Annotated in this window: 44 protein-coding genes and 1 pseudogene (1 of these 45 only partly in view); 20 read left to right on the forward strand and 25 right to left on the reverse strand. The window is 70.7% G+C overall.

Annotation, left to right across the window (positions count from 1 at the left end; genetic code table 11):
• Positions 1 to 228: 228 nt before the first annotated feature.
• Positions 229 to 618, forward strand: coding sequence for an HPF/RaiA family ribosome-associated protein (locus tag AB0I60_RS02655; RefSeq protein WP_360725424.1), 390 nt, complete (start codon positions 229 to 231; stop codon positions 616 to 618).
• Positions 619 to 844: 226 nt separating this feature from the next.
• Positions 845 to 1,306, forward strand: a complete 462-nt coding sequence (locus AB0I60_RS02660; protein ID WP_360725426.1) for a hypothetical protein — start codon at positions 845 to 847, stop codon at positions 1,304 to 1,306.
• A 94-nt stretch (positions 1,307 to 1,400) separates the two neighbouring features.
• Here the strand turns inward: AB0I60_RS02660 and AB0I60_RS02665 are convergent, their stop codons facing one another.
• The 6 genes from AB0I60_RS02665 to AB0I60_RS02690 all read right to left on the reverse strand — a co-directional run bounded on the left by AB0I60_RS02665 (position 1,401) and on the right by AB0I60_RS02690 (position 8,397).
• Positions 1,401 to 2,177: a DUF6528 family protein gene (locus AB0I60_RS02665; protein ID WP_360725428.1), complete on the reverse strand. Its 777-nt coding sequence runs from the start codon at positions 2,175 to 2,177 to the stop codon at positions 1,401 to 1,403.
• 170 nt (positions 2,178 to 2,347) lie between these two features.
• The gene (locus AB0I60_RS02670) at positions 2,348 to 4,378 is read right to left on the reverse strand and encodes an ATP-binding cassette domain-containing protein (protein ID WP_360725430.1); all 2,031 of its coding nucleotides are present in this window, start codon (positions 4,376 to 4,378) and stop codon (positions 2,348 to 2,350) included.
• Positions 4,375 to 5,208 (reverse strand): hypothetical protein, encoded by an 834-nt coding sequence (locus tag AB0I60_RS02675; RefSeq protein ID WP_360725432.1) that lies wholly within the window; start codon positions 5,206 to 5,208, stop codon positions 4,375 to 4,377. Before AB0I60_RS02675 ends, AB0I60_RS02670 begins: the two co-directional genes overlap by 4 nt.
• Entirely contained in the window at positions 5,205 to 7,391 is a 2,187-nt protein-coding gene (locus AB0I60_RS02680; RefSeq protein ID WP_360725434.1) for a cysteine peptidase family C39 domain-containing protein, read from the reverse strand. The genes AB0I60_RS02675 and AB0I60_RS02680 overlap by 4 nt, the downstream gene beginning before the upstream one ends.
• The gene (locus AB0I60_RS02685) at positions 7,388 to 8,122 is read right to left on the reverse strand and encodes an HlyD family efflux transporter periplasmic adaptor subunit (protein ID WP_360725436.1); all 735 of its coding nucleotides are present in this window, start codon (positions 8,120 to 8,122) and stop codon (positions 7,388 to 7,390) included. The genes AB0I60_RS02680 and AB0I60_RS02685 overlap by 4 nt, the downstream gene beginning before the upstream one ends.
• A 137-nt stretch (positions 8,123 to 8,259) precedes the next feature.
• A complete protein-coding gene (locus AB0I60_RS02690) occupies positions 8,260 to 8,397 on the reverse strand; it encodes a hypothetical protein (protein WP_360725438.1) in 138 nt (45 codons plus the stop codon).
• Positions 8,398 to 8,863: 466 nt separating this feature from the next.
• Here AB0I60_RS02690 and AB0I60_RS02695 point away from each other — a divergent pair, with 466 nt between their 5' ends.
• Complete coding sequence (locus tag AB0I60_RS02695; protein WP_360725440.1) at positions 8,864 to 10,993, forward strand: tetratricopeptide repeat protein; 2,130 nt, start codon at positions 8,864 to 8,866, stop codon at positions 10,991 to 10,993.
• 72 nt (positions 10,994 to 11,065) lie between these two features.
• Here AB0I60_RS02695 and AB0I60_RS02700 read toward each other — a convergent pair whose 3' ends face one another.
• A complete protein-coding gene (locus tag AB0I60_RS02700) occupies positions 11,066 to 11,419 on the reverse strand; it encodes a hypothetical protein (RefSeq protein WP_360725441.1) in 354 nt (117 codons plus the stop codon).
• A 305-nt stretch (positions 11,420 to 11,724) separates the two neighbouring features.
• Between AB0I60_RS02700 and AB0I60_RS02705 the strand changes: the two genes are divergently transcribed.
• Positions 11,725 to 12,915, forward strand: coding sequence for an NB-ARC domain-containing protein (locus AB0I60_RS02705; RefSeq protein WP_360725443.1), 1,191 nt, complete (start codon positions 11,725 to 11,727; stop codon positions 12,913 to 12,915).
• Positions 12,916 to 13,359: 444 nt separating this feature from the next.
• Here the strand turns inward: AB0I60_RS02705 and AB0I60_RS02710 are convergent, their stop codons facing one another.
• Positions 13,360 to 13,818: a hypothetical protein gene (locus tag AB0I60_RS02710; protein ID WP_360725445.1), complete on the reverse strand. Its 459-nt coding sequence runs from the start codon at positions 13,816 to 13,818 to the stop codon at positions 13,360 to 13,362.
• Between the two features lie 42 nt (positions 13,819 to 13,860).
• Here AB0I60_RS02710 and AB0I60_RS02715 point away from each other — a divergent pair, with 42 nt between their 5' ends.
• Entirely contained in the window at positions 13,861 to 14,229 is a 369-nt protein-coding gene (locus tag AB0I60_RS02715) for a phosphotransferase (RefSeq protein ID WP_360725748.1), read from the forward strand.
• Positions 14,230 to 14,736: 507 nt separating this feature from the next.
• On the opposite strand, the gene AB0I60_RS02720 is transcribed toward AB0I60_RS02715, so the two are convergent.
• Positions 14,737 to 15,174 (reverse strand): hypothetical protein, encoded by a 438-nt coding sequence (locus tag AB0I60_RS02720; protein WP_360725447.1) that lies wholly within the window; start codon positions 15,172 to 15,174, stop codon positions 14,737 to 14,739.
• 119 nt (positions 15,175 to 15,293) lie between these two features.
• Complete coding sequence (locus AB0I60_RS02725) at positions 15,294 to 18,113, reverse strand: BTAD domain-containing putative transcriptional regulator (protein WP_360725449.1); 2,820 nt, start codon at positions 18,111 to 18,113, stop codon at positions 15,294 to 15,296.
• Positions 18,114 to 18,819: 706 nt separating this feature from the next.
• On the opposite strand from AB0I60_RS02725, the gene AB0I60_RS02730 reads away from it, so the two are divergent.
• Positions 18,820 to 19,062, forward strand: a complete 243-nt coding sequence (locus AB0I60_RS02730) for a hypothetical protein (protein WP_360725451.1) — start codon at positions 18,820 to 18,822, stop codon at positions 19,060 to 19,062.
• Between the two features lie 189 nt (positions 19,063 to 19,251).
• Here the strand turns inward: AB0I60_RS02730 and AB0I60_RS02735 are convergent, their stop codons facing one another.
• Complete coding sequence (locus AB0I60_RS02735) at positions 19,252 to 20,847, reverse strand: carboxylesterase family protein (RefSeq protein ID WP_360725749.1); 1,596 nt, start codon at positions 20,845 to 20,847, stop codon at positions 19,252 to 19,254.
• Positions 20,757 to 21,005 (reverse strand): hypothetical protein, encoded by a 249-nt coding sequence (locus AB0I60_RS02740; RefSeq protein WP_360725750.1) that lies wholly within the window; start codon positions 21,003 to 21,005, stop codon positions 20,757 to 20,759. Before AB0I60_RS02740 ends, AB0I60_RS02735 begins: the two co-directional genes overlap by 91 nt.
• Before the next feature lie 692 nt (positions 21,006 to 21,697).
• On the opposite strand from AB0I60_RS02740, the gene AB0I60_RS02745 reads away from it, so the two are divergent.
• Entirely contained in the window at positions 21,698 to 24,574 is a 2,877-nt protein-coding gene (locus AB0I60_RS02745; RefSeq protein WP_360725453.1) for a BTAD domain-containing putative transcriptional regulator, read from the forward strand.
• Positions 24,575 to 24,674: 100 nt separating this feature from the next.
• Here AB0I60_RS02745 and AB0I60_RS02750 read toward each other — a convergent pair whose 3' ends face one another.
• The 4 genes from AB0I60_RS02750 to AB0I60_RS02765 form a co-directional block, all read right to left on the reverse strand.
• Positions 24,675 to 25,016: a hypothetical protein gene (locus AB0I60_RS02750; protein WP_360725455.1), complete on the reverse strand. Its 342-nt coding sequence runs from the start codon at positions 25,014 to 25,016 to the stop codon at positions 24,675 to 24,677.
• A gap of 335 nt (positions 25,017 to 25,351) precedes the next feature.
• The gene (locus AB0I60_RS02755; protein WP_360725457.1) at positions 25,352 to 25,858 is read right to left on the reverse strand and encodes a hypothetical protein; all 507 of its coding nucleotides are present in this window, start codon (positions 25,856 to 25,858) and stop codon (positions 25,352 to 25,354) included.
• Positions 25,859 to 26,125: 267 nt separating this feature from the next.
• Positions 26,126 to 26,851, reverse strand: a complete 726-nt coding sequence (locus AB0I60_RS02760; RefSeq protein WP_360725459.1) for a hypothetical protein — start codon at positions 26,849 to 26,851, stop codon at positions 26,126 to 26,128.
• Between the two features lie 23 nt (positions 26,852 to 26,874).
• Complete coding sequence (locus AB0I60_RS02765) at positions 26,875 to 27,342, reverse strand: MarR family transcriptional regulator (protein ID WP_360725461.1); 468 nt, start codon at positions 27,340 to 27,342, stop codon at positions 26,875 to 26,877.
• Positions 27,343 to 27,429: 87 nt separating this feature from the next.
• Here AB0I60_RS02765 and AB0I60_RS02770 point away from each other — a divergent pair, with 87 nt between their 5' ends.
• The 5 genes from AB0I60_RS02770 (at position 27,430) to AB0I60_RS02790 (ending at position 35,240) form a co-directional block, all read left to right on the forward strand.
• A complete protein-coding gene (locus tag AB0I60_RS02770; protein ID WP_360725463.1) occupies positions 27,430 to 28,959 on the forward strand; it encodes an amidohydrolase family protein in 1,530 nt (509 codons plus the stop codon).
• 384 nt (positions 28,960 to 29,343) lie between these two features.
• The gene (locus AB0I60_RS02775) at positions 29,344 to 29,712 is read left to right on the forward strand and encodes a hypothetical protein (protein ID WP_360725465.1); all 369 of its coding nucleotides are present in this window, start codon (positions 29,344 to 29,346) and stop codon (positions 29,710 to 29,712) included.
• Positions 29,713 to 29,850: 138 nt separating this feature from the next.
• On the forward strand, positions 29,851 to 30,189 hold the full coding sequence (locus tag AB0I60_RS02780; protein WP_360725467.1) for a hypothetical protein: 339 nt from the start codon (positions 29,851 to 29,853) through the stop codon (positions 30,187 to 30,189).
• 157 nt (positions 30,190 to 30,346) lie between these two features.
• Positions 30,347 to 30,802 (forward strand): hypothetical protein, encoded by a 456-nt coding sequence (locus tag AB0I60_RS02785; RefSeq protein ID WP_360725469.1) that lies wholly within the window; start codon positions 30,347 to 30,349, stop codon positions 30,800 to 30,802.
• Between the two features lie 253 nt (positions 30,803 to 31,055).
• Positions 31,056 to 35,240 carry a serine/threonine-protein kinase gene (locus AB0I60_RS02790; protein WP_360725471.1) on the forward strand — a complete coding sequence of 1,395 codons (4,185 nt, stop codon included), beginning with the start codon at positions 31,056 to 31,058 and terminating at the stop codon, positions 35,238 to 35,240.
• 54 nt (positions 35,241 to 35,294) lie between these two features.
• On the opposite strand, the gene AB0I60_RS02795 is transcribed toward AB0I60_RS02790, so the two are convergent.
• Complete coding sequence (locus AB0I60_RS02795) at positions 35,295 to 35,432, reverse strand: hypothetical protein (RefSeq protein ID WP_360725472.1); 138 nt, start codon at positions 35,430 to 35,432, stop codon at positions 35,295 to 35,297.
• Between the two features lie 124 nt (positions 35,433 to 35,556).
• On the opposite strand from AB0I60_RS02795, the gene AB0I60_RS02800 reads away from it, so the two are divergent.
• A complete protein-coding gene (locus tag AB0I60_RS02800; protein WP_360725473.1) occupies positions 35,557 to 36,519 on the forward strand; it encodes a hypothetical protein in 963 nt (320 codons plus the stop codon).
• A 20-nt stretch (positions 36,520 to 36,539) separates the two neighbouring features.
• On the opposite strand, the gene AB0I60_RS02805 is transcribed toward AB0I60_RS02800, so the two are convergent.
• Entirely contained in the window at positions 36,540 to 39,281 is a 2,742-nt protein-coding gene (locus AB0I60_RS02805) for a tetratricopeptide repeat protein (RefSeq protein WP_360725474.1), read from the reverse strand.
• Positions 39,282 to 39,515: 234 nt separating this feature from the next.
• Here AB0I60_RS02805 and AB0I60_RS02810 point away from each other — a divergent pair, with 234 nt between their 5' ends.
• The 3 genes from AB0I60_RS02810 (at position 39,516) to AB0I60_RS02820 (ending at position 40,243) form a co-directional block, all read left to right on the forward strand.
• Positions 39,516 to 39,665: a hypothetical protein gene (locus AB0I60_RS02810; RefSeq protein ID WP_360725475.1), complete on the forward strand. Its 150-nt coding sequence runs from the start codon at positions 39,516 to 39,518 to the stop codon at positions 39,663 to 39,665.
• A gap of 21 nt (positions 39,666 to 39,686) precedes the next feature.
• Entirely contained in the window at positions 39,687 to 39,989 is a 303-nt protein-coding gene (locus tag AB0I60_RS02815; RefSeq protein ID WP_360725476.1) for a hypothetical protein, read from the forward strand.
• Positions 39,990 to 40,072: 83 nt separating this feature from the next.
• Positions 40,073 to 40,243, forward strand: coding sequence for a hypothetical protein (locus AB0I60_RS02820; RefSeq protein WP_360725477.1), 171 nt, complete (start codon positions 40,073 to 40,075; stop codon positions 40,241 to 40,243).
• 204 nt (positions 40,244 to 40,447) lie between these two features.
• Here the strand turns inward: AB0I60_RS02820 and AB0I60_RS02825 are convergent, their stop codons facing one another.
• Positions 40,448 to 41,323, reverse strand: a complete 876-nt coding sequence (locus AB0I60_RS02825; protein ID WP_360725478.1) for an NAD(P)-binding domain-containing protein — start codon at positions 41,321 to 41,323, stop codon at positions 40,448 to 40,450.
• A gap of 76 nt (positions 41,324 to 41,399) precedes the next feature.
• On the opposite strand from AB0I60_RS02825, the gene AB0I60_RS02830 reads away from it, so the two are divergent.
• The 3 genes from AB0I60_RS02830 to AB0I60_RS02840 all read left to right on the forward strand — a co-directional run bounded on the left by AB0I60_RS02830 (position 41,400) and on the right by AB0I60_RS02840 (position 48,065).
• Positions 41,400 to 41,774, forward strand: a complete 375-nt coding sequence (locus AB0I60_RS02830; protein ID WP_360725479.1) for a MerR family transcriptional regulator — start codon at positions 41,400 to 41,402, stop codon at positions 41,772 to 41,774.
• 315 nt (positions 41,775 to 42,089) lie between these two features.
• Entirely contained in the window at positions 42,090 to 44,078 is a 1,989-nt protein-coding gene (locus AB0I60_RS02835; protein ID WP_360725480.1) for a hypothetical protein, read from the forward strand.
• A 1,191-nt stretch (positions 44,079 to 45,269) separates the two neighbouring features.
• Positions 45,270 to 48,065 carry a BTAD domain-containing putative transcriptional regulator gene (locus tag AB0I60_RS02840; protein WP_360725481.1) on the forward strand — a complete coding sequence of 932 codons (2,796 nt, stop codon included), beginning with the start codon at positions 45,270 to 45,272 and terminating at the stop codon, positions 48,063 to 48,065.
• Positions 48,066 to 48,253: 188 nt separating this feature from the next.
• On the opposite strand, the gene AB0I60_RS02845 is transcribed toward AB0I60_RS02840, so the two are convergent.
• Both AB0I60_RS02845 and AB0I60_RS02850 read right to left on the reverse strand, forming a co-directional pair.
• The gene (locus tag AB0I60_RS02845) at positions 48,254 to 49,987 is read right to left on the reverse strand and encodes a BTAD domain-containing putative transcriptional regulator (RefSeq protein WP_360725482.1); all 1,734 of its coding nucleotides are present in this window, start codon (positions 49,985 to 49,987) and stop codon (positions 48,254 to 48,256) included.
• Between the two features lie 1,372 nt (positions 49,988 to 51,359).
• The gene (locus AB0I60_RS02850; RefSeq protein ID WP_360725483.1) at positions 51,360 to 53,213 is read right to left on the reverse strand and encodes a S8 family serine peptidase; all 1,854 of its coding nucleotides are present in this window, start codon (positions 53,211 to 53,213) and stop codon (positions 51,360 to 51,362) included.
• Between the two features lie 236 nt (positions 53,214 to 53,449).
• On the opposite strand from AB0I60_RS02850, the gene AB0I60_RS02855 reads away from it, so the two are divergent.
• On the forward strand, positions 53,450 to 54,643 hold the full coding sequence (locus AB0I60_RS02855) for an FAD-dependent monooxygenase (protein ID WP_360725484.1): 1,194 nt from the start codon (positions 53,450 to 53,452) through the stop codon (positions 54,641 to 54,643).
• Positions 54,644 to 54,851: 208 nt separating this feature from the next.
• Here the strand turns inward: AB0I60_RS02855 and AB0I60_RS02860 are convergent, their stop codons facing one another.
• The 4 genes and pseudogenes from AB0I60_RS02860 to AB0I60_RS02875 all read right to left on the reverse strand — a co-directional run.
• Positions 54,852 to 55,226 (reverse strand): hypothetical protein, encoded by a 375-nt coding sequence (locus tag AB0I60_RS02860; protein ID WP_360725485.1) that lies wholly within the window; start codon positions 55,224 to 55,226, stop codon positions 54,852 to 54,854.
• A 148-nt stretch (positions 55,227 to 55,374) separates the two neighbouring features.
• On the reverse strand, positions 55,375 to 55,800 hold the full coding sequence (locus AB0I60_RS02865; protein WP_360725486.1) for a hypothetical protein: 426 nt from the start codon (positions 55,798 to 55,800) through the stop codon (positions 55,375 to 55,377).
• Positions 55,801 to 56,374: 574 nt separating this feature from the next.
• A pseudogene (locus AB0I60_RS02870) lies at positions 56,375 to 56,520 on the reverse strand (IS5/IS1182 family transposase); the annotation flags it as partial.
• A gap of 202 nt (positions 56,521 to 56,722) precedes the next feature.
• Positions 56,723 to 57,671 carry the 3' portion of a 3-deoxy-7-phosphoheptulonate synthase gene (locus AB0I60_RS02875; protein WP_360725487.1) on the reverse strand. The gene runs 62 nt beyond the window's last position, so 949 of the gene's 1,011 nt are visible here — the last part of the coding sequence; its start codon lies beyond the right edge, outside the window; the stop codon is at positions 56,723 to 56,725.

Raw genomic sequence — 57,671 nt, forward strand, 5'->3', positions numbered from 1 at the left:
GCTCGCCGCCCCGGCAACCACGTAGCGACCTTCGCATCCCCACTCGGCGGCATTTCCCGGCCGGTGCCCCGGAGCACGCCGGGCGACGATCAACGGCCTGCACCCCGGTTGCACCTGCCTGCGGGCCTCACGGCGAATAGCCCGATCGTGCGCGACGGAATCGGGTTTGGACCGGCCGGTCCCGTGGTACGGACTGGGTTCCTTGTTGTCCCGTTTCGGAGGGTGCTCATGCAGATCCAGGTCAACACCGACCACAGCATCCACGGTGGCGAACGGCTGGCCGCCTATGTGACCACCGACCTGGAGAACGGCCTGTCCCGGTTCAGCGGATGGTTGACCCGGGTGGAGGTGCACCTCAGCGAGGACGCGGCCGGCAAGCCGGAAGACAAGAAGTGCGTCATCGAGGCACGGCCCGGGGGCAAGCAGCCGGTCGCGGTCACCCACCACGCGGCCACCGTGGACGACGCGTACGCCGGCGCGGCGCACAAGATGGCGAGGGTGCTGGACTCCCGGTACAGCCGCACCCACGACCACAAGGGCAGCGACAGCATCCGCCACATGCCCGCCCCGGACGACCCGGAACAGGTCGGCGTGATCGCGGACGAGCCTCGGAGCTGATCGGGCGGCAGCAGACCCACGGCTCGCTGTCGCTTGAGCGCGTACAGCCCCACGCGTGCGCCCGCGAAGCACACTTCAATCACCAAGGTGACCTCTTTGCAGTATCCGGTCATCCTATTGACCACCACCACGTCGTCTGGCCGAATTGCCGTGTCACCGAAGTGATCGGTGATCTTGCACAGATCGATTAAGTGACAAATCGGCTGATCGTGACCAAGGGGACGACATGATCAACAAGATCCGCGCGAAGGTCGGCATCGCCGCCGTGGCCGCCGCCATCGTCGGGGGGACGCTGATGGGTGGGGCGGCTGCGACCGCGGTGCCCGGCGGGGAGCAGGCGGCACCCGTCGCCGCGTCGGCGAACGCAGCCGGCCAACTGGTCGAGTTGACCACCTCGGGCCAGAGCCGGACGTCCGCTGCCGGGGCGGCGCTGCCGTGCGGAGCCTACTCCGAGCCGGCCTCCGGCGGCGGCTGGAACCTGTACTGGACCAACTGCTGGAGCAACTACACCCACCACATCGCGCCGCTGTGGTACGCCGACATCCGGGGGAACAAGTGGGTGAACGTGCTGGCCTGCCACTCGAAGGTCCTCAAGAACGGCGAGACTGCCAGCTGGTACGCCCCATCGGCGAGCTTCCCGCCCGCCGACGCCAAGGCCAGCTACCTCGACGTCGTCTTCTGCATCTGATGACCGCTGACCGCTGACGGGCCTGTCGGCCCCGGACCGCGCACGCGATCCGGGGCCGCAGTCCGGAGTGGCCTGCGATCCAGCCTGCGGAACGTCAGTAGTACGTCCAGACGACCGGCCGGGCCTTGTAGAAGCAACTGCCCTTCCGGGTCTTCGACGGCAGTTCACGGCCGTTGCCGTCGAACAGCGACACCGTCGGCGTCTGGAACTTCGCCGCGCACTGGCCCTTGTTGGTCTCCAACGGGCGGGTCTGCAACGTCGTCCCGTCGACCCGGTTGCCGGCCGATTTCACCCACCTGCCGTCACGGCCGTCCGTGAGCCGCCGTGGCGACTGCTCCGCGACCTTGTACTTGTCGAACCGGTAGACGTGGTGGGAGTTCGTGATCCACATTTCGTGCCGTTCCGTACCGTGGATCGTCGCCAGGTCGTGGCCGTGCCCGACCTTCTCCTTCGTCACCTTCCCCGCCTTCTCGTCGAATGCCCAGAACGTGGTGATCCTCGGTGACGCCTCCGCCAGGGACCGCTTGCGGATGTCGTACTGCCGCAGCGAGCCGTACCCGAGCGCCCAGAGCCGTCCGTCGTTGTAGACCACGCCGTGGGCACCGGGGAAGTCGATCGGCCGCGTGTGGCTGTTGTGCTTGCGGTCGGTCGCGGGGAAGAAGTACAGCGCCCCACCCCTGCCCGTGGTGCCGTCACCGCTGCCCGCCACCACGATCTGCCCGTCGGGCAGCAGTTCGATCGAGTGCGCGTTCGCGCGGCGTGGGACCGTGGAACTCCAGAGCACCTCGCCGCTGTCCCGGTCGATCTTGGCGACACCGCCGGAACCGGCCGACACGAGCACGACCCGACCCTTCTTCGCGTCGGTGCGCACCTTCGCGTCGGTGATGCCGGCGGCCCACTCGGGTCGCTTCGCCGGAGGTCCAGCGTCCCTGCCGGGGCTGGGGGAAATCCGGGATCGCGCCGCGCACCACGACCTCCGGCCCGACGCATTGCAGCGCAACGAGAAGGGCGTTCCACGTTCGGGCAGTCAGGGCAGTGGCGTCAGCCGACCTCCAGCGCGGCGCGCTCCGCCGACCCGCCGACCGGGTGCCCGGACGGCTCCCCCACCACCTGTCGCGCCGCCAGCCGGTGGAACAGGCCGTCGGTGTCGGCGAACAGCTCGGCGAACGTGCCGGCCTGCACGACTCGACCCCCGTCCATCACGAAGATCCGGTCCGCGTCCCGCACGGTCGACAGCCGGTGCGCGACGACCACGCGGGTGGCGGCCGACCGGCGGGTGCCGGCGGTGACGATCTCCTGGGTCCGGTTGTCCAGCGCGCTGGTGGCCTCGTCGAGGAACAGCACCCGGGGCTTCGTCGCCAGCGCGCGGGCGATCAGCACGCGCTGGCGCTGGCCGACCGACAGCGTGCCGCCCCCGAACGGCACCACGGTGTGCAGCCCCATCGGCAGCCGGTCGACGTCCTCCTCCAGCCCCGCCAGCCGGACCGCCTCCCACACCGCCTCGATCGGCAACGGGTCGGCGCCGCAGATGTTCTCGCGCAGGGTGCCGCCGAACAGCCGCCCGTCCTGGAGGACGACCCCGCACTGGCGGCGCACCGCCCCCACGTCGAGCCCCGCCAGGTCCTGCCCGTCGTAGTGCACCGCCCCCGTGTCGGGCCGTTCGAACCCCAGCAGCAGCCGCAGCAGGGTCGACTTGCCCGATCCGCTCGGTCCGACGAGGGCGACGAACTCGCCGGGCCGGACGTGGAGGGAGACGCCGTCGAGCACGGGGGCGTCCGAGCCCGGGTAGCGGAACGTCACGTCGCGGACCTCGACCTCGCCGGCGAGGTCCACCTGCCGCGCGCCCGGTTCGCTCTCCGGTGACGCGGTGAGCACGTCGGACACCTCTTCCAGGCGGGGCAGCGCGGCGGCGACGTCGATCCCGGCCGCGCACAGCGTGATCGCCGCCTGCACCAGCAGCGCCAGGCCCGCGTTGGCGGTGAAAAACCGTTCGGCCGGCACCTGCCCGCTCAGTGGACCCGACACCACCGCCAGCAGCACCAGGTGGGCGCTGATCGGCAACGCCGTGACCAGCGCCGCGAACCCCGCCTGGACCCGCCGCACGCCCTGCACCCCGGCCCGCGCCGCCACCGCGGCCTCCGCCCACCGGCTGAACGCCCGGGGTTCGGCGGCGGCGGTCTTGATCGTCGTGACGCCGGCCAGCACCTCGTCGGTGACCGAGGCGGCACGGTGCTCGGCCGGCAACGCGGCCCGTTGGCGGCGCACGACCACCGCGCCGAGCGCCGTGCTCACCAGCGCCGTGCCGACGACCAGCCCGACCCCGACCCGGGTGAGCGCGGACTCCACGACGAGCAGCAGCCCGAGCCCGGCGCAGGCCGTGCACACCGCGAGGAGCGCCCTGGCGAGCACCCCGTCCAGGGCCTGGCGCACCTGGGCGACGCCGAGCACGCGGTTGGCCAGCGCACCGCTGGTCGTCCCCCGGAAGAACCCGGTGGGCAGCCGGAGCAGCCGGTCCCACAACGCCAGGTGCAGGTTGGCCTCGAACCGGTCCTCGAACCGCAGAGCCCTCAGGTTCAGCACGACTTCCAGCAGCGCCGCCGCCACGGCGGTCGTCAGGTAGAGGGCGATGTCCCAGGCCATCCCGCGCAGGTCGCCCCGGACGAGTCCCCCGAGCACCTGACCGATGACCAGCGGGGTCGCCAGGTGCAGGACCGCGACGAGCGCACCGGCCACGAGCATCCCGCGCAGGTCACGGCGGTTGCCGGTGAAGCCCCTGCGCAGCAGGTCCCGCAGGCGGGCCTGAGCGGGCAGCGGCAGGTGCGGGACGGCGGCGCTGTCGGTGAACTGGTCCACGTCCGCCGGCGTGCGCGCCCGGGTCAGGGGATCGACCACGTGGTAGCGACCGCGCGCGAACACCAGCGGCACCGCGCCCCCGTCGGTGCGCCGGCCGATCAGCGGTCCGACGTCGCGCCGCTGCCAGCCCCGGTCCAGCCGGGTCCGGCGCAGGCGGACCCCGGACTGCCGGGCGCGTGCCTGGAGCACCGCCAACGGGTCCTCCGGCGGCGCGCTCACCGCCGCCACCCGGTCACCGCGCGCAACACGTCGCGGAGCCCGCCGCCGTTCTGGCCCGCCGGGGCGGTGCGGGAGCCCAGGCCCAGTTCGCCCAGGGCGCGGTGGGCGGTCGCGGCGATCGCGGACCGGTGGGCACGCCGGCGTTCGGCGAGCGCGGCGAGGAGACGTTCGTCGTCTGCCCGTGCCTCGTCCACGGCGGCCCAGGCCCGCCGGGTCAGGTAGCCGCCGACGACGTCGGTGAGCCCGCCGGCGCGCAGGACGTCCTCCGTGGTGCGGAGGGCGAAGACGCAGTCGTCCTCGGCGCGGACCCAGTCCCCCACCGCGAGCAGGACGGCGTCCCGCCCGGCGGTGACCACGTCGCCGCCGTTGACCCGGAACCCGCCGGCGGCCCGCAGCCACAGCGGGCGTCGGGCGCACAGCGCGGACCGGCCGGAGGCGAGCGCTCCCGGGCGCAGCGGCTCGCAGTCACGCGGCGGGTGCGCCGGCCGGGTCCGGCCGGACATCGCCTGCAAGGCCCGGTCCAGCGCCGGGGCGAGCGCGGCGGCCCACCCCGGGAACGCCGGGGCGTCGAGTTCGCGCAGGTACGCCCCGGGCAGCGGCACGGCCCGGAGCTGCCACTCGCCTGTCAGGGTCGGCGGCGGCACGGCGCTGAACTGCGGGCACCGCGCCACGAACTGGCGGCGGGACCGCCTGCCGTCGGGGAGTTCACGCACCGCGAAGACGTCGACCGGGCCACCCTCGACCAGGTAGGCGAGCCGCCACCCGTCGAGCCGGCGCGGTTGTGCGGTCGCCGCCGACGCCGAGGCGGTGAGGAGGTCCCAGTGGGTCACGGCGTCACCTCCGGGGCGTCGTGGTGCCGGATGAGGTCGGCGTAGGCGCCGTCACGGGCGAGCAGCTCGTCGTGCGTGCCGCGTTCGACCTCCCGGCCGTGGGCCAGCACGACGATCAGGTCGCAGTCGCGGACGGTGGCCAGCCGGTGGGCGACCACCAGGCAGGTCGCCCCGCGTCGCCGGATCTCGGCGTCGAGGAGCGCCTCCGTCGCGGTGTCCAGGGCGCTGGTGGCCTCGTCGAGCACCAGCAGCCGGGGCCGCCGGGCCAGGGCGCGGGCGATGACCAGGCGTTGCCGCTGGCCGCCGGAGAAGTTCCGGCCGCCCTGGCGCACCGGGGCGTCCAGGCCGCCGGGCCGCCGGGCCACCTCGTGCAGGACCTGCGCGTCGGCCAGCGCGGCGAGCACCTCGTCATCGCCGATGGTGGGGTCCCACAACGTCACGTTGTCGCGCACGGTGCCCTGGAACAGCGCCCCGTCCTGGTCGACCACCGCCGTGGTCGCCGCCCGCAGGTCCGGGTCCAGGTCGCCGAGGTCGTACCCGTCGATCGTGACGCGCCCGCGCCACGGCCGGTGGAGGCCGGCGACCAGCCTGCCCACCGTCGACTTGCCGCTGCCGGAACCGCCGACGAGCGCCACCCGGGCACCGGGCAGGAGTTCCAGGGAGAAGTCGGTCAGCAGCGGCGCGGCCGAGGGGTTGTAGCCGAAGGTGACCGACTCGACCACCACCCGGCCCTCCACCGGCACGCCCGTGACGGGGTCCGGCGGGGCCGGGGACACCGGGTAGCGCTCGACGTCGAGCAGCCGCCGGACGTCGACGCCGACCTCCGCCACGCGGGCGGCGGCCTCGCTCACATCGTCGATCGGCCGGTTCATCGCCGTGACCAGGCCCTGCACCGCGACGAGCAGGCCCACGGTCAGCGTCCCCTCCAGCACCAGCCCGCTGCCGACGGTCAGCAGCACGGCGGTGGTCACCGCCATCACCAGCGCCGGGACCACGCCGAGCACGGCGGCCGGGACCCCGGCCCGTTGCCGACCTCCGCTCACCGCGGCCTGACGGGCGGCGAACTGCCGGAAGGCCAGGTCCTCGTGCCCGTTCGCCTTCGTCGTCTCGATCATCGCGATCGTGGAGACGACGCCGGCGTACCAGCGTCCGCGCTCCGCCTGGACCCCGGCGACGGCGGCCGTGCGCAGCCCCGACAACCACCGCAGCACCACGACGTTGAGCCCGGAGAACGCCGTGGCGCACAGCCCCAGCACCGGGTCGTACCAGCAGAGCAGGACGCCGTAGGCCAGCACCAGGGCGAGGTCGACGGCGGTCGCGGCGAGCCGCCGGGTGAACACCTCGGCCACCGCGTCGTTCGTCTCGACCCGGTGGGCGAGGTCGGCGGCCTGCCGCTGGTCGAAGAACGCCTGCGGCAGCCGCAGGACGTGCCGGAAGAACCGGGCGGCCCCGCTGAGCGCGACGGCGGTCTCCGCCCGGACCAGCAGGAGCCGCTGCACGAGCGCGGCGACGAACGTGAGCACCGCCGCGATCGCCAGCGCCGACACCAGACCGGCTGTCACGCCGGTGTCCCCGCCGAGCAGGACCCGGTCGACGAACACCCGGGACAGCACCGGGAACGCGATCCCCACCACCGCGACGAGCACCCCGAGCAGCACGGTGAGGGGGACCACCGACCCGAGGTGGCGCCACCGCCGCAGGACCGCCGCGAGCAGGCTGAAACGCCGGCCCTCGCGCCGGAACGCGGGCCCGGGTTCCAGGTCGATGGCGATGCCGGTGTAGGAGCGCTCGAACTCGTCCCACGGGACGGCCCGGGGTCCCAGCGCCGGGTCGTTGAGCCGGACCCGGCGGCGGTCCATACCCTCCAGCACCAGGAAGTGCTCGAACCGCCAGTAGAGGACGGCGGGCAGCCGCAGTTCGCCGAGGCCCGCGATCCCGCACTGCTTGCCCTTGGCGGTCATCCCGTGCCGCCGCGCGGCCTTCACCAGGCCGGACGCGGTGGAGCCGTCCCGGCCGACGCCGCAGTCCCGGCGCAGCTCCTCCAACGGGACGTGCCTGCCGTAGTGGGACAGCACGATGCCCAGCGAGGCCGCGCCGCACTCGGTCGCCTCCATCTGGACCAGCGTGGGCGTGCGGACCCGGCGGCGGGTGGGGCGCGCGGTCCGCTCGGCGACGGCGGTCACGTGAGCAGCCAGTCGACCGGGCGTTCGTCGGCGAGCGTGATGCGGGCCGTGACGACGCCCTGCGAGCCCCACCGGTCGAGGTCGCCGGACGGCTCGACGGTGACCGCCACGACCGGGCCGGCGGCCAGGAAGGGCGTGACGTCGCGGGTCCGGCCGAGGAAGGCGCGCAGCGAGTCGGCGGTCTCCGGGAACGAGCCGACCTCACGCACCACACCGGACGCGCCGGTCCACTCGACCGCCATCCCGACGCGCACCGACCGCGCCGACGCGGCGGGGACGTAGACCACGGCACGCACCCGGTCGTCGGACGTGTCGAGCCGTTCGAGGGTGGCGACACCGGTCCCGGCCGCCACCCACTGGCCGGGCGAGACCAGCGTGCCGACCACGTACGCGGTCCAGGGCGAGCCGACGGTGAGCGTGCGGCCGTCGGGGTCGGTCAGCCGGTAGAGGGCCTGGCCCTGCTCCAGCCGTTCGCCGGAACGAGCCAGGACGGCGGTCACCAGTCCCGCGCGCGTGGCGTCCACAGTGGACACACCACCGGCGCGGGTGAGCACACCGGGCGCGGAGACGGTCTTGGGCACCGTGCCGAAGACCGACCAGGCACCCGCGCCGACCACCACTGCGGTCAGGGCGAGCGCGGTCAACCAGGCGGGCACCGGGGCGAGCTGCGCGACCTCGTCCAACTGCTCCGGCGACGCCAACGAGTCAAGGGCGCGTTTGCGGAACTTCACCGGCTCCTCCTCGGTAGACCGGGAACGCGGACCCGGTGGAAGAACGCGAACGAGCGCGCCGGTTTCCCGACGCGCCCGTCGTCGTGCGGCGTGGCTGCTGCAGCGCTACCGGCACAACAGCCCGACTGGCAGTCAGCTCACGCGCGGGGCAGGCGACGCCCGCTGCCGTACTCGCCGTAACCGCCCGCAACGGTGTCCAGGTCGGCGTCGTCGAGCTCGACGACAGCGGTGATCTCGACGTCGTCGGAGATGGGGTTGATCTGGTCGTTCGCCATTGTTCTTCTCCTGGTCAGACGCGCTTCATCCGAAGCCCGTTGCGGATCCGGAGGCCGTATTCCTCGCGGCGTCGCCTTTCGGCCACGAGAGAAACGTAGAGGCCCGGAAAGGCAGTCGACCACGCAGAAGTCCAGGCAGAACAAAACTTCCGCCATTTCTTCCGGTTCCACCGAACCGGACGCTTTGCGGAAATCAACGAATCCGCGTTGCGGGGCGGAACAGAAGATTACGCGAAAATGTCCGACAAGTCGCGCACGAGGTCCGCGACCGCCCGCAGGGCATCCGAACGGCCACTGCCGGAGCCGCCTATTGCGATCAAGCACCGGATCGGACAGGGTTCGAGCGGATGTTGCGAGGTGTTCCACCGCTTCCAGCCGCCCAGGGGTACCGCTCATGTCGACATCCGGCAGAAGGCCGAGGCAGCCGACGCCTCCGCAACCTCGTGAGGCGCAGACCGCCAACGAGGTGAACACCGCCGGTGTCGGGGCGGTCGTCCAGGCCGGAGCGGTGCACGGCGGCGTGCACGTCCACCGACCCGCCCACGACCCGGTCGTGCCTCGCCAACTCCCCGCCCTGCCCGACCAGTTCGTCGGGCGGGCCGCCGAGATCGCGCTTCTCGGCCAGGCACCCGGGGCCGGCCCCGTCCTCGTGTCCGCGATCGGCGGCACGGGTGGGATCGGCAAGACCTGGCTCGTGCTCCGGTGGGCGCAGGATCACCTCGCCGCCTTCCCCGACGGCCAACTGTTCGTGGACCTGCACGGCTTCAGCCCCGACGGGACCCCCATGGAACCGATCGCGGCCGTCCGGGGGTTCCTCGTTGCCCTGGGCGTCGAACCAGCCCGCATCCCGGTCGACCTGCACGCCCAGACCGCCCTGTACCGAACCATCGTGGCCGGCCGGCGGATGCTCGTCGTGCTCGACAACGCCGCGGACTCGGCCCAGGTCGAGCCCCTGCTACCGGGTGGGGACTCGTGCACGACCGTGGTGACGAGTCGTCGGACCCTGCACACCCTCATCACCCGGCACGGCGCACGTCACCTGCCGCTCGACGTCCTGCCCGACGACGAGGCCCGCGCCCTGCTCGTCCGGCGGCTCGGCAGCCGCCGGGCCGACGACAACGCCGAACCGGTCGACCACGTCATCGCCCTGTGCCGAGGTCTCCCGCTGGCGCTGGCCGTCATCGCCAGCCGCGCCCTGGCCCATCCGCAGGTGTCGCTGGGCGAACTGGTCACCGACCTCCGAGAACTCGGCGTGGACGCACTCGCCGAGGACGACCCCGCGTCGAGCCTGCCCGCCGTGCTCTCCTGGTCGTACCGGGCACTTCCCGCCACGCACAAGTCGGCGCTCGGACTCCTCGCCATCGCTCCCGGAGCCGACATCGGCCTTCCGGCGGCGGCGAACCTGATCGGCCGGCCACCCGCCCACGCCAGACGAGTTCTCCGCCAACTCGAAGAGGCGTCACTCCTGCGCCAGGACGCGGACGGCCGTTATGCCATGCACGACCTCGTCCGCAGCCACGCCATGGCCGCAGCCCTCCGCGATGTCCCGGCGGACGAGCGACACCAGGCACTGCTCCGGGTGATCAGCTTCTACCTGCACACCGCACGTCAAGCCAAACACCTCCTCGTCCCGGCCCGGGAAGCACTGGAGGTCGACCCCGCGCCGCCCGGCTCGACCCCGCTCCCCCTGACGGACCTGCGTTCGGCCTTCGACTGGTTCGAAACCGAACACCGCAACCTGCTGGCAGCCCAGAAGACCGCCTGCGACGAAGGTGACGAAGCCTCCTGGAAGCTGGCCTGGGCCATGGTCAACTTCCACCTCCGGCGAGGGCGGTGCCACGAGGACCTGGCCGCGTGGCGAACCGCCCTCTCCTCCTTGGAACGGATGCCCGACCCAGTGGGTGGGATAGTCGTCCGCATCCACCTGGGCGACGCGTGCTCCCAACTGGACCTGCACCGCGAAGCCGCTCCTCACCTCCACGAGGCGCTCGCGCGCGCCCGGGACGCGGGACTCCACGGGTACGAGGCACTGGCGCACCTGATGATCGGGCGCTCCCACGAGCTACAGCAACAGGACCACCAGGCACTCCAGCACGCCTCGGAAGCAGTCCGGCTGTACACGCAGGTGGGCAACGAGCCGATGCGGGCATTCGCCCTGAACGCGACGGGCACGTACGCGGCCAACCTCGGGAACTACGACCTCGCCCGCCGCAACTGCGATGAGGCCCTTGTCCTACACCGGAAGTACGGGCAGGAAAGCAGCCAATCCCACGCGCTCGACACACTCGCCTACATCGACCACCGCACGGGCAACCACCAACGGTCGATCGAGATCTACCGACGAGCCCTTCAGATGCGCCTCGACATCGGACACCTCCACGGCGCGGCCAACATCCTGCACCGCATCGGTCACCCCTACCTCGCCCTCGGCCGTCGCCGCGAAGCCCGCACCGCGTGGCAGGAAGCCCGGCAGATGTACCGCCGGCAGGGACGTGACAGAGAGGCCGATCAGGTCGACCGGCTCGTCGCCCGCCTCGCCTCGATCACCGACGACCACACCATCACCCACCTTCCGGACAGCCCACCCCGGAGCTGATCCGCTTCTCCGAAACGTCGTGCGGGCCTCGATGTGCCCGCACGACGTCAGCGCGGCATCAACGAGCGTCGATCAGAAGTACGCCCACCCCTTCCCGTTCGGCCGGTGCCACAGCCCGTCCGGAGTCTCGTAGTCACCGTTGGGCGCAGTCGGATAGCCGGAACCCGAGTTGGACTTGCCGCTCTTCTTGCCCCCACCGGAACGCGGAGAACCCTTGTGGTCGTTGCTGCGCGTGCCCAGGCCCGGGCTCTTGCGCGCCTTCGCCTCCTGGCACGCGGCCGGGAAGCTGTGGCAGAAGGCCAGCCAACTGGGATCAATCGGGTTCTGGTACGAGCAAGCGGCGAACGCGCCCAGCTCGTCCGGGTTGGTCCGGCACGGTGCGCCGCTGTACAGCGGTCTGGCCGGCGCGGGCGACGCCGCATCCAACGAACCTCTCCGTGGTCCGTCCAGGTCGCTCAACCCGGCGGCTCCCACGTACCCGGCCCCGAATCCGGCGACATCGAGGCGTTGCGAGGCGGCAGCGGCACGGGAGACGCCACGGTACACGTTCGAGGCCAGGCCCTTGCTCGCGAATCACAAGCCGAGGGCAGCGACGTCGGCGCGAAGTTGCAGAGCACGCTCGCCGTCCACTGGGCGTACCGCAACGCGGACCGCTTCCCGGACGGCCAGCTGTTCGTGGACCTGCGCGGCTTCGACCCGTCCGGCAGCCCGGGGTCGCACCCACGGCGGCGTTGCAGGGGTTCCTGCACGCGCTCGGGGTGGACCACGCGGCCGTGCCACTGCACCTCGACGCGCAGGCATCGCTGTTCCGCAGCCTCACCGCCGGCCGGCGGGTGCTCGTCGTGCTCGACAACGCCGCCGACACCGCGCAGGTCACCCCGCTGCTGCCCGGTGGCAACTGCACGACCCTGGTCACCAGTCGGCACCGCCTGACCGCGCTGGTCACCACTCGCGGGGCCGAGCAGGTGCTGGTCGAAGCGCTGCCGGACGACGAGGCCCGTGTGCTGCTCCGCGAGCGGATCGGCGCCGGCCGCGTCGCGGCCGAACCCGGTGCTGCGGACGACCTGGTCGCGTACTGCGCGGGGCTGCCGCTGGCCCTCAGCGTCGTCGCCGGCCGCGCACGGGCCCGCCCGTCGTTCTCCCTCGCCTCGTTCTCCGCCCAGCCGGCCGACGCCGCCACCCGGCTCGGCGAGTTGGACGACGACGACCTGGCGAGCGTGCGGACGGTCCTGTCGTGGTCCACCAGCGTCCTCACCGACGAGCAGGCGCGGATGTTCGGGCTCCTCGGCACCGCGCCCGGGCCGGACCTCAGCGCGGCCTCGGCCGCGTGCCTGGCCGATCTCACCACGCAGCAGGCGACGACGATCCTGCGGACGCTGGAACGCGCTTCCCTGCTCCAGGAGCACGAGCCCGGCCGCTACCGCATGTACGACCTGGTCCGGCTGCACGCCGCCGAACTCGACGCCGGGCCCGGCGAGCGGAAAGCCTCGGTGACCAGGCTGGTGACCATGCACCTGTACACCTCGGAGTCGATCGCCGGGAAGCTCTGGCCCTACCGCAGGCCGAGCCTGCCCGGACCGGTGCAGCCCGGCAGGCACACCGTTGTACCAGCGACCGCAGAGGAGGCGTGGGCGTGGTTCCACGCCGAGCAGAGGTGTCTGCGCGCGACCGTGCAGGCGGCAGCGGACACCGGTCTGCACCGCCACGTGTGGCAACTGGCCCGACACCTGGGCCCGCTCTTCGACCGCGCCGGTTCCCTCCAGGCCATGACTGGTTGGGCTCTGACGACCTGCGCAAGATCGACGCGGCGCTGTCGGTCAGCGAGGTGTTCCTGTTCGGCTCGCGGGAGAAGATGGTCGAGCACCTGGCACCGATCGCCGAGCGGTGGCGCGCACTGGCACCGAAGGTGGACAGCATCCTGAGCCGATGGGACGCTCAGTTCGGCTCGACCCCGCGAGAAGACACGGACCGACAATCCTGAGGCCCGCTGACAACGACCTGCGGGCCGGTCCGCCGCGGCGCTGAGCAGCACCGCGTTCGTGGGCAGCCCCCGTGGCGGTGCGCCCCAAGAACACCGTGGACACCACACTCTCACGACCGCTATCCCCGCACCCCGGCTGCGGTGGTGTCGATCTCAGAGCCGCCGACCGTTCGACCACCGACTCGCGCGGAGCAGGGCCCGGAGTTGTAGGCAGACCGGCCGTTTACGGTCCGCATCGTCGTCGGTCACCTGCGCCTCGCGGTCGGCCGCCACCTGGACGACGCGCTGCCCACCGCACTCATCGGCGAACCTTCGGCGAGCAGTACCGATTCGCCGAAACCTCGGCCAGTGATCCGGCTCGCATTCACGTTGCCCGCTCCTGACTTCACTCTTCCGACCCCCATTCGCCGACTTCGCGGAGGTCGAACGGGAGCGTCGATTCGAGAGCATGATATGCATCCCATTCATCCGCACGAGATGCTCGACGCAACCGACGCCAGTCAGCCAGTCGGATATCCAGACGATGCCGACGCACCTCTACCTTACCCGTCTGCACCGCCGTCCCCCTGCTCTCGTAATCTTTGAACTCATGCTGAACAATGATCAGGTCACAGATCATGACCCCGTCCAGTTCGAGGCCGCCAGAAACCCAGATGAACGCCGACTCGTTGACGAAACTTCCGTGCCCTTCCCGCCAACCGCGCCCAGCGAAGCCCTGCTCGATCGCGGCACGACGAAGATCCGTCAACCCTTCACGAGTCAGGATTCGCAGATCACGACGCACGCGCTTCGAGCCATCAGGATCCCGCCCAGCCCACCACCCGAGTGACCAGAGACGCACCACCCTGCCTCCTGGGGGGCCGAACTCGAACGCGCCGACCTACGCCTGGGCCGGGGATTGATCCACGGCGATGCCTGGGCCGGCAACCTGTTGGCGGGCCCGACACCGCACGCGGTGCTGCTGGGCGACTGGGACTCGGTGTCCGCCGGTCCCCGCGAAATCGACCTGGTGCCTTCCTGGCACGCCGCCCGCCGCTACCGGGACAGCCCCACCTGGGCCGGCCGCTTCGCCGCGCGCTACGGCTACGACCTCTCCACCTCCCCCGCGTTCGAACTCCTGATGGAATTGCGTGACTTCGTTCAAATCAGCGGACCTCTGCGGCACGCCGCGCACTCACCGCGCCACGCCGCAGCCCTGCGCCAACGCCTGGACGGCACTCGGACCCGCGACACCGGCCGCTGGTCCCAGGTCTGACCGCATGCACCAATCACGACCTCACCACAGTTGCAGCGGGTAGCAAGACCTACGGGAGCAGGATGCGCGAGACGCCGATCCTGCTTCGCCACCACCGAACGGCAGCGCCGGGGTGCCGTTCGAGCGGCTGTTTGTGCCCCAAGTCCAGGTCGGGCAGTTGGGCTGCATTCCGGTCCTCGACGACAGGCTTGCCGGCATGACTATGGCGTCGCTGCGAGAACTCACCGCGCACGAAGACCTCGCGCCGCAACTCCGGCAGGCCCGAACAGGGCTGAACCCCGCCTTCAGATCAACTCGTCCGGACGCGATCACATCATGCCCCAGCACCGATCAAGCCGGCCGCCCACTTCGGTGCCACTCGCCGTCACAGAACACGAGACAAGCCGCCGCAGCCGACACGGTACTGATCACGGTCCCCTCCAGCGCGGTCCCTCCCGACAAGTTCACCGACGAGGAGTCAGCCCCGGCGAGTTCGGCTTCACGGGCTCGCCGGGGCGGGCGACGGCGTCAGGACGTGCGGTTGATCGAGCCCTCGATGTCACCCTTCCCGAAGCTGATCTCGGCATGGGTGACGCGCCCGGCGGAGTTGCACCGAGGTGCGTGGAAATCGATCCGGTCTCGGACCCCGTGCGCGGCGTCCTCGACGTCGATGGTGAGTTTGTTGGGCCCGTGCACCACGTTGCTCACGGTGTAGCTGCCCTGGTAGGTGTCGACGGAACCCGATCTCTGATGCTTGCTGGTGACCTTCCCGGCTAGGAAGGTGACGGTGTTGATGACCTCGCCGGCGCTGCCCTTGTAGATTGCGACGTTCTTGGGACCGGTCCAGCCAGTCAGGCTCGCGCCGCAGTCGACGGCGTCGGCCGCCGGCGTGCCGGTCAACAGTGCTGCTGCGGTCATGGCGACCGTCGACGCGGCACCTGCGAATCCCCCGTGAAACGTGCTCATTCCCCGTTTGCCTCCAGACGTGCTCGACTGTCGCCGTGCGACGGCGACGGGCACTGATCGTGGCGGCGTCGACGCTACACCCGTATCCGTGGGCCGGCTCCGGGTTTTCGCGCAGCGGGTCACGGCTCGCGGACCGGCCGGCTGTCGGGTGGTCCGTCGGGTGCGTCGAGTCGCCGCCGGACGCGTTCGGCGTCGGCGGTGCGCCCCGACCGCAGGTAGAGCTCCAGGGCTTCCTCCCAGGCAGCGCGCGCTTGGACGTGCCGCCCCAGGGCGGCGAGGGGTTGGCCCAGGTTGTCGAGCGTGTTGGCAGCCTCGGTGGCGTTGCCGAGGGTTCGGAACAGGGTGAGGGCCTGCTCGTAGTGGTGGATCGCCTCGGGGTGCCGGCCGGTCCGGTGGTCGATGAAGCCCAGGCTGTCCAGGGTGGCCGCCTCGCCGTCGGGGTTCTCGTGGCGGCGGAACAAGACGAGGGCGTCCAGGCAGTGCTCGCGGGCCGCGCCGTGGTCGCCGAGGCAGGCGGCGAGCCAGCCCACCTGGTTGAGCGCGAGGGCTTCCTGCACCGGCTGGTCGAGCACGCGGAAGAGGTCCAGGGCCAGCCGGGCGTGCTCCAGCGCCCGGCGGTCGTCCTCCCGGAGTGCCCACGCCCGGCCGAGTGCGTGGTGGGTGAGCGCCTGCTGGACGGGGTCGTCGTGGCGTTCGGCCAGCACGAGCGCTCGACGCAGGGCATCGACGGCCTGCTCGTGCTGTCCCAGTTCGGCGTGGGCGTAGCCGAGGACCCGGCAGGCGAGGGTGCGGGTGGTGGGGTCGGGCAGGCGTTCGGCGGCGTCGACGGCGGCCTGCCACACGATCAGCTGGTCGTGGCGGTTTCCCCGTCGCCAGTGATACGTGGTCAGCGCCCACGCCAGGTGCCACACGGTCTGGTGGCGGTGGTGCGTGATGGCGGTGTGCTGGGCGGCCAGCAGGTGGGGGTGGTGGGCGTCCAGCCAGGCCAGCGCTGCCGGGATGTCGGGCAACGGCTGGGTGCCGACGCCGGGGACGGGCGGGTCCAACCGGATCGGCGTGCGGTGGGGGTGCAGGAGTCGTTCGGCGGTGTGTGCGGTGTGCAGGTAGAAGTCCACGACCCGGTTCAGCGCCGCCTGCCGGGTCGGCTCCGGGAGGTGTTCGCGGGCGGTGGTGGCGGCGTAGTCGCGGACCAGGTCGTGCATGGCGAACCGGCCGTCGGACGTCTGCGTGACCAGGGACGCGTCGACGAGCCCCCGCAGTGCGGCCCGAGTGTCGCGCGTGAGGAGCCCGGTGAGGCTTGCGGCGGCGAGGAGATCGGTATCGGGCCCGGGCGCGATCCCGAGCAGGGCGAAAGCGGTGCGCTGCTGCTCGGTCAGGTGACGCAGGGACCAGGACAGGACTGCGGGGAGGCTGGCGTCGGGATCGTCGGAGTCCAGGGCGTCCAGGCCGAGTCGACGCAGGTCGGTCACGATGTCGTCCAGGGGACCGGGCTGTGTGCGGAGGTGGGCGGCGATCAGGCCCAGCGCCAGGGGAAAGCCACCGCACAGCCCGATCAGCTCGGTGACCGCCCGCTCCACGACGGCGTTGGCGCGGGCGTCCTCGAACGCGGCGTCGAGCAGGGTGCGCGCCTCGGAGTCGGTGAGCACGTCGACCTGCACCGGGCGGGCACCGTGGCGGGTGAGCAGCGCGGGCAGCCGGTTGCGGCTGGTGACCAGGACGGCGCAGGAACTGCTCCCGGGCAGCAGGGGCACGGCCTGGTCGGCCGTGGCGACGTTGTCCAGCACGATCAACATGCGCCGGTCGGCGATCAGGCTGCGGTACAGGGCGGTCCGGGCGGCCAGGTCGACGGGCAGGCGATCGGGCCCGACCCCGAGCGCCTCCAGGAAACTGCGCACCACCACGTCGGCGGTCATCGGCCGTCCGGTCGGGCTGAAGCCGCGCAGGTCCACGAAGAGCTGCCCGTCCGGGAACCGGTCCACGTTGCGGTGCGCCCACGTCAGCGCGAGCCAGGTCTTGCCGATGCCGCCTGCGCCCGCGATCGCCGGGAACACGACCGGCGAACCCGGCTCGGCCTCGTCGCCCGTCGCGGCGGCGAGGACGCTGTCCAGCTCGGCCAACTCGCGAACGCGACCGGTGAACGGACTTGGCGCCGCCGGCAACTGGCGGGGCACCACCCACCGCTTCCCGGTGCCCGTCCCGGGTCGGGCCGAGGACGGTTCGGTGGCCAGGATCCTCTGGTGCAGCTCTCGGAGGCCGGGGCCGGGGTCGATGCCCAGTTCCGCCACGAGTCGCTCGCGGACCTGTCGGTAGTGGGCCAGCGCGTCGGCGGTGCGACCAGCGCGCGAGAGGGCGAGCATGTAGTGGCCGGCGACCCGCTCGTCCATCGGCCAGACGGCGGATCGTGAGGACAGGCTCGTCACCAAGTCCTCGCCGTGCCCGAGGTGGAGCAGGGCGTCGGTGAGGTCGCACTCCGCGTCCAGTCGCTCCTGGTGCAGCCGGCCGCGTTCGGCGAGCGCCCAACCACCACCGATCCCGGACAGCGCGTCCCCGCGCCACAGTTCCAACGCCTGTTTCAAGAACTTCGCGCGGTGCCGGTCGACACCGGAGCGGGCATGGGCGCACAACGCGCGGAACCGGTGGAGATCGACCGCCGACGGCTCAGCCTTCAGCGAGTACCCGCCGGACCGTCGCACGATGTCCGGGGTCCCGACTGTCGCCAACACCCGACGCAGCCGGGACAGGTAGCCCACCAGCGTCCCCCGTGCCCGCAACGGCGGATCGTCACCCCAGACCCGCTCGGTCAACCGGTCCACCGACACCACCCGGTCGACGTCCACCGCCAACGCGGCGAGCACACACCGCTGCTTCTCGTGCCCGGCATCCACCACGCAGCCGTCCACCACGACGGCGACCTCCCCCAGCAACTGGAATTGCAGCACGTCGCCCCTCGTTCTCCGCCCTTCGGCCCAGGCATTGATACCGACCCGGGTCACGCCGATGCGCACGAGCACAGCGTCTTCACACGATCGGTGCAGCGCGTCCGTGCACCCAGACGGTCGCAGCCGGGTCCCTGCACACAACCTGGCCCCGACTCGTTCCCCTCCTGGGAACCTGCGCACACGGCACTTTTGCACCGCACAGAGCGACCCGAGAATTTCGACGGCGGGAAGCGGCGAGAACAGCAGGAAAGCGGTGACGACGTGCCGCGCGGGATCGCCAGGCCGCTGCCCGACCAAGTCACGAATGCGACGGGTACCTCATGCGCGTCATCACCGCCACGCACAACAGACCCTCGGTCCCGTGCGGACGCGGTCCACACCACCGCACCGCTCTGCGGATCATGGTGCATCTTGGTGCCATGACCGCATCCTCGGCGGATTCGTGGAATCTGATCACCTCGTGGCTACGAGTCCACGCACCGGAGACCTTCGACAGACTCGCCCCGCCCGCGCGTGAACACGACCTCCTGGCCCTGGAGGCCGACGTCCCGGCACCGCTACCTGACGATTTGGTCGAGTGGTGGCGGCTGTGCGACGGATCCGGCCTGCCGGACGGTCGGACCGAACTGACGCCGGCAGCCGATCCGGTGTGTTCCGGACGGCTTTCGTGCCGATCGCGGCAACGGGCACCGGAGATCACCTTTTCATGGACCTGCGAACCGGCCGGTTGCAGGGCTGCATCCAGGTTTGGAGCCGGGACGACGGCAGTCGGCCTGCCCCGTACTGGGAGAACGTGACCGACATGCTCGATGATGTCGCCAACGCACTACACACGAAATTTCCTGCGCTACGTGCCTATGGCGAGCGGGTCAAGCCCTACGGCATTCGCACCACCCCGTGCGTGCCTGAGGTGGAAGACCGACGTCTGGTCTGGCATCGGAGCGCCTGACAGCAACCCTCGTTCATCGGTGATCATGTCGAGGCGCGGTTCGTGCTGCACAGCGGACCGAGCTCGGCCGGGAGGGTGACGCGGCGAAGATGCTGAGCCGTCAAGTGCGGCAACGAGGACGAGTGCGTGAGTCGCAGGCGGCCGAGGGTTGTCACGGCCCCTCGACATCGGTGCCCGACCGGCCCGGTTTCAGCGCTTGCCGCCCCAGAGCGCGCGGGAACGAGGCCGGGGGTCGTCCACGACGGCCGACTCGATGTCGAAAGTCATCGTGGCGCGGCGTGTGGTGTCGTACTCGGGCCAGCCGGGGTCGCCGGTGGTAGCGAACGATACCCAGGCCGCGTGCATGGTGTCCGCGATTTCCTGTGGGCGCTCGTCGCCCAGCAGCGGCGTGAGCGCCGGATCGTCGAGGTTGTCGAAGACGAACGGGACCTCCACGATGTGGCACGCGCCCAGCCGGCCGTCGAAAGCGGGTGGCCGCCACGCGAACTCGTAGACGTGCGTGCGGCCCGGTCCTGCGGTGCGGGCCTCGGCCAGCCGGATCGCAGGCAGCCGGTAGAACCAGTCCGTGGACAGGTCGGCCAGGACGTCACCGGGCGTGCCGTCCGGGGTTTCCGCGCGGTACGCGGCGAAGGCCCGGTCCGGGTCGAGGCCATAACGGGACGCGGCGGCCCGCGCGAACGGTTCGTCGACCACATCCAGCACCTTGGTCGGGACGAGGAAGAACCGGAACTCGTCGCGGTTCGTGCCCACCAGGACGTCGACGTCCGCGCCCGCTCCTGCCGCGATTGCCTCGATCGGCCACACCGGCAGCAGGTCGCCGTCCACCACCGGTTCGAACGGCAGCGTGGTGAAGGCGACCTCGCCCCACCCCTCCGGATCGGGCGTGACCGCCGCGCGCAGCTCCTGCGCGGCGGCGGTGAGCCGGTCGACCGGCACGGCGCCCAGCGCCTCACGGGTGGCGGGCACGCCGAGCAGCCCGGCCAGCTTGTGGCCCATCCGCGCCGCCGTGTCCGCGCCGACGACGTGGTGCGCCGCGCCGCTCTGCAACGCCGCCCGGCGGAACAGGCCGTTCGCGCGCGGGGCGGCGAGCAGCGCGCCGATGCTCATCGCGCCGACCGACTCGCCGAACACCGTGACCAGGTCCGGGTCGCCGCCGAACGCGACGATGTTCTCCCGCACCCAGGTGAGGGCGGCGAGCTGGTCGAGCAGGCCGAGGTTGGCGAGGTCGCCGTCGCCCAGGTGCAGGAAGCCGTCAGGGCCCAGCCGGTAGTTCGGCGTCACGCAGACCACGCCGTCGCGGGCGAACGCACTGCCGTCGTAGAGCGGCACCGCGCCCGAAGCGCTGGTGAACGCGCCGCCGTGCACCCACACCGCGACCGGCAGCCGCGCCGCCGGGTCGGGCGTCCACACGTTGAGGTTCAGGCAGTCGGTGCCGGGGACCTCCGCGTCGGGGATCAGCACGTCGAAGGGAGGCGCGTAGCTCGCCTTCGGCACGGACGGGCCGAAGGCGACTGCGGCGCGCACACCCTGCCACGGCTGCGGCGGTTGCGGCGGCCGGAACCGGTTCGGGCCGAAGGGCGGCGCGGCGTACGGGATGCCTTGAACACCTCGACGCCGCCACGGGTGGTCGTGCCGCGCAGGACGCCTTGACGGGTCTTGACTGTGCGCATGGTGCTGCCTTCCGGGTGGAGGGATCAGCGGTCGAGGCCGACGATGCGCAGCGCGAACCGCGCGTACTGGTCGGCGACCACCTCGGCGGGATAGGGCTGGTCGGGGTTGAACCAGTGGGCGACCTGCACGTCCATCCCGCCGATGGCGATGGTGGCGAGCGTCGGGTCGGACACCGAGAACGTCCCGTCGGCCACGCCCTGCGTCATCACGTCGAGCAGCGCGTCCGTCAGCCGGGCGTGCAGCCGCAGCACCACGGTGTCGCAGGACGTCAACCACGAGCAGTCCGGACGACACCTCGCCTCAACCCTGGTGACCTCGGGACCCGCTTCCCCCGCCACCCGGCCGGACCGCAGGACAACGCGGCGCTCCGCGACGCCGAACCGGACGCGACAAGCGCCCCCGGCCTCAGCGCTGCTTCACGGGCTTGAGTCCGACCCGGCGATCGAATGAGGCTGTTGTCGCCCGAAGCGCCCACTATGTGACTCATCCCAATGAGGTCATCGATCCGGGAATCGATCGGGACTACCTCAGGTACGTGGCCGGCCCGCGATCCACCAGGTCGGCGTCGTCAACTTCGACACCACGTCGCCATCCCCGCCGGCCCTGCAAGACCTGCGCGGAGAAACACCGCCGCGGCATCAACGTCCGCCTGCTCGACGGGCTGGTCACAACACCGTCGCCACCTTCGCTGCCGATGCCTACCAGAAGCCGATCAGAACTTGGAAGCTTCTGACCCAGGCGCGGCGCGGCCCACGCCGCGCCACTGCGATCATCGCGCCTGCCGGGTGCGTCCACCAGATCGAGACCCACTGCGCACCACGCGAAGTGGCTTCCTGCTCCATCGTCCTCGCCGCTTCTGCACAGCACTCGGCTGTTCGGAGGAAAGTGCAACAGGAACCTGAGATCACCCGAAGCCTTTGATAGACCAGCGGCAAGAACACGGACCGGAAGGGGATCATTTCCAATGGCGGTGGAATTCCGCGTTCTGGGTCCGGTAGAAGCGCAGGTCGACGGTCTGCCGGTCGAGTTGGGACATGCCCGGCAACGATGGGTGCTGGCGGCGTTGCTGGTCGAGGCCAACCGGCGGCTGTCGACCGACCAGCTCCTCCACCACGTCTGGGGCGACCGGGTTCCGCATGGTGGCCGGAACTCGCTCTACGGCTACCTGTCCCGCCTGCGCCGGGTCCTGCACGACACCTGCGAGATCGACATCGTGCGCCGCCCCGGCGGGTACGAACTGGTGGTCGACCAGGACGCGGTGGATCTGCACCGCTTCCAGCGGTTGCTCGCCGACGCCAGGGCCGCCGCTGACGACGTCCGCGCGGCGGCGTTGTTCGAGCAGGCACTGGGGTTGTGGCGTGGCGAGGTGTGCGCTGATCTGAGCACCCCGTGGGTCGACAACCTCCGCGCCGAACTGGACCGGCAGCGGCTGGCTGCGGAACTGGACCACACCGACCTGAGGCTACGATTGGGCCGGCACGGTGAACTGCTCGCAGATCTGGTCACGCTGACCACTGCCCACCCCTTGGACGAGCGACTGGCCGGACAGTTCCTGCTCGCTCTGTACCGCGCGGGCCGCCAAGCCGATGCCCTGGAGCACTACCACCAGCTGCGCACCCGACTCGCCGACGACCTCGGTGCCGACCCGGGGCCGGACCTGCAGCGACTCCACCAACGGATTCTCACCACCGACCCCACTCTGGCCAACCCCACAGCGGGTACGGACCGGCCGGCGGTGGTACCTCACCAACTCCCCGCCGCACCGGGACTGTTCACCGGCCGCCGTGCGGAACTGACCCAACTCGACCGCGCCCTGACCGCAGTCCCAGACACCGACCCGACAGACGCGCCGAGACCGACGTCCAGTTCTCCAGAGGCAGCCGCAACGGTGATGATCTCCGCGATGGGCGGAGCGGGTGGCATCGGCAAGACCTGGCTCGCCCTGACCTGGGCCCAGCGCAACCTGCACCACTTCCCCGACGGGCAACTCTTCGTCGACCTGCACGGCTTCAGCCCCACCGAGAGGTCCGTCGACCCCTCCGACGCGCTGCGCGCCTTCCTCACCACCCTGGGTGCCGCTCCCGACGGTCTCCCCTCGGACCCGGACGCCCTGGCAGCCCTGTACCGGCGCCTGGTCGCCGGGCGTCGGATGCTGATCGTGCTGGACAACGCCGCCACTACCGACCAGGTAGTACCACTGCTGCCGGGCACCGCTACCTGCACCGTCCTGGTCACCAGCCGGAACCGACTACCGGCACTCGTCGCCCGCCACGGTGCCCGCCCCCTGCACCTGGACGTGCTGACCGACACCGAGTCCCGGCAACTGCTGGTGGCGTGGCTGGGCGCGGAGCGCGTGGCAGAAGAGGAACGGGCGGCAACCGACCTCATGGAGTTATGCGGCGGGTTCCCGTTGGCACTGGGGGTGGTCGCTGCCCGCGCCGCCGCCGAGCCCCACCTTCCCCTGGCGGACACCGTCGCCGAACTACGTGAGTACGGCCTGGATGCGCTCGACGACGTCGGGGACCCAGGCGCGAGTCTGCCTGCGGTCCTGTCCTGGTCCCTGCGCCGGCTCAACGACGACCAGCGCGCTGCGTTCGCCCTGCTGGGCGTCGCCCCCGGACCCGACACCGGTCTGCCCGCCGCAGCCGCCCTCACCGGCCTGCCGGAACGCCAAGCCCTCGCCGCGTTGCGCACGCTGGTCGACGACTCCTTGCTCGACCGCACTCCTGGCGGCCGGTACGCCATGCACGACCTGATCCGCGCCTACGCCGCCGGCGTCGCCCATACCCTCGCCGAACCGATACGGCAGGCAGCGCTGGAACGAGTAGTCGACTTCTACCTCCACACCGCGCACGCCGCCCGCAACCTCATGGACCCCCACGCCCCACGAATCACACCGGATCCTCCGACACCCCGCACCACTACCCATCCGCTTCCCGACGACCCGGCCGCACTGGCGTGGTTCGACGTCGAACATCCCCACTTGCTCGCCGCCCAACACGCCGCAGCAACCCAACGCCGACACGGCACGGTCTGGCACTTGGCCTGGAACTTGACCATCTACCACTACCGACGCGGACATCTCCACGATGACCTGGCCGTGTGGCAGGCCGCGCTGGATGCCACCGCGCACCTGCCCGACCCCGTGATGTCGGCCAATGCCCACCGATATACCGGCTTCGCCCACGCCCTGCTGGAACAGCACGAAGAAGCCGCCGCACACCTGAACCACGCCCTCGCACTGGCCGAGCACCACCACGACCGCGACCAACAAGCCGCCGTCCACCAAGCGCTCGCCACCGCGTGGGAATTGCGAGGCGACGACCGCCAGGCTCTGGCTCACGCCGAACACGCTCTCGCTCTCTACCGCATCGTCGGCAACACGGAGAGGGAAGCCAGAGCGCTCAACGGCGTGGGCTGGTTCGCCGCCCGCCTGAACGACTACGACACCGCGCGCGAGCACTGCCAGGCAGCTCTCGCCCTGCACCGACACCACCGCAACTCCGACGGTGAGGCGGCCACGCTGGACAGCCTCGGCTACATCGATCACCAGACCGGTCTCCACAACCAGGCCATCCACCACTACAACCAGGCCCTCGCCCTGATTCGCGCCTACGGCAACACCTTCGAGGTCGCCGGCATCCTCGACCGTCTCGGTGACCCGTACACCGCCGTCGGCCACCACGACCGGGCCCGTGCTGCCTGGCAGGAGGCATTGAGGTTGTACAGGGAGCAAGGCCGCGACACCGACGCCGAACGTGTCCAACGGCAACTCGACGATCTCGACCCACGACAGGAACCGGTCGGGCACTCGGATGCGACCGACGCTGCGGAGCACTGACGAGGCAGTGAACTCGGACTGGCAGGGCGGGCGGGAGTCGGCGCGTCATTGTGCTCACTCACTCCGACGTCCTCCTTCCCGCCCGCCATGCCGCCTCCGATCAGCTACGGGTGGCCTTGAAGCCTCCGCTGGTGATCCGGGCACCGTTGCGGCACTCGGCCTTCTGGTAGTCCTTGCGCTTCGCGCCGTTGACGGGCGAACCCGAACTGCAGGTCACCCACACCTTGACGTAGTACCCCGTGCACTTCACGTGGTACCGCCCCGCACCACGGTGACCGGCCTTGTCGAACCAATCGGTGCAGGCTGCGGACGGAGCGACCTCCGTTCCTGTCCGCACCTGGGCCGTCACCGATTCCGATGCGGCTTGGGCCGGTGCGGCGAACCCACCGATCGCCAACGCCCCCACGATTCCGATACCGGCCAGCACACTACGCGTACGCATGTCCACTCCTTCGTTTCCGCGAGTCGGTAGCGACTGACCACAGCGTGCTCGGCGCACCTGATACAGACCTGCAATGAACCTTGAACGGACGGCGACTGGTCGCGGTCCCTGTGAGTTATTGACGACCGGCCCGTCACAAGAAATGACTCCATGCGGGTTCCTCCGCCAGCGGCAGCATTGCACGAATATGGGCGGCGATCCGACGTGCAACCATAATTTCCCGCTTCAGCGGGAGGCGTAATTTATGCTAGTCGACGCCCATCCGGGACGGTGCAGCCAGGGGAAGTGGCGATAAGCAGCGAAGGATGTGCTGCAATCGAGCCGACTGGCTAAAATCATTCGCTGAGCCACCGACATCGCCATCCTGCTTCGTACACCACCTCAACACGATCAAGCACACCAAACAGATCCGCCGTAGCCGCGGCAGCGGCAGCCTGTACAGCCGTCGGCTCCGTATCGGCCAGATTGATTTCGAGCTTGGTCACGCCCACCACGAGCCCGCCGACCAACTCGGCCCTGTTTCGCCCTAATCGATCGATGACCTCTCGAACACCTCTCGATGCCGCTTCGACCTCGACCGGATCGTTTTCCGGTTGAGCGGACGATCGATCACCGCGTTCGACTGACCATCGGACCTGGGACGGACCCGCAACCAAATCTTCTATCGCCAGCTCAACGCTAGCGAAAGCGACAACTCCCATATCTTGACGCCACAAGCGGTATCGACCACGAGAACCGACTTCCGGCCCATTCATCATCGCACGCAGCCATTTCTCGAGACACTGGATATTCCAGACGATAAGTAGCCACCCCCAGCGCCTCCGGCGGGCAGTCGTCTTCACACCGCCGGATCGGCCCGCCCACCGCCGCCAATCATCAGCCGGCCAATCGATCCATTGGAGATGGTTATCGAGCCTCGAAAAGCTCGCAGGCAACAAGGGGCCACACCAGCAAGTAGAGAAGGGTGTCATGGCCTTCCAGTGTCGACCGCAACAACTTCCGCCCCGACACCGAGAGCAAGGTTCTCCGAACCTCGGACACCGACACCGAAACTCCGCAGCGGATTGGAGACAATGGGTGTGCTCGCTCCGGAAGCCCCGTGCCTGCGGCTATTCGTTGCGGTACGTGAGCAGAGGTTCCCAGTCCTCGGGCAGGGGCGGGAGTTGCAGGGCCTCTTCGCGCAGGAAGTCCGTCCGCCACAAGTGCATCCTGTCCGACCACACACGCGACAGCACTTTCTGGGCCAGCGTGCCGACGACCACGGCCACGGCGATCACCTGGGCGACCACACCGTCGTCCCACGCCCCCACCGCGACCACACCCAGCAGGCCCACCAGCACGAGGTCGAACAGCGCCTGGAGCACCGTGGACAGCGGTCGGTCCTCGTTCCTGCGCGCCTGCCGGTCGGCCAGCGCGTCGCAGGCGTCCGGACCGAGCAGACGGAAGCGGGCCGCGTCGGTGCGACGGTTCCACGCCTCGACCAAGGTGACGATCAACATGGACAGGCCCAGCACCACCTGCACCAGTCCCACCAGGTGCAGGTACCACGGACCGTCGTTGATCAAGAAAACACCGATCCCGGACGTGGTCGACAGCACAGCGGCGACCTGGAGCGGCCGGAGGTATCGGCGGGACAGCCACGCCGGGACCGAGTCCCGGTCGAGGTCCCCCACCGCAGGCCGCGCCGCCAGCACGGCCTTCATCTCCTCACGGGCGCGCTGAAGCGCATCGGTCCCATCGGCTCCCACGCGCGCCATGACCACATCAGCCCCCGTCTGCGGTGTCAGGTCAACTGGCCAACCGGCCCAGCCACCCGACCTACTGCTCTGCGGCACGAATCCAGCGAAGGGCCGCCTGATCAAGGCGAGCCGGCCGGCTGGTTCGCCTGGAGATTATCCAGGATCGTGCCGGCGATTCGAGCGAACTGGTCCAGCTCCTCCGCCGTGAGGAGGTCCACGAACAGTTTCCGGACCTCTTGGACGTGGCCGGGCACGGCCGCCTTGAGCGTGGCGAGGCCCTCCGCCGTGATCACGGCGTCCACGCCCCGGGAGCCGCACTGTTCCCTGGTGACCAGACCTCGCTTGCCCATCCGGGTGAGCTGGTGGTGCATGCGACTCTTCTCCCAGCCGGCCGCCTGTCCCAGCTCGTAGGCACGCATCCGGCCGTCGGGCGCCTCGGACAGCAACGCGAGCACGGTGTAGTCGGCGCTGGACAGACCGCTGCCTGCCTGGAGCTGCTGCTCGACGCGCGTTCGCAACAGCTCCAGCATCTGGAAGGACGTCCGCCAGGCGCGGAGTTCGCGTTCGGTCAGTCGCTGCTGCACCATGCGGCCATCGTACTCACCAGTTGATGTATCAACTCACGCGCGTACTCTGAAGTTGATACATCAACTCGATGGAGTACGGGGGACACCATGAGCAGGCGGCGTGACTTCCTGAAGACCTCCGCGGCGGTGACCGCAGCCGCCGCCGGAGCGGCAAGCATCGCCGACCCGGCCGACGCGTACGACGACGGTCAACCGCCGAAGGACGCCGGCCGCCAAGGACGCCGCTATGTCATTCGCGGCGGTGCAGTGATGTCCATGGACCACAACGTCGGCGACTTCGAGCGGGCCGACGTTCTGATCGAGGGCAAGCGGGTTGTCGAGATCCGGCCCGACATCCGCGCCGCCGACGCCGGCGTGATCGACGCGCGTGGGCGGATCGTCATGCCCGGCTTCGTCGACACCCACCACCACCAGTTCGAGACTGCCGAGCGCGCGTTCCTCGCCAACGGCCTGCTCCGCGACGACGGATCCGGATCGCCCAGCGCGCACCCGAACTACAGCGAGCACATCCTCGAAGGGTTCGCACGGCTGTACCGGCCGCAGGACGTCTACATCAACGAGTTGTTCGCGGGGCTCTCGCAACTCGACGCGGGAGTCACCACGGTGCTCGACGTGTCACAGATCCACCACTCCCCCGACCACACCGATGCGGCGATCCAGGCGCTGATCGACACCGGGCGGCGTGCCGCATTCGGCTACTTCGAAGGCGACGGCCGCACCGGAGCCCGCTACCCAGAGGACGCCTACCGCATCCGGGACAGGTGGTTCCCCTCCGAGGACCAGCTCGTGACCATGGTCATGGGCGGCGAACTCCACCTCGGCCAGGAGGTGTACAGCAAGGCTTGGGCAATCGCCCGCGAGCTGGGCCTGACGATCGCCGCCCACTCTGTCGGTTCGTGGGGGATGCGGCCCGTCTTCGATGCCATCGCGCACGGCGAAGGCGGGGTCGAAGTGGGGCCGGACAACCTTTTCATCCACATGACCGGCATGTCCGACGAGACCTGGCAGCAGTTCCGGGACGCCGGCGCGCACGTCTCGCTGGCGTTCCCCATCGAGATGACCATGCGGCACGGCACTCCGCCCATCCTGAAGATGCAGGAACTGGGCATGGAACCCTCCCTGAGTTCCGACGTCGAGACGACGATGACCGCCGACCCGTTCACGCAGATGCGCGCCGCGATGACCATGCAGCGCATGGTCATCAACCATCTGGTCCTGGACCGGGGAACCCCCGTGCCGCCCGACAACTGGCCGACGCCGGCCCTCGGTACGCCGGACCTTCTCACCGTCCGCGACGTGCTCCGCTACGCGACCTTCAACGGTGCCAAGCACCTGGGGCTCGACCACCGAACCGGCACCCTCACACCGGGCAAGGACGCCGACATCGTCCTCCTGGTCGCCACCGCGCTCAACGTGGCCCCGCTCAACAACGTGCCCGGCGCGGTCGTGTCCTTAATGGACCGCACCAACGTCGAGACCGTGATAGTCGCCGGTCGGGTGCGCAAGTGGCGGGGGCGGCTGCTCGACGCAGACCTGAACCGGCTACGCCGAGACCTCGAAGCATCACGCGACTACCTGTTCAAGGCAATGGGGCTACCGCAGGACCTGTTCGCCTGACGCGCACGCCGTCCACTTCGATCTCGAAGTCCGCCCGGCCCGGCGAGTTCTGCTCCACGAGCACTCCACCGGACCGCACTGCCGGCCACAAACACCGGAGCCTCGGCGGTGGCCCAAGAGCCCGTCGCAGATCGGCTGGAATATCTCAACACCGACCGACCGGTCCCGGCGCGAGGGACGATCGGACGCTTGTCCGGACCGGTGCTCTCCCCGACAAGCTGCCGATTCGACGGAATTCCCACGACTGATCCGGCACTTCGACGCCGTGAGGAAGTGCGTGCGCCATGAAGCAAATCCCGGCCCTCGCCGGTGCGGTCCTGCTGCTCGGCGTCACCGTCACCACCCCCGCGCAGGCAGCAGCCACCTGCCGGCAACACCGACGTGGTGGTCTGGGCGCAGTCGGTCAACGACTCCGGCGTCATCGTCGGCAACGCCCGGACCGGCACCAGCTCGCGGACCGCGCTGCGCTGGGCACCCGGCGGTCGGGTCTCCACCCTGCCGCCCCTGCCCGGCGACCTGCGCGCGAGCACGGAGGTCGTCATCTCCAACGGCACGGTGTTCGGGTACTCCCACGACAACTCGGACCGGCGGCGCGCGGTGCGCTGGAGCCCCTCGGGCACGGTCGCGCTGTTGCAGCTCAAGCCAGGCGACATCAGCTCCAGCTTCACCTCGGTGAGCGATGGCCGGGTCGTGGTCGGACGGGCGGGCGGCACCGACTCGCAGGGAGGCTGGGTGACGCGCTCGGTCCGGTAGAACGCGGACGGCACCGCCACCGACGGGCAGGACGCCTGGATCGCTGACGACGCCGGCGCGTTCGCCGGGATCCACGGGTCCTCCCGCGGTTTCCGGCAGGGCGCCGACGGCACGCGGATCGACCTCGGCGAGTCGGTCGTGCCGAGGGCGCCCAACCGGTCCGGCGAGGTGGTCGCCGTGCACCAGCCCAACCCGTGGGGCATGTCCGCCAGGAAGTGGGACGCCGACGGCACCTACCGCCCCTTGGAGACCTCCGCGCCGGGCTACTTCTCCGAAGTGTCGGCGATCAACGACGCCGGGCAGTCCGTCGGCTACGCCGGTGGGCCGGTCCGCTGGTCCCGCGAAGGCGCCCGCACGGCGCTCCCGCTGCCCGCCGGCGCGAACGGCGACACCGTCCGGTTCATCAACGAATCCGGCACGGCGGCAGGCCAGATCTACCTCGACAACCACACCTACGCCACGGTCTGGCGCCCTTGAGACCCGCGCGGGACGTGCTTCGGCGGAGTCCGGGTCCAGCTCCGACGGCCGTCGACCCGGAAGTCGCCGTCGGTGAGATCGACAAGGGCCGACGTACACTCCCGACGAGGGCGAAGGCCAGGCCGAGTTCCGGCACCGGCGTGAGGGAGGGGTCGGGATGTTCGGCATCTTCGGTTCGAAGAAGAAGCAGAAGAAGCTCGACGACCTGATGGCGCAGCTCAGGCCCGACCTGAGTCGGGAATCGCTCGGCGTCGGGCCCGCCTTCCCGGGCGTCGCCCCGAACCCGCTCCTGAGCCGTGACGCGAGGAAGCGCAACGCGGAACTGCGCACGGGGGCGCTCGCGCTCGGCGTGCTCGTCGACTGGCGGGAGGTCAACAGCACTCCACGCGTGGTCCTGATGCTCGACGTCCAGACCGCCGACGGCATCTCGTTCCGAGGCATCGCAGACGAAGACCTCACCATCACCGAACTCACCCGACTCGCCCCGGGACAGACGCTGCCCGTGCGCTACCGGCCGGCCGTCATGGACCACTACGTCGCCCTCGCCCGAGACGCGGACCCCGCCCAGGTGCAGCAGGTCGCCGACAAGATCGCGAGCCGCAAGCGGGCCTGATCCGAAGCCGTTGGCCGGATTCCCACGGGATGTCACGGAGCCCGGTGATCGACCGACTGGGATGATTCCCGGACTCCGCTCGCCTTTCCTCGCCCGATTCGACCGGGGCGACGCTGCGTTGCGACGGCCGCTTCCTCACCCGCCTCGGGCTCCTGCCGCCGAGGCAGGCGGAAACACCCGGTTGCCCCGGCGAATCCGTCCACGCAGCGCACGCAACCGGTTTACTACCCATCGCAACCGGTGGAGGGGAAGCATGGTGGAGCGGTTCGGGCACTACCTGGTCGGGGAGTTATTGGGCCGTGGTGGCATGGGAGTGGTGCACCGGGCCCACGACACCGTCAACGACCGCACGGTGGCGCTCAAGCGGTTGCTGACCAGCGACGAGGAGTACGAGACCCGGTTCCGACGGGAGGCCCGGATCGCGGCCGGGCTCACGCACCCGCACGTGGTCCCGGTGCACGCGTACGGCGAGATCGACGGCACGCTGTACCTCGACATGCAGCTCGTGGAAGGCGTCGACCTGAAGCGGCTGCTGTCCGACGGCCTCACGCCGGAAGACCTGCTCCCGCTGCTCAAGCAGGTCGCCGAAGCGCTGGACGCCGCGCACGCCGCCGGGCTCGTGCACCGCGACGTCAAACCCTCCAACGTGCTGGTGGACCGGTCCGGGCACGCCTTCCTGGCCGACTTCGGCATCGCCCGACCGATGGCGGCCACCGCGATCACGCGGACCGGGCAGTTCATCGGATCGCTGGACTACATCGCGCCCGAACGGCTCGGCGGTGAGGTGGACGGCCGCGCGGACGTCTACTCGCTCGCCTGCGTGCTGTTCGAGGCGCTGACCGGCCGGCTGCCGTTCGGCGGGGTCGAGCCCGCCGCGAAGCTGGCCGCGCACCTGGTGGAGCCGCCGCCCGTCCCGTCCCGGTTCGACCGGCGCATCGGCCCCGGCCTGGACGCGGTGCTGGCCCGGGGCCTGGCCAAGGACGCCGACCACCGCTACCCGACGGCGTCCGCGCTGATCTCCGCCGCCGCCGAGGCCGTCCGGCTCAACGGGACCATGACCGTGGCCGCCGACACCGCCGAGCGCGCGCTGTTCGTCCAGGCCGTGATCCGCTCGGCCGCCGGCACGGTCACCCGCGCGCCGGGCGAGGGCTGTCCCTACCCGGGGCTGCGCGAGTTCACCGAGCAGGAGGCCGGGTGGTTCCACGGCCGGGCGCACGTGGTCACCGAACTGGTGGTGCGGCTGGCCGAGCAGGCCGTCCACCCGGAGCCGACGGTCGTGGTGGGCGCGTCGGGCGCGGGCAAGTCGTCGCTGCTGCGCGCGGGGCTGCTGCCGGCGGTCCCGGACTGGCCGCACGTGGTGCTGACGCCGGGCGCGGACCCGGTGGGCGCGCTGGCCCGTGCCGTCGCGGGCGTCACCGGAGCCGATCCCGCCGCGCTCGCCCACGGCATCCGGGCCGGCAGGTTCGGGCCGACCCGCCGGGTGGTGATCGTGGTGGACCAGTTCGAGGAGCTGTTCACGCACGACATCGCCGACCACGAGCGCGCGGCGTTCACCTCCGCCCTCGCGGACGCGGGCCCGGGACTGGTGGTGCTGGCGGTGCGGGCGGACTTCGTGGACCGCTGCATAGCCCTGCCGCCGCTGCGCCGCGCCCTGGCCCGCGCGGTGATCCTGGGGCCGCTCGGCGTGGACGAGCTCGGCCGGGCGATCACCGCGCCCGCCGAGGCGGCGGGGGCGTCCGTCGAACCCGGCCTGCCCGCCCGGCTGATCGCCGACCTCGGCGGTGCCGACTACGACCCGGGTGCGCTGCCCCGCCTGGCGCACGCGCTGCGGGAGACCTGGCACCACCGGCAGGGCGACACCCTCACCCTGGCCGCCTACCTGTCCACCGGCGGGATCGACGGTGCTGTCGCGCGCACCGCCGAACAGGTCTACGCGCAGCTCTCCCCCGCCGACCAGAACACGCTGCGCACGACCGTGCTGCTCATGACGAGCGTGCAGGACAGCGGCGCGGTCACCCGCCGGCGCGCGGTGCTGCCGCCGAGCCCGGTGCTGGACCGGCTGGTCGAGGCCCGGCTGGTCACCGCCGACCGGGACGGCGCGCAGCTCAGTCACGAGGCGCTGCTGTCCGCGTGGCCCCGGCTGCGCGCGTGGGTGGACGAGGACCGCGACGCCCTCGTCGCCCGCCGCAAGCTCGCGGACGCGGCCCGGCGCTGGGTCGACGCGGGCCGCCACGCCGGTGACCTGCCGCGTGGACCGCGCCTGGCGACGACCCTGTCGTGGGCGTCCGGGCACCCCGCCCCCACCCCCGTCGAGCGGGACTACCTCGACGCGGTCCGCCGGGCCCGCTGGCGGTCCCGGACCGTCCGAGCGACCACCGTCGCCGCGTCCACCGCGCTGGTGGTGGTCGTCGCGATCGCCGCCACGGTGGCAGTGCTGGCCCGGGACGAGTCGGCGCAGCAGCAGTCCCGGCAACTCGCCACCGAGTCGTTGACCACCCGGGACCCGGTGCGGGCGATGCGCGACGCCCTGCGCGCCCAGCACGCCGCCCCGACCCCGGAGGCGCGTTCGGCGCTGCTCACCGCGCTGACCCGGACCGCTCCCCTGACGTTGACCTTGCAGGACCACCCGTTCTTCGCCTTCGCGCAGGCGGTCGCCGTGGACCGGGAAGGCCGGCGCATCGCCGTGGGCGGGGACCGGGGAGCGTTCCTGGTCTGGGACGTCGTCGAACGGCGGGCGCTGATGTACGTCGAGGACAGCGGCAACGAAGCGGTCCAGGACGTCGCCGGTCTCCGGTTCTCCCCTGACGGGGCGCACCTCGCGGTCTCCGGCGGGGACACCACAGTCTGGGACCTCGGCTCGAAGTCGGCGGAGTACGTCGTCCGGGGCTCGCCCTCGACGGGCCGGTACGGGAACGCGGCGGGCTGGAGCCCCGACGGGACGCTCGCGGTCGCCGTACCGGGCGGGCTGGAGCTGTGGCGCGACGGCGCCCGGGTCCGGCCGGCGTTCGGGCAGGGCGCGCACGTCATCGACCTGAAGTTCCGCCCGGACGGGAAGCGGCTCGCGGTCGGACGGTCGGACGGCGTGGTGGAGTTGTGGGAGCCGACCGGGGAACGCCTCGCCGCGCGCACCGAGCACCGCGACGCGCAGCCGGCCTCGGCAGGTCTCCTGCGCCTCGACTACGCCTCCGGGTTCCTGGCGTCCTCCCGCCGCGACGGCACCGTGCGGCTGTGGAACCCGGACGACGCCGAACCGCTCGGCTCGCTGGCGACCGGAAGCGGTGAGATGGCCGTGCTCGGCGACGGCGAACGGGTGCTGGTCACCGACACCGGGAAGCTGACCGCGCACTCGCCCGTCGACGGTGCCGTCATGGCCGAGTACCCGGGCGATGTCAGCCCGATCTCCGCGCTGGCGTCTTCGGCGGGCACCACCGCGGCCACGGCGATGGACAAGGCCGCGGACAAGACGAAGGTGAAGGTGCTGCCGATCAACATGGTCATCGTGTGGCGGCCCAATCCGCACCGCTACGACGGTCTGTACGGTGCCGCCCACCGACTGGCCGTCGACCCTGCCGGTGCGCCGTGGGTCGCCGACGAACAGCGCGTGGTGCCCGTCCGGACGGGTGGACCCGTGACGGGCACGGACGTCAGGTTCGGCCCGCGCGGGCACCGGGCCGTGACCCGGCGGCCGGCCACGGGGGACGAGATCGCGGTGACCGACCCGGGCGGCGGGGAGCGGACGGTGGTACTGGCGGCGGGCACCGAGGTCAGGGCCGTCGCGGTGTCGGCCGACCTGATCGCGGCGATCGTGCGTCCGAAGGGAGCGAACGACTTCACCGGGATACGGGTCTGGGAGTTGGCCGCCCTCACCGAACGCACGTACGTCGAGACGCCGTTCCCGGCGCGGGACGTGCAGTTCTCACCGGACGGGAGGTGGCTGGCCGGTGAGATGCTCGGCGCGACGAGCTCGTGGTCGCAGGCGTGGGACACCGGGTCGTTCACCCGGCAGGAGGGCCGTGTCGAGGACAAGGGCCTGCTCGTCGTCGCCTTCCACGGCGGATCGCTGGTCGTCGCGGCGGGCGGGACGGTGAAGTTCACCGATCCCGCCACCGCGCGCGTCACCCGGGAGTTCGCCACCGGCCCCGACGTGAACGCCCTGGCCGTCGCCCCCGACGGCAGGACCGTGGCCACCGCCTCCTCCGGCAGCACCGAGGTGCAGCTGTGGGACGTGGAGACCGGCGGGAAACTGGCCACCGTCCACGGCCACCGGTCGACCCCGCTCCCCCAGCCGCTACGCCTCGCCTTCACCGCCGACGGACTGGTGAGCGCGGGTGACGAGGTGCTGATGGTCCCGACCGACACGGACACCGCCGTCACCCGGCTGTGCGCGGCGCTGACCGCCGTCCCCCGAGCCGACACCACCGACACCGGCTGCCCCTGACCCGGGTCCACCGCCGTAGCACCACCAGCGCGAGACCCGGTCGAAGACCGTTCATCACAGGTTGCCCAGAAGTCTGGCGATCACCTCCAAGCCCTCGATCAGGGCGAGGCAGAGTTGCAGCACGACGAAGCCGACCTGCAACACGAGGACGAACCGCGATCGTCGACGGGGCTTGCGGGAGTGCCTGCCCAACGTGGTCACCTCTCTGCGGGGTTCGATGACCGCAGGAAACCCGGGTACGCGCTGACCTGGTACTCCGCGAAGTTCCTCCCGAACGGAGGAGCAGCGTCGGGACCAGGGCCCCGATACTCCACGCATGTACGACGGACCCTTGGACGACGTGGCCATCAACGCGCGGACGAAGAGCGGCCGGCTGCTCACCGGCCGGAAGCTGGCCAACAGCCCGGTGACCCGAGCATGCCTCGAGAGCGGCCGGCGACTGGCCGAGCGAGAGCTGTTCGGTCTGGTGCACGAGAAGCACAAGCACAGGTACCGCCCGCTGGGAACGCTGACCCAGGAGAACATCGCCACCGGGGCGGAACTGATCTTCGAGGAGGCGCGCGCCGACGACCGGATCGCTCGCGCGCTGTTCGGGACGCCGCCCAGCCGGAAGAAGGACAGGACGAAACCCTCGGTCGCCGCGTTGAAGGATCGGTGGCCCGTCCTCGCCCTGTACCTGGGCGACTTGGTCCGGTACGCGCTGCGTGAGCGGTACTCGCTGACCGACGGGATGCTCGACGAAGCGACGCGTGCCGAACTGCGCGAGACGACGAACTTCAGCGACGCGGTGGACAAGGTCGCCTACGCGGACATGAAGATCGTGCACGCCGACGAGACCTCGGCGCGGTTCCAGTACCTGGTGACCGGCCTGGCCGACTTCCACGAGCAGATCAGGGAAGCGCTCAGCGGCGTGTACAAGCACTCCTTCCTCTACTGGCGCGGCGTGTACGCCGAGATCCTCAAGGCGCGCGGCGTCTCGCTGCGCCCGGGGATCACGCTCGACGAGTTGACGATGATGCTGACCGGGATGGCCCAAGGCTTGGGCCTGCGCCACATCGGAGCCACCGACGGCAAGGTGATCGACCACCACAACCGACGTTCCGTGCTGGGCAAAGCCTCCCAGATACTGATCGCCGGCGCCGTCGACCCGGGAGACGGCCGAGAGGTCGCGGACGTCGTGGACGAGCTGATGGCCGTGCGGGTCCCACCCGACGAGGACCGCAGGAAACCGCGACCGTTGCGTTCCTGGCTCGGACGGCTCAGGCGCGGGCGGTCTTGAGCGGTGACGTCGCTCCCGTGTCAGTGGTGATCGTTCACCACCTGAGCCGCCGCCCCTGAAGGGTCAGTGGTGACGTCCGGTCCGGGAACCGCGGTACCGCCGAGGCCGTCGAGCTGCTGTTGAACGCGCTGGGCGTCGGTATGGCGGCCTTGTTCCCGGTACAGCTCAAGTGCTTCCCGCCAGACCGCCCGGGCCCGCTCGTGCTCGCCCAGAGCGCTGTGGGGGTGGCCGAGGCTGTCCAGGGTGTTGGCGGCCTGGTAGGTGTGGCCGAGGGCGCGGTCCAGTGCGAGAGCCTGGTGGTAGTGGTCGATGGCCTGCCGGTGGTTGCCCGTGCGGTGGTCGATGTAGCCGAGGCTGTCCAGGGTGTCCGCCTCGCCGTCGGGGTTGTTGTGGCTGCGGTGCAGGGCCAAAGATGCCTGGCAGTGCTCGCGAGCCGTGTCGTAGTCGTCCAAGCGGGCGGCGAACCACCCCACCATGTTGAGCGTCGAGGCTTCCCACACCGGGTTGCCCTCGACGCGGTAGAGGTCGAGGGCGCGTCGGCTGTGGTGGAGGGCCGCGCGGTCGTTCCCGCGCTGCTCCCATGCCTGTGCCAGTTCGTGGTGGGTGTGCGCCTGCTGGGTGCTGTCGCCGTGCTCCTCGGCCAGGGCGAGTGCCTGGCGCAGGTGCCCGATGGCCTCGTCGTGCCGGTCCAGCCGGGCCTGGGCGGCGCCGAGGTGCCGGTGGGTGCGGATGAGGGTGCCGGGGTCGGGCAGGTGGCCGGCCGAGGTGACCGCGACCCGCCACGCCGCCACGTCGTCGTGCAGGTGCCCGCGCCGTCGGTGGAAGTCGGTCAGGCACCAGGCCAGGCACCAGGCGGTGTGGTGCCGGCCCTGGGCAGCGGCCGTGTGCTGGGCGGCGAGCAGGTGGGGGTGTTCGGCGTCGAGCCAAGCCAGTGCGGCGTGCTGGTCCGACAGCGGCTGCGGGCTTACCTCGGAGGTGGGTGGCTCCAGCGGGGTCAGGGCGGTGTGGGGGTCCACGAGCCGGGCGGCGGCGTCCGCGGTGTGGAGGTAGAAGTCCACCACACGGTCCAGCGCGGCCCGGCGGACCGGTTCGGGCAGGTCTTGGGCGAGAGTGGTGGCATAGGTGCGGATGAGGTCGTGCATGGCGTAGCGGCCACGTGCGCGTCGGTCGAGCAGAGAAGCGTTCTCCAGGGCGCGCAGCGTCTGACGCGTTCGTGCCGCCGACATCCCGATGAGGTGGGTGGCGGCGAGCGGGGTGATGTCGGGACCGGGAGCCGTGCCCAGCAATGTGAACGCCAGCCGCTGTTCGGACGTCAGGTGGCGCAGGGACCACGACAGGACGCTGGGCACACCGGCAGCGGGGTCGGTGTCGTGGTCGAGCACCTCCAAGCCCAGTTCGCGCAGTTCCGCGGCGAACTCGGCCAGTGGCACGGCCGGACGGGTGACGGCGTGGCGGGCGATGATCGCCAGCGCCAGCGGATAGCGCCCGCACAGATCGACCAACTCGTCGACCGCGTCGGGTTCGGCGTCCGCTCGCCGTTGCCCGAGGCGTTCGGCCAGCAGGGCGTGGGCTTCCTCGGCGGAGAGGACGTCCAGTCGGAGGTGGCGGGCACCGTGGCGGTCGATCAGCGACGCGGGTGTGGTGCGGCTGGTGACCAGGACCGTGCAGGTGGGGGTGCCGGGCAACAGCGGGACGACCTGGTCGGCGGTGGCGGCGTTGTCCAGCACGATCAGCATCCGCCTGCCGGCGATGAGGCTGCGGTACAGCGCTGTCCGGGCGTCCGGGTCGGCGGGCAGGCGACCGGGGTCGACGCCGAGCGCGTCGAGGAAGCCGCGAACCGCCACCGCCGGGTCGAGAGGTCGGCTGTCGGGGCTGAAGCCGCGCAGGTCGGCGAACAACTGCCCGTCCGGGAAGCGGTCGGCGTGGCGGTGGGCCCACTTCAGCGCCAGCCAGGTCTTGCCGATGCCGCCCGCCCCTCCCAGTGCGGAGATCACCGCCGCTGTCCCCGTGGCCGGTGTGCCGTCAACCGGCGTCAGGGCGCGGTCCAGGTCGGCCAGGTACTCCTCGCGGCCGATGAACTGTGCCGGCGCTCCGGGCAGCTGTCGGGGGCGCGTGCCACGGCCGTCATCGGGTGCGGGCGGGTTCGCCGACTGGTCGAGCACGGCCGGGTCGGTGGGATGGGGGTGGTCGGGCAAGGCGACCCAGGCGGTGTCCCGGACCTCCTTCACCGCCACCGGCACCGGTCGGAAAGTGGCCGGGTCGAGCGTGGCAGAGTGGCGGACGACCTCGTCGAAGAACCAGCGCGACACGATCAGCACGATCAGTCCGGGTGAGTCCGCGAGCGCCTGCTTCACCGTCGGCGCGTCCAGCAGGCGGAAGGCCGTGGTCACTGCGGTCGAGGTGACGCCGTGCCCGTCGAAGGCCACCTCACCGGCGTGGATCACCACGCGCAACCTGGTGCGTTGAGGAGCCGGGCTGGTGTCGTTGTGACTTCGCAGAGCCCGCACCAACGCCCCCGGCAGCACCTCCGCCAACGGTGCCTTGGCGTAGTCCGGCGGAACCAGCACGAACACGCTGTCGCCGCGATCCTCGTGGTAGCAGTCCTCCCACGGCACCCCGGCCGCGAGCAGGGCGGCAGCGACCACCCGGTACAAGCCGGCCCGGGTCGCCACCTGGTGGGGCAGCGTCCGGCTGGGAGCGCCGAAACCCTCCACGTCCACCACGACGATCGTGCGGTGCACGGCCTGACCGGAAACCACCATCCCAGCCCTCCAGGGCAGCCTGCCGGTCTCCCCGAAGCTCCGTTCTACCGCACGACCGGCCACCGTCCTCACCGACCCGACACGCGTACCGCCCGATCGGCCGCACGGTTCCACACGCCCGGATCAGCCCGACCCGCTCATCCGCTTCGGCACCGGCTTGGGCGGTCACCCGCCGGATGAGCCGACCGGGCGAGCGATGTTCCGCTCGCCTGCCACCGTCCCTAGGCTCGGAGCGTGATCACGTCCGTGCTCCTCCGCCTGCGCCGGCTTGCTGCCGCCGTCGCGCTCCTCACCGGAGTGCCGTCGATCGCGTCACCACTGGCCGCTGTAGCCACCACCGATGATCCGGCCGCCTGGGTGGTGGTGACCAGGATCGTGGCCTAGGCTGCGACGCCGGACAAGGGCATGATCGAGTTTCGCTACTCATGCGGAGCAGAAGGCCACATCGACATCTTCGCCCCGTACCTCTCCTACGAAGCCGCGCCGGACAGTTGGGGCGCGATCTCCGCAGGACGTGGTGTCGTGTACTGCCCGGCCACACTGGCGACGCACCGTCTGTACTTCGACTGGAGGCCCGCGCCGACGGAGCACACGAACGCCACCGGCGGTGTCTGGGTCTCCGGCTACGCCTTCGCCTACGTCGACGGCGACGAGAACGGACAGCACATCGGCTTCTCCAACGATTATCCGATCACCTTTCTCAAGTGAGTGAACTCGACGAAGCGTGACTTCAAGTTGTCGACATTCGGGACCGGAGAAGAGGGTTGATGAGGCGGAGTTCAGTGGAGTCGATGGTCTACGCGGCTGCGTTCGCCATCACGCTCTTACTGGTGATCACCCGCCTCATACCCCTGGCCGTCTCGATTCCGCTGTGGGTGGTCGTGATGGTCGGCGGTGTCGTGCATTTCGGCCGCAAGGCCGTCGCCGAGAGAAGGCGGCGAGGCAGCGGCAACCCGCAGTGACCCGGCGAGGTCTCGGGGCGTGGATCACGCGCTCCCTTTCCGGCGGTTGCCGCGCAAACGTCGTGAACGCCTCTGCCACATCCTCGGCAGACCGGCTCGTGCTGGGATACGCCTCCGCGCGAACCCTGGTCAGGAGCATGAGTCGTGCTCACCACCGCCCAGCGGCGCTGCGCACCCGTGCACTCGACGCCCCGCGAGTGACGGTCAGGGCTTGCGGAACAGCTCGACCAGCGCGGCGTAGCTCTCACCGCCTCGGCCTTCCGCGATGGCGCGATCGGCCAGGGCCTTGGCGGACTTCGGCATCTCCGCGTCCACTCCCAGGGCTTCGCTCTCGTGGACCACGAGGGCCATCGCGCCCGCGTGCGACTCGATCGTCGCGTCCAGGGCCGGGTACGCCCGCCGGTCGACCTGTTCGGCGTACCCGGCCAGCCAGCCCGCCGCGATGGTGAGGTTCTGCCGGGCGAACGGGACGAACACCGAGGCGTCCACACCCGCCGCGCCCAGCATGGCCGTCCCGTGCAGGAACCCGTTGAGCACGCTCCACATCAGGCTCACCCCGGCCCCCGCGTACAGCGCGGACAGGCCGTGGTCCTCGCCCAGGTGCACCGATGCACCGGCGAGACCGCGCAGGGTCGCCTCGTGCCGCTCGAACGCCCGGCGCGAGCCGCTGTGCAGGATCAGCGCCTCCGCCGTCCCGATGTCCTGCGGCATGGCCATGATCTGGCCCGTCAGCGCGGAGGCTCCCCGCGACGCCGCCCACTCCCCCGCCTCCCGCAACTCTTCGGACGTGCCCGTCGTCATGTCCACCAGGACCTTGCCGTCGAGCACGTCGGCGATCGGCTCGCGCAGCCCGCGCACCACGTCGTGGTCCGTGACGCAGACGACGACCAGTTCCCCGGCCACCACCGCGTCCCGCACCGAGTCGGCGCGCTTCGCGCCCTGCGCCACCAGCCGGTCGGCCTTCGCGGCCGTGCGGTTCCACACGGTCGTCGGGTGCCCCGCGCGCAGGAACGCCCCGGCCAGCGCGTGCCCCATCAAGCCCAGTCCGATGATCGCCACCGGCGTCTCGCTCGTCACCATTTCCCCCAGGGTGTCTCGGAACAGATGAGGCGATCCTGAACGTTCACACCGGTATGAAGGTCAAGGGGGCACCGACGTGCTGATCGGGGAACTGAGCCGGCGCACCGGAGTGCGCGCCCACCAGCTGCGCTACTACGAGGCCCAGGGCTTGCTCCAGCCGGCTCGCAGCACAGGCGGCTACCGCGAGTACGACGAGGACGCCGTCCTGACCGTCACCCAGATCAAGAAGTTGCTGGGCGCGGGCCTGTCCACCGAGGTCATCGCCTTCATGCTCCCGTGCACCACCGGCACGACCCCGGACCTGAAACCCTGTCCCGAACTGGTCGACGCTCTACGCATCCGTCTACAGGCCCTGGACGACCAGATCACCACCCTGACCAGCTCCCGACAAGCCCTGGCCGACTACCTCGCAGCCACCGAGAACAGCACAGCCGGTGTACCGCCGGCCTGATGGACGGCACCCCGGCTCCTGGCATCGGTGACCCCGGCGGCTTCGCCGACCAGGTGCACCGAGTCGACCTACCCCGGCACCTACGGGATGGGGGTGCGGGCGGCTGCGGGCGTCGGTGGCTCGGGCCGAGGAGCACCGAGACCACCTGGCCGTGAGTCGCGCCCGCTTGTGAGGTCCCTGTCTTGGGTCGCGACCGGCACACCGGACACCGCGCTTTCGGCGGTGGTGCGGCGTCCGTAAGGTGCCTTGTGATCGTGGGCGTGCACTCGGCACGGTAGGTGGGTCGGCCCGCCCGCCCCTCGACAGGAGTGCGTGATGCGCCTCTTGCCCGCCGTATTCGCCCTGGCGTTGCTCGCTTTCGGCACACCGGCGATCGCAGCGCCCACGCCCGGCGCCGATACCTACGGCTACACCGCCTCGACCCTCAAATCGTCCTTTGTGGAGGGTACGACCAACACCTGGATCACCGGCGACGACGGGAGCAAGTGGGTCGACCTGCCATTCCCCTTGCCGTTCTACGGCACGATGCACGAGCGCGCTGTGATAAAGGCCGACGGCTTCATCAGCTTCACCCAGAACAGCCCCATGCAGCCGCCCAAGCAGATCCCCTCGCCGAACCAGCCCAACGGCAGCGTGTACGCGTTCTGGGACGACCTGGTGGTCGACGCCGACGCGAGCGTGTGGACCGGGACCGACGGCGTCGCACCGGACCGGCGTTTCATCGTCGAGTGGCGCAACGTGACGCTGAAGTCGGTGCCCGGCAGCAGGTTGACCGCCGAGGTGGTGTTCGGCGAGAACGGCGTCATCCTGCTCCAGTACCGGGGCCTGGACCAGCCCGCCGAACGCGGCGCGACCGCCCTGGTCGGGGTCGAGAACGCCGACGGCACCAGCGCCTTCGTGTGGTCGGAGAACGAGGCGAAGCTGTCGGACGGCGTGGCCGTCCGGTTGCACGTGCCCGGCACCGCGATCGCCCGTGGCCGGGTCACCGACGCCAACACCGGCCGGTACCTGTTCCTGGCCAGGCTGTCCACGACCTTCGGCGGCCGGACCACGAGCACCTCGGTGGACTACCGCGGCACCTACCAGCTCGAAGTCTCCGCGACCGATCCTCGCATCACGGTGAGCCTGGACGGATCCCCGCCGGTGGTCCTGGCACCCGGATCCGTGCCGGAGCACACCGTGCTCACGTTGGACCACGCGTTCAAGTCACCGATCCTGGACCCGCCGCCGAACGTACTGGAGATCACCGTGCCGGCCGGCGGGAGGACCACGGCGTCGGCACCGGTCCACAACTCCGGCACCGCGCCCGGTTCCTGGACGACGGTCCGGGAGGTCGCCGGCGGCTCCACGCCGCCCCGCCCCGGCGCGTCCGGTCCGCTGCACTCCTGGGACCCCAAGGCTTCCGGCGTCGAGAACAGCTACGGCGTGGCGGAGTTGAACGGCGACCTGTGGCTCAGCTCGCCGACCACGCACCAGTTGACCCGCCTCACCCCGGAGGGCGTCGTACGCGACCGGACGACGCTGCCCGACACCGAGAAGCCGGCGGACCTCGCGGTCGTGGGCGACAAGTTCTGCTACGTCAACAGTTCGACGTACGACGGCGGCGCGGTGATCCACTGCGTGCGCCCCCTGACCGGCGAGGTCACCCCGTTGCTGACGACGGTTCCCCACGTCGTGGGAGGGACGAGCGGCCTGGCCTACAACCCGGCCACCGACGTCTTCCACCTGATCGACGACCGGACGGTGTGGACCGTCAAGGGCACCTCGCACCCGGACGTGGGCGCGCTGGTCTCGTCGTGCCTGATCAAGTTCAGCCGGTGGGACCCGAACTACTACCCGAAGGGTGCCGCACTGGGCCCCCACGGCGACATCTGGGTCTACGAGTCCACCGGCGACTACAACGGCCGCACCGGCCGGATCGAACTGATCGACCCCACCGACTGCCAGTCCGGCGCGCTGCTCGGCTCGTCGCCCATCCCCAGCCCGTACAACGCGGGCGGCCTGGAATCGGACGCGGCGGGCAACGTCTGGGCCTACACCGGCCCGCGCTTCGCCGGCCCGTTCCCCCCTACCGGCCCGGCGAACATCAGCCTGTTCCAGACCCGCTACCCGATCTACACGGAGTTGCCGTGGCTCTCGTCCGGCACGGCCCCCACCATCGCGCCGGGAGCGACCGGGCAGGCCGTGGTCGACATCGACGCGACGACCCTGCGCCCAGGTGTGTACAACGTCGCCTTGGACCTGCGCACCACCAGCCCGGGAAATCCGAGCCTCGGCATACCCATCCGCCTCACCGTGACGTGATCGGCCACCCACGGAAGTGATCGACCACGTCACCTCCCGGGAGGCCAGCCGTCGAGCGACTGCTTCAGCCGAGGCACCAGGGCCGTCATCTGGTCGCAGGCGTCGAGAGTCTTGTTTGTGTTCTGGTGCCGGCCATCGTGCGTAGTCGAAGAACAGATCGTCGGCTGGGCCTGGAACGACGACCTGAAGTACAACGGCTCGACCGTGAGGTGCTGCTCGCACCGAATCGATCCGAGGCGGCTCCGGTGTAGTCGGCGACGGTTGGCGAGAGCGGCGCACCCCTGCCCAGGAATCCTTCCACTTCGAGTCAGCTCCAGGAGCCCTTCGCTCCGTAGGCACCGCACGGGCACGGCGGGCAGGCCCGTGCACGGAGTCGCCGACGCCCATCCAGCGGTGCGCATCCGCGCTATCCCGACAACGGCGGCCCACACGCCGTAGGCCGCCAGCCCCTTCTTTACAGCCGACGACCACGGTGCGATCTCGCACTCCGTCGACTTCCACCGCATTCGCGCCGCACTTGATCCGCATTCATTCACACCCCGCGGCAATTATGAAGATCGGCGCACACCACTCGGATGCGCGGCACTTCTTATACCCGGGTTGGCGACGCCTTGCTGTCAGCGCACTTGGCCGGCCGACGCGCGATCAGGAGTCCGAGGTCAAGCCCGACCGGCGCGACCGACGTCAAAACGACCGGCAGGCCAGCGGGGTGATGGCGAGTACCGACCGGCCCGTTGCAGCGGATCGGGCTCGGCATCGGGCCGGATACCGGAGTCGACGCCGAGGCCGGGGACCGGTCGCGGAATCTGCTCTATCGATCACCGGTCGATGTCAGGCCGTCTCCGGTCGGGGACGACCGTGATGTTCGGTCGGGCCGATCAATCCGTCTGACTGGGAAACCAGTCGATCGTCGACGGCGGTGGCCAGGACACCGAGTCGGTGATGCCGTGTCGGTCGCAGAGCATTGCCACGCGCACCCCCACCTGTCACCTCGACGGATGACACATGACGAGATCACAGTGCCGCGCCGGGCACGATGTCCTGTATCACGCCCGACGGACCGGGTGCCACGCGGATGTCGTGGAGGGGCGGCCGTTCGTGTGAACCGTCGGCGAGGTCGACGTACCGACCCTGCGCGCACACTATCCCTGTCGCTCGAAGGGGAACCACGAGCCGAGGGGGCGACGGTGCATGGCGGTGGAGTTCGGTCTGCTGGGCGAGGTGACCGCCAACGTCGACGGTCGAACGGTGAATCTGGGTCCGGCCAGGCAGCGGTGCGTGCTCGCGGCGTTGGCGGTCGACGTCGGCCGAACGGTGCCGGCCGAGCGACTGGTAAAGCGGGTGTGGGGTCCGGACGCGCCGTGGCGGGCGCGGGAGACGTTGTACAGCTACATCTCCCGGCTGCGCCGCTCCCTGGCGGAGACGGGCGCGGTGGACATCGTGCTCCGGTCGGGCGGCTACGCGTTGATGGTGGACCAGGCCGATCCGGCGGTGGACCTGGACCGGTTTCGTGAGCTGTGCGCCCACGGGCAAGGTGACATCGCGTTGTTGAGCAACGCGCTGGCGCTGTGGCGCGGCGAGCCGTTGACGGGCCTGACCGGACAGTGGGCGGACGCCGAACGCGCACGACTGCGGCAGGAACGGCTGACCGCCCAGCACGCCTTGGTCGACGCCAGGCTGCGTGCCGGCCAGGGCGGGGAACTGGTGGCGGAGCTGTCCGCACGGGCCGTGGAGCACCCGTTGGACGAACAGGTCGCCGCCCAGTACCTGCTGGCCCTGTACCGCAGCGGACGCCCAGCCGACGCCCTGGAGCACTACCAGCGGATGCGGGAACGACTTGTCGAGGAGTTGGGCACCGACCCCGGCACCGCACTGCAGGACCTGCATCGCCGCATCCTCGACGCCGACCCCGACCTCACCAGCACGACCGACCTCGCCGCAGACGCACCGAGCGCCACCGCGACACCGGCGGCACCCCGGCAGTTGCCTGCCGCGCCCAGGTCCTTCACCGGCCAAGTCGAGGAGTTCGCGGTGCTGACCAACGCCTTGGACTCCGCCACGATCGGCAAAGGCGCGACAGTGGTGATTTCGGCGTTGGCCGGGGCCGGCGGCATCGGCAAGACCTGGTTGGCGTTGCACTGGGCCCACCAGCACGTCGACCGGTTCCCCGACGGGCAGTTGTTCGTCGACCTGCAGGGCTTCAGCCCCACCGACGAGCCGATGGACCCGGCTGTGGCGGTGCGCGGGTTCCTCGACGCGCTCGGCGTCGACCCCGACCGCATCCCGCCCGACCTGGACGCGCAGGCAACGTTGTACCGGAGCCTGGTGGCCGACAGGCGGATGCTGGTGGTGCTGGACAACGCCGCCACCGCCGAGCAGGTCGTGCCGCTGCTGCCCGGCACACCCACCTGCACCGTGCTGGTCACCGGCCGCCACCGGCTGGCCTCCCTCATCGACCGGCACGGTGCCCGCCACCTGCACCTCGACGTTCTCAGCGGTGACGAGGCCCGCGCGCTGCTGACCGCTCGCCTGGGCACCGACCCCGTCGCCGCCGACCCCGACGCCGTGGACGAATTGGTCGAGCTGTGCGGGGGCCACCCACTGGCCCTGTCCATCACCGCCCGCACTGCCGCCACCCGACCCTCCGTTCCGCTGGCCGAGGTTTCCGCCGAGCTGCGCGAACTCGGTCTGGAAATGCTGGATCACGACACCGACCCGGCCGCCAGCCTGCCGACCGTGCTGTCCTGGTCCCTGCGTCGACTCACCGAACAGCAACGCACTTTGTTCGCCCTGCTGGGCATCACCCCCGGCCCCGACACGACACCGCCCGCTACCGCCGCTCTCGCGAGCTTGTCCCTGTCTGCGGCGCGTAGGGCGTTGGCGGCCCTGGAAGAGGCGTCGCTGCTGGAACGGCGGCCGGGCGGCCGGTACGTGATGCACGACCTGATCCGCGCCTACGCCACCACCATCGCCCACGCCCGTCCCGAACCCGTCCGGCTCGCTGCGCTGGAGCGAGCAGTCGACTACTACCTCCACACCGCCCACGCCGCCGACCACCTCCTGGAGCCTCACCGCGATCCGATCCGGCTCGACCCGCCGGCTCCCGGTGCCCACGTCCACCGGCTGCCCGATATCGCGACCGCGTTGGCCTGGTTTGAGACCCACCACCTCCACCTGCTCGCCTCCCAACACACGGCCGTCGCCCGCCACCGCCACCAGACCGTGTGGCACCTGGCCTGGGTCCTGGGCACCTTCCACCGACGAAGGGGACACCACCACGACGAGTTGGCCGTCTGGCAGGCCGCACTCGATTCCGCCTCTCGACTATCCGACCCCCGCACGCGCACCTTCGCCCACCGACGCCTCGGCTACGCCTATGCCGAACTGGACCAGCACGAAAGCGCCGTAGGACACCTGAGCCAGGCCCTCGACTTGGCCGAGCAGCACCAAGATTCCGCCGAACAGGCGTACATCCACAATTCCCTCGCAACCGCGTGGGGACGCAGAGGGGACGACCGGCGGGCCTTCGAGCACGCCCGCCACGCGTTGGACCAGTACCGCGCCCTCGAACAGCCGGTGTTGGAAGCCGACGGACTCAACACGGTGGGCTGGTACGCCGCGCGCCTCGGCGACTACGACCACGCCCGCGAACTCTGTGAAGCCGCTCTCGCACTCCAGCGACGTCACCACGACGCCGACGGCGAGGCTCACAGCTTGGACAGTCTGGGTTTCATCGATCACCGCACCGGCCACCACCACCGGGCCGTCGCCCACTACCGCCGAGCCCTCGCACTGTTCCGTTCCCTCGGCCAGACCACCTACGTTTCCGAAGTGCTCGACCAACTCGGCCACTGCCACGCTGCTCTGGGGCAGGATGAGCAGGCCAAGGCGGTGTGGCAGGAGGCGCTGAAGCTGTACCGGGGACAAGGCCGCGACGACGACGCCGACTGCGTCCGACAGCAGCTCGACAAGCTTGGCGGGGGCTGACGGGCAGAGACGGCGGGCCGGAGCCCGCCTGCCACACCTGCGGACCTGTACACCGCTGCTACTCCGCCGCGACGACGACCGCCGAGACGACCCGCAGAACAGCCGAGACGCACACTGCCTGGCCCAGTTCGTCGCACTCCCGTACTTCCCCCGTGCCTACGTCGGGGTATGCGGAGACTCGGGGCACCTCAGTCGTCGTTGATTTGTGCGCAATACTCAGCGAGTGTGCCGAGGACCTGGTCGGCGTTCCACTCGTCGATCCAGCGATGGACGACGGCTTCGAATCCGGTCGCCGGGCGGTCCGCGAAGCGGCGTGGTTTGCGCCTGGCCGGCTCAACGAACCAGTGCTCCACGAGCTTCAACCAGGAGTCGCCGGCGGCGGGATTGTCGTCGTGGAGCGCGTCGAGTCGGGTGGCGGTGTCGCGGAACTCGGCCGCCAGTGCGGCTAACGGGAGGTCCGGATTCGCGGTGGCTTGGCCCGCCACGGAGACCAGTGCCAGGGGTACCCCGCCGCACGAGGTGAGCAGCTCGCGCACCGCGTCCGGTTCGGCGGCCACCCGTCGGACGCCGAGCCGTTCGGTGAGCAGTTGGTGAGCCTCAGCGGCGTTGAGCACGTCCATCCGTATCGGGTTGGCACCGTGGCGGTTGAGGAGGTCGGTGAGGCAGTTGCGGCTGGTGACGATCACCGCGCAGGTGGCACTGCCCGGCAGCAGCGGCACCACTTGATCAGCGCTGTGAGCGTTGTCGACCAGGACGAGCATCCGCTTGTCCGCCACCAGGCTCCGGTACAGACCGACTTGGGCTTGCGGGTCGGAGGGGATGGCCGAGGCCTCCACCCCCAGGGCGTCGAGGAACCCGCGTACTGCGGTGGACGGGTCCATGGGCGCTGCGGACGGGCTGGAGCCGTGGAGGTCGACGAAGAGCTGGCCGTCGGGGAACCGGCCGGCGTGCGCGTGCGCCCAGTTCAACGCGAGCCACGTCTTGCCGACGCCCTCGGCACCCGCGATCGCGGAGATCGCCACCACCCTTCCCTGCCCGAGGCCGTCCAGGGACGCGGTGAGCGTGGCGAGTTCGGAGGTTCGGCCGATGAAGCACGGTGGCGCGGGTGGCAGTTGTCTGGGGACCAGGACCGGTGCGGTCGCCGCACGTGGAGGTCGGGAGGTCAGCGCGGGGTCGGTGGCGATGATCCGTTGGTGCAACTCCCGCAGCGGTGGTGCCGGATCGGCGCCCAATTCATCGGCCAGCGTGAGCCGGGTCCGTTCGTAGCGTTCCAAGGCGTCGGCCTGTCGGCCGTCGCGGTACAGCGCGAGCATGAGCTGCCCGACGAGGCGCTCGTCCAACGGGTGGGCGGCGGCTCGCACGGCCAGCTCCGGCAGCAATGCGCGGTGCTCGCCGACCTGGAGTCGCCAGTCGATCTGGTCGCTCTCGGCGGCGAAACGCTCGTGTCGCAGACGTTCACGCATCGTGTCCGCCCAGCCGGTGTTCAGCTCGGCCAGCGGCTCGCCTCGCCACAGCGCCAGTGCCTCGTCGATCAGGACGAGAGCGTGTTCGGGGCTGCCCGCGGTTCGAGCCGATGAGAGCAGTCGGCGGAAGCGGTGCAGGTCGATGCTGTCGGGTCTGGCGGACAGCAGGTATCCGGAGTCCCTGTGGGTGATCGTGACGCCAGTCGGGACGAGGGCATAGCGAAGGCGGGACAGGTAGGTGCGCAACGCCGACCGGGCCCGGGACGGGGCGTGGTCACCCCACACGCGGTTGAGCAGGCTGTCCACCGGGACCACCCGGTTGGCGTCCACCGCCAACACCGCCAACACCGACCGCTGACGTGCGTGCCCTATCGGCACCGGTTCGCCGCTGCGGTGGACCTCCAGCGCCCCCAGTACCCGTAGCGAGACGTCCGGCTGCTCGTCGTCACGACGGTCCATGTGCACCCTTCCTGCTTACCGGGTGATGCGCAGGGGTTCAACGGTCACGAAGACGAACAGCGAAGCGGAGATGACCCGAACCGCCCGCGACATCAGTGGCACGGGATGACTTGACGAGAGCGGTTCGCTTGAACGACGGCGAGCCCAGCGCTGGTAGGACTCGCCCTCACACGAACTCCCTGCACCACGCCCATCGACTACCGCGACTGCGGCGACTGCGGCCGTCAGGGTCAGTCGTATTCCACCCTCGAAGGTATCGATGCACGGATGGCTCCGGTGCGCCGGCGCGTCCAGGCGGAGGTAACGGAGTCTCGCCTCGGACGGTCTTGCACGCTCCACCGCGTCTTCGCCACGGCGACGTCGACGTGCCCGGTGCTCGCAGTAGCGCGCAGCAGTCTCAAGGAGTCAGCAAGTTCGAGCCCGTCAAACCAACGGTGTGAAGCGTTCTTCTGACCAGGTTGGGCGGCGCGTCGGCTGGTAAAGATCGCGGATGCGGTGATGTCGCCACAAGCAAAGTGATCCGCCGTCGTGCTCCTGGCGGTCCGCTCATCGCCGGACGTGCCCGCTCGTCGCCAGTGCTCGTTGACGGCGTGGACGATGGCCGAGCGGTTATCCGACTCTCGTGCCTGTTCCGGACTCGGCATTCCCATGACTTTCCTTTCGCGGTGCGAAGTTGTCGTGTCGCCGGAGGTGGTCCGAGCCGCCCTTCTCAGCGGTCGATCACCGCTGCCGACGAGCGTCGCGACGCCTCGCCAGATGGCCGCAAAATCCACGTTGAACCGCTGGTCGGTGCCCTCTTGAAGAGTGATCGCGCTCGCCCGGTCCGCGCAGGCGTGCGCGGGCGAGGGAGAAGAAGGAGCCGCCTTGATTCCAAGAAGCTCTCAAGACGGGAATTGCCCACTGGCGGTGGTAGAGCCGATGGACGAATCAGCCGGTGAGGGCCACCGCAAAGGTCGTGATTGAAGGGGCTTCCCCACCGGGATACCTGACAGCAGCCGGAGACCACGCCATGATCGACTCACTCGGGGACGTCGGAGCGGCACTCAAGGAAGCCGGAGCGGAGAGCCCGTTGGGGGTCCCCCAACGGCTTGACCTGCAAGTTTGCTGCAAAGACGAAGCCCACGTGGCTGACGAACGATCAAGCCAGTGGACTATGTGATCAGTGCTCGCATTTGAGGTCGGTAATGCTCAGTGGACAACGCTCTTCACCAGCGAGCGTGCTGGAGCGGGAAATCGCAGTAGTGGACGGGGGCTGGAGGAAGTACCCGGTGTCCAACCCGCCGCCCGCGTTCGTGGCCCTGCAACCCGGTGAACCGGGGCCGCCAACTGGGGACGAACATGAACTCGCGTCCGGCTGCCGTGCTCGGGCCGCTCAGCGCGCGTTCACCGCCAGGTCGTCCAGCACGAAGTGCGTGGTGTTCCGGGTGTCACCCCACCCGGTGAACCAGATCTCGGCCGTCCGACCCGCGAACGGCGCCAGGTCCACGGTGACCTGGCGGTAGCCCGTCGGTGCGCCCTTGCCCGGCACGGTGGCGACGACCCGGCCGTTGATCCGCACGTGCAGCTCGTCGTACGGGTCCTCGGTCCCTTCACGGGTGACCTTCACGTAGAACGTCAGCGTCGACCACGCGCACTCCTGCGGGATCGCGACGTCCTGGGTGATGCTGCCGCCGGTCGCGGTGAACGCGTCGAGCCTGGCCGCGTACGACCCGGTCCTCGGCGCGTCGACGCCGGTGAACCGGTCGATCAGGTAGCCACTGGACCACCACCCGACGCCGCCCGACTCGAAGCCGGGGTCCACCAGCTTCTGGCCACCGGTCGGGCAGGTCCAGCCGGGCGGCACGACCGTGAGCCGGAACGACGCGGTGGTGGCGCGGCCCGCCTTGTCCTTCGCCGTGATCCCGGCCTGGCCGTTCACGATCGTCTGCGTCGGGGTGCCCGAGACCAGGCCCGTGGTGGCGTTGATCGTCACGCCGGCGGGCAGGCCGGTGGCCGACCACGTGTACGGCGCGGTTCCGCCCGTCGCGGTCGCCTGGAACGTCATGGGCGTCCCGGTGCGCTGCGCGCGGTGCCCGGGGTTGGCCACGATCGGGTAGCCCGGTCGGGCACCGGTGTTCACCACGAGCAGCCGGTTCGGCGAACCCGCGCCCGGGTCGCCCACCTTCCCCGTCGTCGCGTCGGCGGCGAGGTGCGCGCCGATCCGGGCGGGCGTGGTCGTCGGGTCGACGGCGAGCAGCAGCGCCGCCGCGCCGGCCACGTGCGGCGCGGCCATCGAGGTGCCGCTGATCGAGTTGGACGCCTGGTTGCCGCCCTTCCACGCCGAGGTGATGTAGTCGCCTGGCGCGAAGAGGTCCACGCAGGTGCCGCTGTTGGAGTACGACGCCCGTTCGTCCTCGCTGGTGGTCGCGCCGACGGTGATCGCCTCGGCGACGCGGGCCGGCGACTTCTGGCAGGCGTCGCCGCCGTCGTTGCCCGCCGACACCGTCGTGGTGACGCCGTCGGCGACCAACCGCCGGATCCCGGCGTCGAGCACCGCGTCGGCCCCGCCGCCCAGGCTCAGGTTCGCGACGGCGGGCCCGGACACGTGGTGCGCGACAACCCAGTCGATGCCTGCCAGCACGGTCTCGGTCGTGCCCGATCCCCCGCAGTCGAGCACCTTCACCGCCACCAACCGCACCTGCTTGGCCACCCCGTAGGAGGTGCCGCCGACGGTCCCCGCGACGTGCGTGCCGTGACCGTTGCAGTCCGCGTTCGTCCCGTCCCCGCTGGTGTTCGTGCCCCACGTGGCACGTCCGCCGAAGTCCTGGTGGGTGGTGGAGATCCCGGTGTCGATCACGTACACGGTGACGTTCGAGGCCGTGGTGGAGTAGGTGTAGGAGTCGTCGAGCGCGGGCTCGCGCTGGTCGATCCGGTCCAGCCCCCAGGACGGCGGCGACGCCTGCGTACCGGTCGTGTGGAACCGGCGGTTCTCCTGCACGAGGGCAACCCGTGGGTCGCCGGTGAGCCGACGCGCCTCCCCTGCGGTCAGCTCACCCGAGAACCCGTTCACCGCGTGCCGGAAAGTGGTCCGCACCGTGCCGGGTAAGGCGACCGCGCGCGGATCGGTCCGCGCGTCCTTGAGCACCACCAGGTACTCGCTCTCCGACACGTCGGCGACCGCGCCCGGTGCCGGCCCGGCGGTCACGAGCACAGCCATCAGCACCGACATCAGGACTGTCCGGACCACGTCGACCTCCTCGCTCAGGACACAGCGGAGTCTGGCCACCGAACGACGCGCGGCACCAGCGATCGCCCGATCATCACCCGAACGCCGTGCGCCGAACCGAAGAGGACGCGGGGCTCGGGTCGAGGACTCCACGTTCCGAGCCCCGGCGGGCACGTGGACCGGTAGCTGCCGAAAGGCGGAACCGCACCGGTCCGGCGTAGGTTTGCCCCGACGGTGTCGGACGGGGGGACCTCTCAGTGACCACGAGACATGCGGTGATCTCCGGCGCGAGCATCGCCGGGCTGTCGGCTGCTTTCTGGCTGCGGCGCACCGGGTGGCAGGTGACCGTGCTGGAGCGGGCCGAGGCGTTCCGCGACGGCGGGCAGAACGTCGACGTGCGCGGCGTCGCCCGCGAGGTACTCGCACGGATGGGACTCTTTGAAGCGGTGCGGGCGCTGAACACCACCGAAACCGGCACGGTGTTCGTGGACGCGGCGGGGAAGGTGATCGCGGAACTGCCCTCGGACGGCCCGGACGGCGCGACCGCCGAACTGGAGGTGCTGCGGGGCGACCTCGCCCGCGCGGTCCTGGACCACCTGCCAGAGGGCGTCGAAATCCACTACGGCGACCCGATCGCAGAGGTGGACGAGCACACCGACGCGGTCGTGATGACCACCGCCACCGGCCGCGTGCTGCGCGCGGACCTGCTGGTGATCGCCGAAGGGGTCCGCTCGGCCACCCGCGACCGGCTGTTCGGCGACCAGGTCGACCGCCGCGAACTCGGCATCGCGATGCTGTTCGGCACGATCCCGCGCACGGCGGACGACGACGACCGGTGGCGCTGGCACACCACCACCGGCGGGCGGCAGGTCCACCTCCGGCCCGACAACCGCGGCACCACGCGCGCCATGCTCGCCTACGCCCGCGCGGACGACCTGACCCACCTCGCCCGCGCCGACCTGCTGGCCCGCGTGCGCGACCACTACGCGGGCGCGGGCTGGGAGACGTCCCGCGTCCTGGACGGGTTCGACACCTCCCCCGACGTCCACCTCGACCACCTGACCCAGATCCGGATGCCCACCTGGCGGCGCGGTCGGGTGTGCCTCGCCGGTGACGCGGCCTGGTGCGTCACGCCGATGGGCGGCGGTGGCGCGTCGCTCGCGCTCGTCGCCGGGTACGTCCTGGCCGCCACCCTCTCGGCCGCCGAACCCGACACCGGCCTCGCCGCCTACGAGGAGTGGATGCGCCCCCTGGTCGAGGACGTCCAGCAGCTCCCGCGCGGCATCGAGCGCATGGCCTTCCCCCGCACCCGTTTCGGCGTGACCACGCGCAACACGGTTCTCAAAGCCCTCACGTCCCCGGTGCTGAAACCGCTGATGGCCAGGTTCACCCGGGTCGCCGGCTCCGACCGCCCGCTCCCCCCGATCACGACCGGCCCTCGAACGCGCTGACCTCCACGCCGCCGACCGTCGACGTGATCGGCGCGCAGGCCAACTCATTCGTGCAAGCCCAGTTGACCGGATCTCGGCAGGGATGGGGTGCCGTGTCCGGACAACGCCTGCGACCTGGACCGGGGTACCGGCCGGGTCGCAGGCGACGTACGCCACGGCGTCTCGCTCGGTGAACAGCCTCGGCAACGTCACGCGTTCCGGAACTCGCCTACAGGCGGTCGATCACGGGCTTGAGGACGGCGTAGGCCGGGTCCACTCGGAAGAACAGGAGGTGGTGCACGGTCCCGTCCCGTGTCGTCAACCGCAGCCGCGAGGTGACCAGTCCGCGACGAAGGTCCGCCGAACGAACCTCCGCCCAGCCGAGCACCAGGTTGGTCCGGTGCTCGTCGCGCACCACGTCCACGTCGAGATCGCGTTCCGGTAGAGGGTGTTCCACCGTGGGCCCGAAACCGTTCAACAGCGTCTGCCACAGACCGATGCGCCGCCGAACCAGGCCGCCGTGCGACAACCACAACTCGCCGTGCACCCAGTCCGTCCAACCCGTCGTACAACTGCGGGACACGAGCACCGGCCGCCGATTCACACACGAACGCTACGCGACGCGGCCGACCCGGCCACGAACAGCGTCGAACAGCCGGGGTGTCCTCCTCACGCTCGGTAGGAACGTCCTGAGACGTGTCGAGGAGCGTCATTGGGGTTCCGGCCCGTGTCCGCTCGCGTCGGTGTCGTGGTCAGAACCGGCTCTTGGCACTCCACGGACCACACGAATCCAGCCCGGCCCGGTCCTTGCACACCCGGAACTCCATGCCGCTGGGCGTCCCGACCAGGCGGCCGTCGCCGTCGCAGGACCCATCGACCACCCGTCCCGCCGTCGCGGTCACGTTCCCGGTCATGCGACCGCACACGTTGTCGGTGTTGCCGTCGTACACGATCTTGCCGGAGATGTAGACCCGGTCACCCCTGCGCGAGGTCAGATCCCCGTGCACCAGACCCCTCAACCGGCCGTAGCCGGTGGTCCGCGCCGTCCCGTGACCGTGATCGGAACTGATGGCCACGGTGTTCGCCGTCGCCGCCCCCGCAGTCCCCCCGCCGACGAGCACCGCCGCCACCACCACCGTGGCCGACAGCACCGCCGCCGACTTCCTTCCCACCCTCATGACGCCCCTCCCCGACCAGCGCGATGAACGTCCCGGCCCGCCACCACCGAACGTGGCTGCCGACCCGGCGCGTCCCTTCCCCCTCACCATCCGCTTCCTGCGCGCCGTCGTCCCCCACTCGACGGTTCCTCCCCCGATCGAGTCACCCCCCTCACCCATCCGAGATCAGGCTCGACCCCGCCCGCACAGCGAGCGACGTGCTTCCGACGGTGGCGAGCGCCGGCACCTCGCCGGCCCACAGGTCGCGGTGCCGCATCCACTCGGGATGACGGTGTGTGGCCGGATGTCACTTCGTCGTCGGCTTCGGGATGTCGCCGACGAGATGTGACCGGCCGGCAGATGGGGGCAGGTCGAGTGCGGTGGAGGTGATCCGCCGCGCCGGCCGGCGGAGTCGTCGGTCTCCATCGGTGCAGTCGGCCCTTCCTGAGTGCACCGAACGACCGAGCGCGGTGTTGCCGATCTCGCGGTTCGGATCGAGATCGAGTCGCACTCCATCTGGCGAGAAGGGGCATCCATGGCCCAGGAAGGTCCTCGTGCAACTCATCGACGCCGGGCAGTGTTCGAGCACCTCGTGCAACTCCGGCGCCGCTCGGCCAGGACGTCGATGCCTTCGCGCAGGTAGCGGTAGCCGGTGGCCCGCCAGATCCCGGCATCGGGGGCCAGGCGGTGGACCCGGCTGCGGTTGCGGAACCAGCGCAGCACCAGCACGGCCCGGATGAACGCGGCCGAACTGGTACCGGTGCAGGTCCGACACCGCCGAAGGCTCACGGTGGCCGGCCGGCCGCCGTGCCCGTCCCCGACCTGGTCGGGCGGGACTTCGCCGCTTGGCGTGCGGGCGCGCGGAGGCCGGCCGAGAGGACGACTCGGGGATCCGGGTGTCGTCTCGACCGGCCGGGATCACCGGTTCGGTGCGGCGGGACTGCTACCGGTTCGCGCGGGCGCGGGCGGCCTGCGCCAGGGTCTCCAGCAGGTCCTCGGTGCGCGACCAGCCGAGACAGGCGTCCGTCACGCTCAGGTCGCGCCGCAGCGGGCCGGTTCCGAGCGGCTGGTTGCCGTCGGACAGGTACGACTCGATCATCACGCCGGTCAGGAGGCGGTTGCCGTCGGCCACCTGCGCCGCCAGGTCCGCCACGACGGCGGGCTGCCGGTTGTGGTCCTTGCCGCTGTTGCCGTGCGAGGCGTCCACGACCACGCGCGGCGGCTGGTCCGCCTCGGTCAGGGCCGCCAGCGCCGCCGCCACGTGCGGTGCGGCGTAGTTCGGGGTCGGGCCGCCGCGCAGCACGAGGTGGGCGTCCGGGTTGCCGGTGCTGCGCAGCACGGTGGGACGTCCGTCCGGTGCCACGCCGGGGAACGAGTGCGGCAGGCCGGCCGCCTGGATGGCGTGCACGGCGGTGTCGATGCGCCCGGACGTGCAGTTCTTCATGCCGATCGGCATCGGCAGCCACGACGCGAGGTGGCGGTGCGGCTGGGACGCCACGGTCCGCGCGCCCACCGCGCCCCAGGTGACCAGGTCGGCCACGTAGTGCGCGAGCATCGGGTCCACGAACTCGTACGCCAGCGGCAGGCCGGTCGAGGCGGCCTCGGCGAGGAAGTCGCGGCCCTGGCGGATGCCGGTCGCGATGTCGCCCTTGCCGTTGAGGGTCGGGTCGGGCAGCAGGCCGGTCCACCCCGCGACGGTGCGGGGCTTCTCAAGGTAGGCGCGCAGCACCACGACGAGGTCGTCGGCGTAGCGCTCGGCGGCCCGCGCGAGCAGGTCGGCGTAGTCCAGCGCCGCCGCCGGGTCGTGCACGGAGCACGGCCCGACGACGACCAGCAGCCGGGGGTCCCGTTGGCTCAGCACGTCGACCACCGTTCTGCGGTGGTGCGCCACT

This window comes from Actinosynnema sp. NPDC050436, from assembly GCF_040655415.1.
Lineage (GTDB): Bacteria > Actinomycetota > Actinomycetes > Mycobacteriales > Pseudonocardiaceae > Actinosynnema.

Coding starts and splice junctions, on each gene's coding strand:
- AB0I60_RS02655 (WP_360725424.1), top strand. CDS start 229: ATGCAGATCCAGGTCAACACCGACCACAGCATCCACGGTGGCGAACGG.
- AB0I60_RS02660 (WP_360725426.1), top strand. CDS start 845: ATGATCAACAAGATCCGCGCGAAGGTCGGCATCGCCGCCGTGGCCGCC.
- AB0I60_RS02690 (WP_360725438.1), bottom strand. CDS start 8,397: ATGGCGAACGACCAGATCAACCCCATCTCCGACGACGTCGAGATCACC.
- AB0I60_RS02720 (WP_360725447.1), bottom strand. CDS start 15,174: ATGAGCACGTTTCACGGGGGATTCGCAGGTGCCGCGTCGACGGTCGCC.
- AB0I60_RS02730 (WP_360725451.1), top strand. CDS start 18,820: ATGGACCTGCGAACCGGCCGGTTGCAGGGCTGCATCCAGGTTTGGAGC.
- AB0I60_RS02745 (WP_360725453.1), top strand. CDS start 21,698: ATGGCGGTGGAATTCCGCGTTCTGGGTCCGGTAGAAGCGCAGGTCGAC.
- AB0I60_RS02750 (WP_360725455.1), bottom strand. CDS start 25,016: ATGCGTACGCGTAGTGTGCTGGCCGGTATCGGAATCGTGGGGGCGTTG.
- AB0I60_RS02765 (WP_360725461.1), bottom strand. CDS start 27,342: ATGGTGCAGCAGCGACTGACCGAACGCGAACTCCGCGCCTGGCGGACG.
- AB0I60_RS02770 (WP_360725463.1), top strand. CDS start 27,430: ATGAGCAGGCGGCGTGACTTCCTGAAGACCTCCGCGGCGGTGACCGCA.
- AB0I60_RS02785 (WP_360725469.1), top strand. CDS start 30,347: ATGTTCGGCATCTTCGGTTCGAAGAAGAAGCAGAAGAAGCTCGACGAC.
- AB0I60_RS02790 (WP_360725471.1), top strand. CDS start 31,056: ATGGTGGAGCGGTTCGGGCACTACCTGGTCGGGGAGTTATTGGGCCGT.
- AB0I60_RS02800 (WP_360725473.1), top strand. CDS start 35,557: ATGTACGACGGACCCTTGGACGACGTGGCCATCAACGCGCGGACGAAG.
- AB0I60_RS02805 (WP_360725474.1), bottom strand. CDS start 39,281: ATGGTGGTTTCCGGTCAGGCCGTGCACCGCACGATCGTCGTGGTGGAC.
- AB0I60_RS02815 (WP_360725476.1), top strand. CDS start 39,687: ATGATCGAGTTTCGCTACTCATGCGGAGCAGAAGGCCACATCGACATC.
- AB0I60_RS02820 (WP_360725477.1), top strand. CDS start 40,073: ATGGTCTACGCGGCTGCGTTCGCCATCACGCTCTTACTGGTGATCACC.
- AB0I60_RS02825 (WP_360725478.1), bottom strand. CDS start 41,323: ATGGTGACGAGCGAGACGCCGGTGGCGATCATCGGACTGGGCTTGATG.
- AB0I60_RS02835 (WP_360725480.1), top strand. CDS start 42,090: ATGCGCCTCTTGCCCGCCGTATTCGCCCTGGCGTTGCTCGCTTTCGGC.
- AB0I60_RS02840 (WP_360725481.1), top strand. CDS start 45,270: ATGGCGGTGGAGTTCGGTCTGCTGGGCGAGGTGACCGCCAACGTCGAC.
- AB0I60_RS02845 (WP_360725482.1), bottom strand. CDS start 49,987: ATGGACCGTCGTGACGACGAGCAGCCGGACGTCTCGCTACGGGTACTG.
- AB0I60_RS02865 (WP_360725486.1), bottom strand. CDS start 55,800: ATGAGGGTGGGAAGGAAGTCGGCGGCGGTGCTGTCGGCCACGGTGGTG.